At 55.4% G+C, this 57,671-nt stretch carries 51 protein-coding genes, 2 tRNA genes and 1 pseudogene (2 of these 54 cut by a window edge); 20 read left to right on the top strand and 34 right to left on the bottom strand.

Annotation, left to right across the window (positions count from 1 at the left end):
• The 3 genes from gcvPA to JMJ16_RS39860 all read left to right on the top strand — a co-directional run.
• On the top strand, nucleotides 1-722 hold the 3' portion of the coding sequence (gcvPA, locus tag JMJ16_RS39870; protein WP_201390522.1) for an aminomethyl-transferring glycine dehydrogenase subunit GcvPA. It extends 631 nt beyond the left edge of the window; the window shows 722 of its 1,353 coding nt (coding positions 632-1,353); its start codon lies off the left edge, out of view; the stop codon is at nucleotides 720-722.
• Complete coding sequence (gcvPB, locus tag JMJ16_RS39865; protein ID WP_201390520.1) at nucleotides 719-2,209, top strand: aminomethyl-transferring glycine dehydrogenase subunit GcvPB; 1,491 nt, start codon at nucleotides 719-721, stop codon at nucleotides 2,207-2,209. Before gcvPA ends, gcvPB begins: the two co-directional genes overlap by 4 nt.
• A gap of 85 nt (nucleotides 2,210-2,294) precedes the next feature.
• Nucleotides 2,295-2,450: a hypothetical protein gene (locus tag JMJ16_RS39860; protein ID WP_201390518.1), complete on the top strand. Its 156-nt coding sequence runs from the start codon at nucleotides 2,295-2,297 to the stop codon at nucleotides 2,448-2,450.
• A 110-nt stretch (nucleotides 2,451-2,560) separates the two neighbouring features.
• Here the strand turns inward: JMJ16_RS39860 and JMJ16_RS39855 are convergent, their stop codons facing one another.
• The gene (locus tag JMJ16_RS39855) at nucleotides 2,561-3,139 is read right to left on the bottom strand and encodes a putative RNA methyltransferase (RefSeq protein WP_201390516.1); all 579 of its coding nucleotides are present in this window, start codon (nucleotides 3,137-3,139) and stop codon (nucleotides 2,561-2,563) included.
• Nucleotides 3,140-3,363: 224 nt separating this feature from the next.
• Nucleotides 3,364-3,558: a hypothetical protein gene (locus JMJ16_RS39850; protein WP_201390514.1), complete on the bottom strand. Its 195-nt coding sequence runs from the start codon at nucleotides 3,556-3,558 to the stop codon at nucleotides 3,364-3,366.
• Nucleotides 3,559-3,865: 307 nt separating this feature from the next.
• Here JMJ16_RS39850 and JMJ16_RS57530 point away from each other — a divergent pair.
• The 6 genes and pseudogenes from JMJ16_RS57530 to JMJ16_RS39820 all read left to right on the top strand — a co-directional run.
• Nucleotides 3,866-4,165, top strand: a pseudogene (locus JMJ16_RS57530) (FAD-dependent oxidoreductase); the annotation flags it as partial.
• A gap of 119 nt (nucleotides 4,166-4,284) precedes the next feature.
• On the top strand, nucleotides 4,285-5,127 hold the full coding sequence (locus tag JMJ16_RS39840) for an FAD-dependent oxidoreductase (protein ID WP_201390512.1): 843 nt from the start codon (nucleotides 4,285-4,287) through the stop codon (nucleotides 5,125-5,127).
• Between the two features lie 448 nt (nucleotides 5,128-5,575).
• Nucleotides 5,576-5,652, top strand: a tRNA-Pro gene (locus JMJ16_RS39835).
• A gap of 552 nt (nucleotides 5,653-6,204) precedes the next feature.
• Nucleotides 6,205-6,750, top strand: a complete 546-nt coding sequence (locus JMJ16_RS39830; protein ID WP_201390510.1) for an HNH endonuclease — start codon at nucleotides 6,205-6,207, stop codon at nucleotides 6,748-6,750.
• Nucleotides 6,751-7,148: 398 nt separating this feature from the next.
• Nucleotides 7,149-7,640 carry a hypothetical protein gene (locus JMJ16_RS39825; RefSeq protein WP_201390508.1) on the top strand — a complete coding sequence of 164 codons (492 nt, stop codon included), beginning with the start codon at nucleotides 7,149-7,151 and terminating at the stop codon, nucleotides 7,638-7,640.
• Nucleotides 7,559-8,629, top strand: a complete 1,071-nt coding sequence (locus JMJ16_RS39820) for a DUF3536 domain-containing protein (protein WP_201390506.1) — start codon at nucleotides 7,559-7,561, stop codon at nucleotides 8,627-8,629. Before JMJ16_RS39825 ends, JMJ16_RS39820 begins: the two co-directional genes overlap by 82 nt.
• Nucleotides 8,630-8,797: 168 nt before the next feature.
• Here JMJ16_RS39820 and JMJ16_RS39815 read toward each other — a convergent pair whose 3' ends face one another.
• From JMJ16_RS39815 to ffh, 4 genes are all read right to left on the bottom strand, one after another.
• The gene (locus JMJ16_RS39815) at nucleotides 8,798-9,520 is read right to left on the bottom strand and encodes a DUF6585 family protein (protein ID WP_307813328.1); all 723 of its coding nucleotides are present in this window, start codon (nucleotides 9,518-9,520) and stop codon (nucleotides 8,798-8,800) included.
• 556 nt (nucleotides 9,521-10,076) lie between these two features.
• Nucleotides 10,077-11,144 (bottom strand): DUF6585 family protein, encoded by a 1,068-nt coding sequence (locus tag JMJ16_RS39810; RefSeq protein WP_201390502.1) that lies wholly within the window; start codon nucleotides 11,142-11,144, stop codon nucleotides 10,077-10,079.
• 401 nt (nucleotides 11,145-11,545) lie between these two features.
• A complete protein-coding gene (locus JMJ16_RS39805; protein WP_236601903.1) occupies nucleotides 11,546-13,273 on the bottom strand; it encodes a L,D-transpeptidase family protein in 1,728 nt (575 codons plus the stop codon).
• Nucleotides 13,274-13,635: 362 nt separating this feature from the next.
• A complete protein-coding gene (gene ffh / locus JMJ16_RS39800) occupies nucleotides 13,636-15,153 on the bottom strand; it encodes a signal recognition particle protein (RefSeq protein ID WP_374229156.1) in 1,518 nt (505 codons plus the stop codon).
• Between the two features lie 444 nt (nucleotides 15,154-15,597).
• Here ffh and ubiG point away from each other — a divergent pair, with 444 nt between their 5' ends.
• Nucleotides 15,598-16,338: a bifunctional 2-polyprenyl-6-hydroxyphenol methylase/3-demethylubiquinol 3-O-methyltransferase UbiG gene (gene ubiG / locus JMJ16_RS39795; protein WP_201390495.1), complete on the top strand. Its 741-nt coding sequence runs from the start codon at nucleotides 15,598-15,600 to the stop codon at nucleotides 16,336-16,338.
• A gap of 47 nt (nucleotides 16,339-16,385) precedes the next feature.
• On the opposite strand, the gene JMJ16_RS39790 is transcribed toward ubiG, so the two are convergent.
• The 15 genes from JMJ16_RS39790 to JMJ16_RS39720 form a co-directional block, all read right to left on the bottom strand.
• The gene (locus JMJ16_RS39790; RefSeq protein ID WP_201390493.1) at nucleotides 16,386-16,973 is read right to left on the bottom strand and encodes a helix-turn-helix transcriptional regulator; all 588 of its coding nucleotides are present in this window, start codon (nucleotides 16,971-16,973) and stop codon (nucleotides 16,386-16,388) included.
• Between the two features lie 143 nt (nucleotides 16,974-17,116).
• The gene (locus JMJ16_RS39785) at nucleotides 17,117-17,863 is read right to left on the bottom strand and encodes an RNA polymerase sigma factor (RefSeq protein WP_201369976.1); all 747 of its coding nucleotides are present in this window, start codon (nucleotides 17,861-17,863) and stop codon (nucleotides 17,117-17,119) included.
• Between the two features lie 160 nt (nucleotides 17,864-18,023).
• Nucleotides 18,024-19,013: a PfkB family carbohydrate kinase gene (locus tag JMJ16_RS39780; protein ID WP_201390490.1), complete on the bottom strand. Its 990-nt coding sequence runs from the start codon at nucleotides 19,011-19,013 to the stop codon at nucleotides 18,024-18,026.
• A 95-nt stretch (nucleotides 19,014-19,108) separates the two neighbouring features.
• Nucleotides 19,109-20,092, bottom strand: a complete 984-nt coding sequence (gene jag, locus JMJ16_RS39775) for an RNA-binding cell elongation regulator Jag/EloR (protein WP_201390488.1) — start codon at nucleotides 20,090-20,092, stop codon at nucleotides 19,109-19,111.
• 287 nt (nucleotides 20,093-20,379) lie between these two features.
• Nucleotides 20,380-21,447 carry a YidC/Oxa1 family membrane protein insertase gene (locus JMJ16_RS39770; RefSeq protein ID WP_201390486.1) on the bottom strand — a complete coding sequence of 356 codons (1,068 nt, stop codon included), beginning with the start codon at nucleotides 21,445-21,447 and terminating at the stop codon, nucleotides 20,380-20,382.
• Between the two features lie 27 nt (nucleotides 21,448-21,474).
• Nucleotides 21,475-21,705 carry a membrane protein insertion efficiency factor YidD gene (gene yidD / locus JMJ16_RS39765; protein ID WP_007912653.1) on the bottom strand — a complete coding sequence of 77 codons (231 nt, stop codon included), beginning with the start codon at nucleotides 21,703-21,705 and terminating at the stop codon, nucleotides 21,475-21,477.
• A gap of 89 nt (nucleotides 21,706-21,794) precedes the next feature.
• Nucleotides 21,795-22,253 (bottom strand): ribonuclease P protein component, encoded by a 459-nt coding sequence (rnpA, locus tag JMJ16_RS39760; RefSeq protein ID WP_201390484.1) that lies wholly within the window; start codon nucleotides 22,251-22,253, stop codon nucleotides 21,795-21,797.
• A gap of 97 nt (nucleotides 22,254-22,350) precedes the next feature.
• The gene (gene rpmH, locus JMJ16_RS39755; RefSeq protein WP_007912655.1) at nucleotides 22,351-22,485 is read right to left on the bottom strand and encodes a 50S ribosomal protein L34; all 135 of its coding nucleotides are present in this window, start codon (nucleotides 22,483-22,485) and stop codon (nucleotides 22,351-22,353) included.
• A gap of 145 nt (nucleotides 22,486-22,630) precedes the next feature.
• Nucleotides 22,631-23,293: an FHA domain-containing protein gene (locus JMJ16_RS39750; RefSeq protein ID WP_201390482.1), complete on the bottom strand. Its 663-nt coding sequence runs from the start codon at nucleotides 23,291-23,293 to the stop codon at nucleotides 22,631-22,633.
• A gap of 67 nt (nucleotides 23,294-23,360) precedes the next feature.
• Nucleotides 23,361-24,599: a VWA domain-containing protein gene (locus JMJ16_RS39745; RefSeq protein WP_201390480.1), complete on the bottom strand. Its 1,239-nt coding sequence runs from the start codon at nucleotides 24,597-24,599 to the stop codon at nucleotides 23,361-23,363.
• Between the two features lie 115 nt (nucleotides 24,600-24,714).
• A complete protein-coding gene (locus tag JMJ16_RS39740; RefSeq protein ID WP_201390478.1) occupies nucleotides 24,715-26,697 on the bottom strand; it encodes a protein phosphatase 2C domain-containing protein in 1,983 nt (660 codons plus the stop codon).
• A gap of 154 nt (nucleotides 26,698-26,851) precedes the next feature.
• Nucleotides 26,852-28,888, bottom strand: a complete 2,037-nt coding sequence (locus JMJ16_RS39735; RefSeq protein WP_201390477.1) for a protein kinase — start codon at nucleotides 28,886-28,888, stop codon at nucleotides 26,852-26,854.
• A gap of 179 nt (nucleotides 28,889-29,067) precedes the next feature.
• Nucleotides 29,068-29,931: a PP2C family serine/threonine-protein phosphatase gene (locus JMJ16_RS39730; RefSeq protein ID WP_201390474.1), complete on the bottom strand. Its 864-nt coding sequence runs from the start codon at nucleotides 29,929-29,931 to the stop codon at nucleotides 29,068-29,070.
• Nucleotides 29,932-30,296: 365 nt separating this feature from the next.
• Nucleotides 30,297-31,721, bottom strand: a complete 1,425-nt coding sequence (der, locus tag JMJ16_RS39725) for a ribosome biogenesis GTPase Der (protein ID WP_201390472.1) — start codon at nucleotides 31,719-31,721, stop codon at nucleotides 30,297-30,299.
• A gap of 362 nt (nucleotides 31,722-32,083) precedes the next feature.
• On the bottom strand, nucleotides 32,084-33,034 hold the full coding sequence (locus tag JMJ16_RS39720) for a ribose-phosphate pyrophosphokinase (RefSeq protein ID WP_201390470.1): 951 nt from the start codon (nucleotides 33,032-33,034) through the stop codon (nucleotides 32,084-32,086).
• A gap of 200 nt (nucleotides 33,035-33,234) precedes the next feature.
• Between JMJ16_RS39720 and JMJ16_RS39715 the strand changes: the two genes are divergently transcribed.
• Together JMJ16_RS39715 and JMJ16_RS39710 are read left to right on the top strand one after the other, a co-directional pair.
• Complete coding sequence (locus JMJ16_RS39715) at nucleotides 33,235-33,780, top strand: RNA polymerase sigma factor (RefSeq protein ID WP_201390468.1); 546 nt, start codon at nucleotides 33,235-33,237, stop codon at nucleotides 33,778-33,780.
• Nucleotides 33,780-35,156, top strand: coding sequence for a WD40 repeat domain-containing protein (locus JMJ16_RS39710; RefSeq protein WP_201390466.1), 1,377 nt, complete (start codon nucleotides 33,780-33,782; stop codon nucleotides 35,154-35,156). Before JMJ16_RS39715 ends, JMJ16_RS39710 begins: the two co-directional genes overlap by 1 nt.
• 71 nt (nucleotides 35,157-35,227) lie before the next feature.
• Here JMJ16_RS39710 and JMJ16_RS39705 read toward each other — a convergent pair whose 3' ends face one another.
• The 3 genes from JMJ16_RS39705 to JMJ16_RS39695 form a co-directional block, all read right to left on the bottom strand.
• Nucleotides 35,228-35,713 carry a YggT family protein gene (locus tag JMJ16_RS39705; protein ID WP_201390464.1) on the bottom strand — a complete coding sequence of 162 codons (486 nt, stop codon included), beginning with the start codon at nucleotides 35,711-35,713 and terminating at the stop codon, nucleotides 35,228-35,230.
• A gap of 243 nt (nucleotides 35,714-35,956) precedes the next feature.
• The gene (locus JMJ16_RS39700; RefSeq protein ID WP_201390462.1) at nucleotides 35,957-37,732 is read right to left on the bottom strand and encodes a DUF2079 domain-containing protein; all 1,776 of its coding nucleotides are present in this window, start codon (nucleotides 37,730-37,732) and stop codon (nucleotides 35,957-35,959) included.
• A gap of 45 nt (nucleotides 37,733-37,777) precedes the next feature.
• A complete protein-coding gene (locus JMJ16_RS39695) occupies nucleotides 37,778-38,377 on the bottom strand; it encodes a metal-dependent hydrolase (RefSeq protein WP_201369991.1) in 600 nt (199 codons plus the stop codon).
• Nucleotides 38,378-38,651: 274 nt separating this feature from the next.
• On the opposite strand from JMJ16_RS39695, the gene JMJ16_RS39690 reads away from it, so the two are divergent.
• Nucleotides 38,652-40,430: a chloride channel protein gene (locus JMJ16_RS39690; protein WP_374229155.1), complete on the top strand. Its 1,779-nt coding sequence runs from the start codon at nucleotides 38,652-38,654 to the stop codon at nucleotides 40,428-40,430.
• Between the two features lie 315 nt (nucleotides 40,431-40,745).
• Complete coding sequence (locus JMJ16_RS39685) at nucleotides 40,746-41,291, top strand: macro domain-containing protein (RefSeq protein WP_201390460.1); 546 nt, start codon at nucleotides 40,746-40,748, stop codon at nucleotides 41,289-41,291.
• A 69-nt stretch (nucleotides 41,292-41,360) separates the two neighbouring features.
• On the opposite strand, the gene JMJ16_RS39680 is transcribed toward JMJ16_RS39685, so the two are convergent.
• The 8 genes from JMJ16_RS39680 to JMJ16_RS39645 form a co-directional block, all read right to left on the bottom strand.
• Complete coding sequence (locus JMJ16_RS39680; RefSeq protein WP_201390458.1) at nucleotides 41,361-41,678, bottom strand: non-heme iron oxygenase ferredoxin subunit; 318 nt, start codon at nucleotides 41,676-41,678, stop codon at nucleotides 41,361-41,363.
• Between the two features lie 6 nt (nucleotides 41,679-41,684).
• Nucleotides 41,685-42,095: a Fe-S cluster assembly sulfur transfer protein SufU gene (gene sufU, locus JMJ16_RS39675; protein ID WP_201390456.1), complete on the bottom strand. Its 411-nt coding sequence runs from the start codon at nucleotides 42,093-42,095 to the stop codon at nucleotides 41,685-41,687.
• 16 nt (nucleotides 42,096-42,111) lie between these two features.
• Nucleotides 42,112-43,380 (bottom strand): cysteine desulfurase, encoded by a 1,269-nt coding sequence (locus JMJ16_RS39670; RefSeq protein WP_201390454.1) that lies wholly within the window; start codon nucleotides 43,378-43,380, stop codon nucleotides 42,112-42,114.
• Nucleotides 43,381-43,471: 91 nt separating this feature from the next.
• Nucleotides 43,472-44,851, bottom strand: coding sequence for a Fe-S cluster assembly protein SufD (gene sufD, locus JMJ16_RS39665; protein ID WP_201390453.1), 1,380 nt, complete (start codon nucleotides 44,849-44,851; stop codon nucleotides 43,472-43,474).
• Nucleotides 44,852-44,921: 70 nt separating this feature from the next.
• Nucleotides 44,922-45,740 carry a Fe-S cluster assembly ATPase SufC gene (gene sufC, locus JMJ16_RS39660; protein WP_007912687.1) on the bottom strand — a complete coding sequence of 273 codons (819 nt, stop codon included), beginning with the start codon at nucleotides 45,738-45,740 and terminating at the stop codon, nucleotides 44,922-44,924.
• 320 nt (nucleotides 45,741-46,060) lie between these two features.
• The gene (locus JMJ16_RS39655; protein ID WP_201369997.1) at nucleotides 46,061-46,585 is read right to left on the bottom strand and encodes an Rrf2 family transcriptional regulator; all 525 of its coding nucleotides are present in this window, start codon (nucleotides 46,583-46,585) and stop codon (nucleotides 46,061-46,063) included.
• Nucleotides 46,586-46,896: 311 nt separating this feature from the next.
• Nucleotides 46,897-47,613, bottom strand: a complete 717-nt coding sequence (locus tag JMJ16_RS39650; RefSeq protein ID WP_201390451.1) for an alanyl-tRNA editing protein — start codon at nucleotides 47,611-47,613, stop codon at nucleotides 46,897-46,899.
• A gap of 61 nt (nucleotides 47,614-47,674) precedes the next feature.
• The gene (locus tag JMJ16_RS39645; protein ID WP_201390449.1) at nucleotides 47,675-48,505 is read right to left on the bottom strand and encodes a class I SAM-dependent methyltransferase; all 831 of its coding nucleotides are present in this window, start codon (nucleotides 48,503-48,505) and stop codon (nucleotides 47,675-47,677) included.
• Between the two features lie 356 nt (nucleotides 48,506-48,861).
• Between JMJ16_RS39645 and JMJ16_RS39640 the strand changes: the two genes are divergently transcribed.
• From JMJ16_RS39640 to JMJ16_RS39630, 3 genes are all read left to right on the top strand, one after another.
• Nucleotides 48,862-50,409 carry a cellulose-binding protein gene (locus JMJ16_RS39640; RefSeq protein ID WP_236601901.1) on the top strand — a complete coding sequence of 516 codons (1,548 nt, stop codon included), beginning with the start codon at nucleotides 48,862-48,864 and terminating at the stop codon, nucleotides 50,407-50,409.
• A gap of 191 nt (nucleotides 50,410-50,600) precedes the next feature.
• On the top strand, nucleotides 50,601-52,031 hold the full coding sequence (locus tag JMJ16_RS39635; protein ID WP_201390447.1) for an amidase: 1,431 nt from the start codon (nucleotides 50,601-50,603) through the stop codon (nucleotides 52,029-52,031).
• 185 nt (nucleotides 52,032-52,216) lie between these two features.
• Nucleotides 52,217-53,074: a DUF2785 domain-containing protein gene (locus JMJ16_RS39630; protein WP_201390445.1), complete on the top strand. Its 858-nt coding sequence runs from the start codon at nucleotides 52,217-52,219 to the stop codon at nucleotides 53,072-53,074.
• 94 nt (nucleotides 53,075-53,168) lie between these two features.
• On the opposite strand, the gene JMJ16_RS39625 is transcribed toward JMJ16_RS39630, so the two are convergent.
• Entirely contained in the window at nucleotides 53,169-53,633 is a 465-nt protein-coding gene (locus JMJ16_RS39625; protein WP_201390443.1) for a response regulator, read from the bottom strand.
• Between the two features lie 289 nt (nucleotides 53,634-53,922).
• Here JMJ16_RS39625 and JMJ16_RS39620 point away from each other — a divergent pair.
• Nucleotides 53,923-53,997: transfer RNA gene (locus JMJ16_RS39620), tRNA-Thr, on the top strand.
• A 304-nt stretch (nucleotides 53,998-54,301) separates the two neighbouring features.
• Here JMJ16_RS39620 and JMJ16_RS39615 read toward each other — a convergent pair.
• Nucleotides 54,302-54,727, bottom strand: a complete 426-nt coding sequence (locus tag JMJ16_RS39615) for a heme-binding protein (RefSeq protein WP_201390442.1) — start codon at nucleotides 54,725-54,727, stop codon at nucleotides 54,302-54,304.
• Nucleotides 54,728-55,210: 483 nt separating this feature from the next.
• Between JMJ16_RS39615 and JMJ16_RS39610 the strand changes: the two genes are divergently transcribed.
• Entirely contained in the window at nucleotides 55,211-56,476 is a 1,266-nt protein-coding gene (locus tag JMJ16_RS39610; RefSeq protein WP_201390440.1) for a lactate racemase domain-containing protein, read from the top strand.
• 62 nt (nucleotides 56,477-56,538) lie between these two features.
• Nucleotides 56,539-57,671 carry the 5' portion of a hypothetical protein gene (locus JMJ16_RS39605; RefSeq protein ID WP_201390438.1) on the top strand. It continues 1,471 nt past the right edge of the window, so 1,133 of the gene's 2,604 nt are visible here — the first part of the coding sequence; it begins with the start codon at nucleotides 56,539-56,541; its stop codon lies beyond the right edge, outside the window.

Raw genomic sequence — 57,671 nt, 5'->3', positions numbered from 1 at the left:
AGCCGAACTTCTTTGGCTGTGTTGAGGACGCGCACGCAATCGAGGCCATCGCGCACAAGGGCAAGGGTCTCTTTATTACGACCATTACCGAGCCGGCCTCGCTGGGTATCCTGGCAACTCCTGGAGAATACAACGCCGATATCGCCGTGGGCGAGCTGATGAGCTTTGGTAATCCCATGAGCTATGGCGCGCCGGCCCTGGGCTTTATGGCCTCCAAGCAGAAGTTTATGCGCCTGCTTCCTGGTCGCCTGGTTGGGCAGACGGTGGAAGAGGGTGGTCATAAGCAGACCGGCTATGTGCTTACCCTGCAGACGCGTGAGCAGCATATTCGCCGCGAGCGTGCTACCTCCAATATCTGCACCAATCAGTCGCTGCTGGCGATTGGCGCGACAATCTATATGGCCGCGATTGGCAAGCAGGGCTTCCGCGAACTGGGCGAGCTATGCCTGCGCAAGGCGCATTATGCCTTCCGTCAGATCACCTCGGTATCCGGCTTTGAGCCTGTCTTCCATAATCCATTTTATGATGAATTTGTCATCAAGTCCCCCATTCCGGTTGCGAAATTGCAGCAGAAACTGGCCCAGGCCGACATCATTGGCGGCTATGCCCTGGAAGAACACTATCCCGAGTTGAAGGATTGTCTGCTCTTCTGCGTCACAGAGACCCGTACCCGGCAGGAAATCGACACCCTGGTGTCTGTGTTGAAGGAGGTGCAGGCATGAGCGTTGAGACATTAATCTTTGAGAAGGGCGCGCCAGGACGCCGTGCCGCGAATATGCCTGCGTTCGACATCCCCATGGAGTCGCTGGATGAGCTTCTGCCCGCGGACATGCGGCGCAAGGAAGAGGCTCCCCTGCCCGAAGTAAGCGAGATCGAGGTCGTCCGCCATTATACGCATCTCTCGCAGCGCAACTTTGGCGTCGATAGCGGCTTCTACCCGCTCGGCTCCTGCACCATGAAGTATAATCCCAAGATCAATGAGGACATGGCGGGTCTGCCGGGCTTCGCGCATATTCACCCCTTGCAGCCCGATGAGACAGTACAGGGCGCGATTCAGGTTGTGTATGAACTGGAACGCTACCTGGCGGAGATCTCGGGCATGATCCGCGTCACCTTGCAGCCTTCGGCGGGCGCACATGGCGAGCTGACCGGCCTGATGCTCATCAAGGCCTATCACCAGAGCCGGGGCGAGGGAGAGCGCAACCTGGTCCTGATCCCAGATAACGCGCATGGCACCAATCCCGCCAGCGCGACCCTGGCTGATTACAAGGTCGTCGAGGTCAAGACCAATCCCGAGACGGGCGGCGTGGACCTGGAGCACCTGCATAAGCTCTTGCAGCAGCATGGCAAGAACGTCGCCGCCATCATGCTGACCAACCCCAACACGCTGGGCCTCTTTGACTCCAACATTCTGGAGGTCGCGCGCCAGATTCACGAGGTTGGCGGTCAGCTCTATTATGATGGCGCTAACGCCAATGCCGTCATGGGCATCACGCGCCCAGGCGACATGGGCTTTGACGTCGTGCACTTCAACCTGCACAAGACATGCAGCACTCCGCATGGCGGTGGCGGTCCAGGTGCCGGTCCCATCGGGGTCAAGGGACATCTCGTGCCCTTCCTGCCGGGTCCCCTGCCCATGAAGAATGAGGACGGCAGCTACTCCTGGGAGGATGCTGGCCCCAAGTCCATTGGCAAGGTACGTGCCAATCTGGGTAACTTCGGTGTCCTGGTGCGCGCATACACCTACATTCGCTACAATGGTCCCGATGGCCTGCGCCATGTCTCGGAGAGCGCCATTCTCAACGCCAACTATGTGAAGCATGGCCTCTCAGAGGATTATGAAATCGCCTACCCGCTCATCTGCCAGCACGAGTTTGTGGCCACGGCCCGCAAGCAGAAGCAAGAGGCCGGTGTGACCGCGACGGATGTCGCCAAGCGCCTACTCGACTTCGGCATGTACGCCCCCACAACCTACTTCCCACTGATCGTCCCCGAGGCTCTCATGATCGAGCCGACCGAGACCGAGACGCGCGAGACGCTGGACAGCTTTATCGCTGTCATGAAGCAGATCGCGGAAGAGACGCGCACAGAGCCAGAGGTTGTGAAGACCGCACCACATACCACGGTGATTGGGCGCCTGGACCAGGCCCTGGCCGCGCGCAAGCCGAACCTGCGCTGGATGCCCGGGCAAGAGATTACACACTCATAAAAAATATCGGAAACGTTGATGCGCCGCGTCAGCGGCGCATCAACGTTTCCGATATTTTTTATGAGTACTTTTGGAGGAGGAGGCAGTGGAATTGGATGTCGCAGGGGCGGGAGTCGATGGTGGAGAGGTGGTGCTCGATGGTTTCGGTCATGTGCCAGTAGTTGGGGGTCATGCGGACGAGCTGGCGCAGGGAGTCTTGATCGAGGGTGAGCTGATAGGCAAGCTCGCGCTGTTCCAGTAGGGTGAAGTCGGCGGCGAATTGTTCCAGGATGTGTTGTTGCTTCTGTTCCTCGATATTGAGCAGGCCGAGTTCGGCGCGTACCTGGGAGAGGTGATGAGGGCCAGGGATGACTATAAGCAGGAGGCCATTGGGAGTGAGGACGCGGGCGTATTCGGGGCATTGCGTGGAGCGAAGATATTGAGCATAACCTGAATGCTGGCGTCGGCGAGAACGAGGCGCTCCCACAGGCTGGCGACGATAAATTGGGCATCTGGGTATGACTTGGCGGCCATGCGGATGGCCTCTTTGGAGAGATCGAGTCCGAGGGCGCAGAGGGGCTGACTAGAAATGGTGGGTGGTAACTGGTGTAGGATGGAGCCTAAGTAGTAACCGTTTCCGCAGCCGGCATCGAGAATAGTTAGAGGAGAGGTCTGCTCTACCGACCTCTTGTGGAGGTGGGCCGCCAGCAGGTCTGTTAGTATCTGTGCCAGTGGAGCATAGTAGTCCCGCTCCAGGAAGGCCCGCCTCGCCTTTAGCATCTCCTTTGTATCTCCCCCACTTGTCTGCTTGCGTAGAAGTGAGACATAGCCCTCACGCGCGATATCGAAGGCGTGGGCGTGCTCGCAGCGGAGGGTTTTCTCCTCGGCGTGGAGTGGGTCGCCACAGATTGGGCAGGTGAGTAGGGCCAGGGCGCAGGTATGGATGGGCAAGTGGGTTCCTCCTGAATAGTGCGTGGGACGACGCTGCTAAAGGCACGCGTCTTCATATAATGGTACCATAGCAGCCAGCGCGGCGGGGCGCTACGTTGCTGATGCACGCGCTTACATATGATTGGCTCAAGACTTCCACGCGACGCTGTAGGCTTTAGGGTGCGCCTTTATTTTCCTTTCTGCAAGGCCCCGACATAGTGGAAGCCACTGTACTCTTCTAAGATTTATTTGGTACGGCGTGCTTGGTCGAGCAGAGCCAATCCAAAGAGAATAGCGGCAATACCAATTATGAGATAGACAACTCTTCTCTCAAAAAAAGCAAAAGCAATAAACCATGCCAGGCTTGTCAGAAAACATACCATAGCTGAAACATAAGGATTTTTGAAGAACTGCCGCAAGGTTTGGACCAGGCTTGGCATAAGAATCGCCTTCCTTTCACAAACTATAGTCAGTCTTGATCATTTTTGAGGTTACCTAAAGCTATGAACGCCTGTGCTGTGGCAAAATCAAACAAGACGGGCTAAGTGAATAAGTATAGTAACACAAGGAAATTCGTGTCAAAAAGCATTTTTTGTTCTTCATGAGAAATATCTCTCCATTATCGAAGTGGTCCCATGATTATGTATCGGAAAAGGCCAGCAGAGATCGGGTATGTTAGAATAGGGCAGGGTAGGGTAGGCTGGGTGCATATGTTGAGATTATTTTATATCCGGGAGAGAAGAAGGTATGGAATACGCGGTCCTTGGCGGCGGGGCGCTGGGTTTGATGGCGGCGTACCGCCTGGTGGAGGCGGGACATACGGTAATGCTCTTTGAGAAGGAGCCGATGGCGGGTGGCCTGGCGGCGGGCTTTCGCGTTGGCGAGGCGTGGCTGGATAAGTTCTATCACCATATCTTTCGTTCGGACACCACGGCCATTCGGGCCATAGAAGAGCTGGGGCTGGGTGAGCGGCTGGAGTGGCAGCGCCCGCGCACGGTGAGCCTGATCGACGGGAAGCTTGAGCAGCTGGATTCGCCCTTGACGCTGCTGAGATTTAAGCCCTGGCGGGTGGATGAGCGCCTGCGCGTCGGCGCGGTCCTGGCCTTTTTGAAGGTTGCGCCTCCCGCGTGGTTTGAGGGGAAGACGGCCACGATCTGGTTGCGTAAATGGATGGGAAGCGTCCCTACGAGGTTCTCTTCGAGCCACTGTTTAGCGGGAAGTTTGGCGAGCTACGCGACGAGATCGCCCTGCCCTGGATCTGGGCGCGCCTGCATGATCGCACGACGCAACTGGGGTATTTACGCGGTGGCTTCCAGTTGCTCTATGAGCGCCTGGTCGAGCGCATTCAAGAGCACGGGGGAAAGTTGCTCTTTGGCACCACCGTGGAAGAGGTGCGGCGCGAGGGGGAGCGCTGGCAGGTACACACCGACCAGGGGAACTGGGAGTTTGACGAGGTGATCTCGACGCTGCCGACACGCCTGACCTGTCGCCTGGTTCCAGAGTTACCTGAAGATTACCGGCGTCAGTATGACTGGGGACAGGCCTATGGCGCGCACTGCCTTATTCTGGGTCTGGACCGGCCTCTGACCAATAGCTACTGGATCAACATTTGTGATCCGGGCTATCCCTTCATGGCCCTGGTCGAGCATACCAATTATCGCGCACCCGAGGAGTATGGCGGGCGACACCTGATCTACCTGGGGAATTATCGCCCCATGAATGATGCCCTCTTTACGCAGAGCAAAGAAGAGGTGTTACAGGAATTTCTGCCGCATGTAAAGCGGATTCAGCCTGATTTTGATCTCAGCTGGGTCACGGAGAGCTGGATGTTCCACGCGCCCTTCGCGCAGCCGATCGTCACCGTCGATTACCGTGAGCATATTCCGCCGCTGCAAACGCCGCTGGCGGGGCTGTGGATAGCAAACATGTTCCAGGTCTATCCCCATGACCGGGGGCAGAACTACTCGCTTGAGCTGGCCGAGCGTTTGATAAAACAAGTCTTAAAGTAAGAAACCTGGGTTTGCAGGAAAGACCCCATGCTGCTCTTGCGCCATGTTCATGGGGTCCTCATGCGTTTACAGGGATGGCTCTTCAGAGATCATCGTTCGACGGCCTGTTAGTGCTCTACCTCTTTATGGGCGCGGCGGGCGTTCAAGGGAGCGAGGGGAGGCATTGGCTATGACACGGCCTCTCAAGCCAGGATCAATTTAATCGATATATACTAAACACGGGCATTTCCTCTTGTCAAATAGCAAGAGGTATGCTATACTAACCCATGAGCAGTATTACAACCTCACCCATCCGAGTGATTGGGAAGAAAAGGGGAACTGCCGGTTTCGTAGGGTAGAACTTCGTAGTCGGATAGAGGTATTCGTCTAGTGGTCGAGCCTGGAAATTGAGTAGGATTGCTCAGTACGGATAAGTGCGGTGCGATAAAGCATTTGCATGGAAGACTTTCGGGGTGTGGCGCAGTCGGCTAGCGCGCAGCGTTCGGGACGCTGAGGTCGGAGGTTCAAGTCCTCTCACCCCGACCAGGTAAGGCACATACTCTTCCCCCTGTTTTCAAGGGGAGTGAAGGAACTATCGATGAATTGGATCGATGTTACAAAAGACATTCCTTCAGCCGTAAGAGTATGTGCCTCTTTTTTTGCAGGCATGCCTTCGTATTCGGAAACCAACGTCGCTCTCGCGACTAGTGCTTCCCCCATTCGGGACAAGCGCGCTCAGGTTTCCGGGTAGGCACTAAGGAGTTTTCTTAGCATGTGGGTTTACAGGTTGCGTACAACGCTCACTCCATCTCAGGATGGCCCAGTGAGCTTTATAAGCCCTCCCTCCTCTTCACTGAATATGTTGCGCGGGCAACATAGACCTGGGGGAACGCACGCAACTGCTCCTGCATGGCCTGGCCTTCCTGGACATGCAAGATTTCTCCACCCTTATCCGCTTAGTCGTCACAGGCGGCAATAGAAGCGTAGGGCCTGGAAGCCAAATTTATTATTCCAATATATTGCTTCCAATAATCCTTGCGCCTCTTCCTCGCTGTCTGTGTTTGTGTCGGCTCTGACAGAGAGGAAAGGATGTCATTCATGCCTGTTCTTGTTTTGAACTCCTCACTACAACCTCTCTCAGTTATTCCCGAACGCCGTCTCATCGTCTTGCTATCCAAGCAGAAAGTCACCTTTGTCGATGAGAACGTCCGGGCTTTGATTGAGGAGAGCATTAGCGCTCGTCGCCTGGATCTTGAACGTCCCGTTATCGTCCAATTGCTGGCGAATGTGCGCGTGCCTCGCATGGCACTCCAACCGACGCGCTCGAACATCCTCCTGCGTGATGACGATACCTGCCAATACTGCGGCAAGCGCACCCGCGAACTGACGCTTGACCACATTCTTCCGCGCTCACGTGGTGGGCAGAGCACCTGGGAGAACCTCGTAGCCTGCTGCCGCGCCTGCAACGGGAAAAAAGGCAGTCGCCTGTTGAAGGATGCCAATATGCACTTGCTGCGCCAGCCCCGCCCGCTCACTACGGAGTACGCCGGCGTCTTCCTGCTGCGCTATCCCAAGCTACGCGCCGCCTATGAAGAGTTCATCACTGGCTTTCATGGTGGTCAGACCAAATTTATGAGCGCGTAGCCTGGTTAGTCTCAATGCGTATAGGCTTATAGAGAGCAAATTTTCTTGTTCTTATCGTTTTCTTGGTAGAGAGAGTGGCCCGACGCTGCTAAAGCAGGCGTCTACATATAATGGTACGAGGGCGCCGCGCTGCTGAAGCAGGCGTCTACATATAATGGACCATATGTAGATGCGTGCTTCAGCAGTGTCGTTGGGCCTTCACATGCAACCGCTGGGGCTCGTCAATACGTATTTAAAGTGAGCAGTGTGACAATCGCTGGCGATGGGCCATATATATTGGTACATTGATTGCCTCATTGCTGACAACTCTGTTACCATTATTGATGAGTAGCCTAGTTGTGTAGTAAGTCCAGGCGTGAGAGTGCTGCTTCTGCTTTGGACAAAATTAAGGTGGTTGCATGATCGAAAAGATACTTTCCAATGAATCTCTATCACGTTCGAAGCTTGGTGAGTCTTACCTCTGTTTACATGGTCATTTTTATCAGCCTCCACGTGAAAATCCTTTTACACATGAAATACCATTAGAAGCCAGTGCCTCTCCCTTTGTCAATTTCAATGAAAAAATCACGGCTGAATGCTATCGCCCCAACGCGGAAGAGGGCAATTTTGCCGCGATCAGCTATGATATGGGCCCTACCCTGGCAGCCTGGCTGGAGATCCATCATCCCGAAGTTTACCAGCAGATCATCGATGCGGATCGCCAGCATATCGCGCGCTACGGTGTAGGCAACGCTATGGCCCAGGCCTATAACCATACCATCCTGCCACTAGCGACGACACGCGACAAGCATACCCAGATTCTCTGGGGTTGCGCGACTTCGAGCAGCGCTATGGGCACGAAGCCCATGGCATGTGGCTGGCGGAGACGGCGATTGACCTGGAATGCCTAGATATCCTCGCCCAGTATGGCGTCACATACACAGTGCTGGCTCCCTGGCAGGCGGCCACGCCTGTTGATCCGACGGAGCCATATATTGTGCGCCTGAAAAATGGGCGCTCGATAACGGTCTTTTTCTATAATGGTCCGCTCTCGGGTGGAGTCTCCTTTGACTCATCCATGACGAGCAACGCCGATGTCTTCGCGGGCTCATACCTGACCGGAAACCTGGTACGGGAGAAGCTAGATAACGGTGAGCCGCAACTGATTTTGATCGCAACGGATGGAGAGCTGTATGGGCATCACAAACCATGGCGTGATAAGTTCCTCTCCTACCTGATCCAGCATGGCGCACCAGCAGAGGGCTTTGAGATATGTACGCTTGAGCGCTACATGCAGATCCAGCCGGCAACCAAAGAGGTTCAGTTACGTACCCCCAGCGCCTGGAGTTGTGAGCATGGGGTCGCGCGCTGGAGTGGGGGTTGTACCTGCACAGAGGGCGAAAGTAGCTGGAAATCAGTCCTGCGGCGCGCACTCTCGCGCCTGGCAGAGCGTGGTGACCTGCTCTTTGAGCAATATACCGCGGAGGTCTTCCAGGATCCCTGGGCAGCGCGTAATGACTACCTGGCCCTACGCAATGGCTGGGAGAGCGAAGAGAGCTTCTGGAGCCGTCATGGCAAAGGAGGTCAGCGTCCCGAGCAACAGCTGGAGTATCGTGCGCGCTTGCTGCTGGAGGCACAGTACTACCAGCAGTATAGCTTCACCAGTTGCGCCTTCTTCTTTGAGGACCTGGATAGGATTGAGCCACGCAACGCTATCGCCTTCGCGCGTCGCGCCATCAGTCTGACCTGGCAGGCCGTGGATGTCGATCTCCAGTACGACTTCCTGCAAGATCTACTGCCAGCACGTAGCTGGCGCAGCCAGCAGAGTGGTGTTGGCCTCTACAAGGAGCTCCCCGAGGTGGATGCTGGCTTGCTACCGCCTTTTCCTCTTGGAATGTAAAGGATAAGATGTAAGGCGGCAGCCTTACATCTTGACCCGATTAGTCACTGTGGTTTGCAAGCTGATAAGGGCGCTGAGGCGCGAAAAGGGGCTATCTTCGTGGGAAGATATAGCCCCTTTTGTCTGTTGAAGGCTTCTATTGGTCTTGTAAAGCTTTTTTGAGGGGGTCTAGCGGTACTGGGGCTGGGCACTGAGGCCATCGGTTACTAGCTGGAGCAGGATCGGCAGGTTGGAGACCTTGGCAACATCTACCGTGGCCCAGGAGAGCATGCTGCCCTGCTTCTTCACCTGTACAGAGCCATTGACCAGTTTGACGTCCTTGACCTCGGGCCAGGGGAGGAGTTTATCCCTGAAGCCGATGCCCTGCAAGCTCACGCTCAGATCACCAAAGCTGACGGGGACGCCGCTCGCATAGGCCTGGCGGGCCAGGGGCAGGTGGCGGCGAGTCACCTCGTTCATGATGACATCGCCCAGCTCTTTGACCTTTTTCAAGTGGCTGCTAATCACCACCTGGGCACCATCGGGGCTCTTAATGGTATAGGTGTGACGGGTAGAGCCATAGCGTGAAGTGCGCACAATCTTCATCCATACCGCTTCAACACGATCCCAACGGATGACGTTGAGCTGAGAACCGCTAGTATAGATGAAGCCCTCCTGGTAGAGGAAAGCCTTGTGGTTATTGGTCCTGATGGCATTAACGGCATAGATAATGATCAGAATGGGCACGATCCATAAGTAGTAGACAATATAGCCCGCCAGGTAGATGAGATAGTTCAGGATAATATCGAGAACCAGCACCCCGACGGTAATACCCATGGCCACCCAGATGTTGGTTGGTCTGAAGGCACGTACAAAGGGACCTAGAGCATTGATATTCGCCTGCTGGGCAATCTCAACGGGAATCTGCCCCGTAGCGGCCTGAGGGGCAGGGCATTTGCTTGCTGATAGATAGGTTCAGACATATGAGTGCTTCTCCTCAAGAGTACAAATAATGATAGGAACGACATACAGGCCCCGCATAAGAGAAGATACAGGAGTCAATATGCTACCTGTTACGCCAGAAATATACCAGTTATTGTACGCAGTTACTATGAGCTATCTCACAAAAATAGCGAGATTTTCCCATGCGCATGCGGGCATGGGAAACATAGGCGCCACGTTGACGACTTTGCTAGCAAGGTTTCGTCCGAACATCCTCGTGAAGGTCGCCTCTCTTTCATAGGTGCTCGATTTATCGCACACAAGTTAATTTATCGAGCGAATACAGAAAAACGGGCGTCTTTTTTTATCCTGTCGGATGCTCCGGTGAGAAGCGCCTCCAAGCCTGAAAGCCACTCCGAAGAAAAGATGCATCTTCAATTCAAGAAAACCTATCACACCATATCACTGCGATAAATCGCCTCACGCGCGATAAATCGGGCGCCTATGGGGTGGAGGGCGCGGTCGCTCAGGAGTTTGCGTTGAGCAGGATATAGCGAATGACCTCGCGCAACTGCTCCAGGTTGTGTATCTCGCGCAGGGGGAGGGTATACCATTCGCGCGTGTGCTGCTCGCCGTAGCGCGCGATGAGCACCTCCTGGGGGCCAATGCCGATGGCGCCGATCTCTTCCCAGGCGAGGCAGATGGGGTGTGGTAGCTCAAGCTGAATGCCTTGCTGATCTATTCTTAATCTGCCAAAGGAGAGCGGTTGTCCAGCCTTATAGGCCATAACGTGGGGAGCGTGATGCAGGGCATGTTCTTGCCAGGCAAGATCGACGAGGCGACGCAGAATGTCAATATTTGGTAGATTGGCTATTTTGAGACGAACAAGGGGTTCCTGGGATGTGCGTGTATGTACCAGCACGACTTGCTCATCGATGGTTAAAGCTTGAAATTCCGTCCAGGGCAAGAGGCGCTTGAGTGAGCGAATGGCCAGACCCTGGCGGCTGACAGCGATCTCATCGAAGGAGACACTTCCACCAGCCCGATAGGCAGTCATGGCACGCGGCAGCAAGCGACGCGTGATCTCGCTTTCCATAAGCGCGCCCAGGAGATCGATATGCTGTAGCTCATTGGTAAAGGTTAGCAGGGATTCATCGCTGCGGCGGATGGTGTAGCGTCGCTTGCCATGCGCGCGCCCATCGCTCTCCTTCCAGAGACGCTCCAGTTGGTCCCAACGCACGGCCTCGATAGTATCGGCGCTAAAAATAAGTCCCTCGGGACAGAGGTAGACCTGAGGTTGCGTATAAAAATGGGGCGCCAGCAAGACCCAGCCGCCGAAGATAAGCCAGATCAGACCGATCAGCGGAATCAGCAGAGCCTGCCAGAAGGGCCACCAGCCAAAGAACTGCGGGTAGGCCACACCAAAGACCAGGAGGATAAGGCAACCGACGAAGAGGGCGGCGAAGCCGATAAAATGGAAGAAACGAAGCTCCTGGCTCGCCTCAAAGACTTTCTCGGGCGTGCCAAGGCTATAGGCGGTTGCCGCGCCCAGGATATCGAGCGGCACCTGTTTCTGCGAAAGAATCTGGCGCATGTGGGCAGCCTCCAAGGGACAGAAGGGCCAACGTGAGCGTAAGGCGCGTTGGGGCGCCAGGCACCAAGTCACGGTAGGGACCAGCTTTAGCGCGTCCAAAGGCGATTAATCGCCGTGCGGCGCTAGCCAGAAGTGTCACGAAGAAGCATTTCGCCTAGGCTATTACTTACTCGTCATCAAAAACCGGCTTGCGCCGAACTGCCATAAATGGCGTTCGGACGCGCTAAAGCTGGTCCCTACCGAACGCTGGCGCCTTAATATCTACCTATATTAAGCCAACAAAACGCTAGAAAATGCAAGAGAAAAAAAGATGTGGATGTTGGTTTGCCTGGCTTCTGCCAGGCAAACCAACATCCACATCTGACTCAGAAGAGGAAGGTGATTCTCTCAGAGTGGAGAGATTAGTATAGGATGATGCTGGTATTCCAGTCGCTATTATCCATTACCCAGGCGGCCTGGGCGGTTGGCATATTGATGCAGCCGTGAGTACCGTTTCCAGCGCTGCTGTTGCCGGTGGCATCAACATGGGGGAATTGAGTGCCTGGACCGTAGTCGGCGCGCCACCAGGAGTCATGCAGGAAGTAGCCGCCCGCATGATAGCCAATGGCATAGTTGATATGAGTATCATCGTACCAGTACGGTGATCCCTTGGGGAAGGGAGACTTAAATGTAATATTGGTGTCGCGGCTGAGCACCGTCCAGAGACCAGGCAGCGCGGGCAGTTCCTGGCGACCAGCCGTGATGTAGAAAGAGTTGATCAACTGGCCATTGCGGTAGAAGCGGAGGGTCTCTTCAACCATTGAGACCACTACGGCTGTACCTTTTTGTAGTTTGTAGTGATCAAGCAGTTGCAAGTCGGTCTGATGAACCTGGTTGTAGGGAGTCTTGTCTTTGTAGTCGGCCTCCAGCATCTGGTGGTGGAAGATCGCATTCTGAATATCATTCAGGGCGGTCTGATAATCGGCTATTGTCGATGCATTGGCGAGTTCCGCATCCAAGTCGCTACCGATACCTTGATCCATATAGCCGACATTGAGGTAGTAGGCGCCGGAGACCATGTGCGCGTTGCCCCAATTCTTGACCTCATTATGGAACTGCTGGAGCAACTGGCGGGCCTGCGCCATAATCAGATCCTTCTGCATCGCATTCAGATCGTTATCAATCTGCTTGCTAAAGGCCTTGTAGTCGTCGAGCGTTTTGGTCTTCTGCTGGAGATCGCGAGCGGAGGCCAGAAGTTTCTCATAGTTGCTGACGTTGATGCCACTGCTTTTGAGCTGATTGATCTTCGTCTCCAGGTCATCTACCTTGGCCTTAGCGATAATGGGAATATCCTGTTTGAAGTCCGTCGCGGCCTGTTGGTACTGGGTATCGATCTTCTTATCGATTTGCTTGAGATCGTCGGGTTTGGTGGCTTTGGCCATCTCTTTCTGATCGCTGTCATACTGGTTTTTGAGCGTGGTCACGTCTACCTTGCCCGCGGTCATCAGGTCAATTGTGCTCTTGAGCGTGGCGAGTTTGTCGCTGGTCGCAGGCATCATATTCAAGGTCTGGATGGCATTGCCAGTCGCGTCACTCACCACGAGGTAGTCTTTGGGATATTGCGCGCTCTTCATCTTCTCCAGATTTTGGGTGTACACCTGTTGAAGCGTATCAGTGGGGTAGCCCTTAGCGCGTTGTTGAGCTAGCGTAATCTGAAGCTTTTGCAGATTATCCTGAGCCTGGTTATCTGTACGCTCGGTCGTCGTATCGATCACGCCCTGGAGTTGGAGATACAGTTGATCATAGCTATGGGCGGCATTTGTGTAATATGCATCGACCAGTTGCGCATTGAAGGGATTCCAGGGGGCGGAAGAGTTATCCAGGTTCTGCTTCTGGGTGAGAATGGGATGTAGAGTAGTTGAGGGAACACCAATATCCTGAGCATGTTTGAGAAGCTGCGTCAGTTTAGTGAGGCTCTGATCTTTTTCTTGCTGTACGCGTGGGTCCGCACCACATGCGCTGATCAGTGGGAGCAGCGCACTGAGGAGCAGGGTAAGCAGAATCATTTGTGCCAGGCGTTTAGTACGCGCCTGCTTGCGGGCAGATGTGGCCTGGCGAGCCACATGAGAGGGCGGGACGGGTGCTGGCATGTGAGTCATTCCTTTGTGTCGCACTATTGGTTGCATCGGGCATATCCTTGCTTTGAATCAATGCATTGGTATAGGCAGAAAAGGGCAGGGTATATTGGGCTTCATTTAAGCATTTTTATTTACTGATATAGGGTATGGAAGGAGCAAGCTTACATGCTCTGACATAAGAGACGTTGGACATGCAAACTTTTCGCGCGCCCGGTACCTTTGGATATTTCTATCCTTCTATATATTACATCGCAGGATATATAAAAATGCAACGCCGAGCAAGGGAATTTTGTCTCATGCAAAAAAGAGGGCATGTACAGCCCAGGTATATGCCTGGGCTGTACATGCCCTCTTTTTTGCATGAGTGTATGAGTTTAGCGGCCGCGACCGCCGCGAGATTTCTGCTTCTTGCGTTTCTCTTTACGGGCGGCTTTGCCAGTTTTCTTGCCACGTGGCAGACCGGGCATGCCTTGCATATTGGAGAGGCCATCCATACCAGGGAAGCCACCCAGGCCATCGGGGAGGCCGGGCATACCCTGGCCACCGGCACCAGCATACTGGCGCATCATCTGACCCCAGGGTCCTTTACCGGAGGAGACCTGGCGAATCATAGTACGCATCTCAGTAAACTGCTTGAGCAACTGGTTCAGTTCTTCGACCTTGGTGCCACTACCCATGGCGATACGCTTGCGACGGCTGCCATTGATGATGTCGGGATTGCGGCGCTCCTCTTTGGTCATGGAGAGGATCATGGCCTCGACGTACTTCAACTGATCGCCTTCAAGCGCCTCCTCCATCTCAGGCGTGGAGGCCAGCTTATTGAAGCCGGGCAGCATCTCCATGATCTGGCGCAGGGGCCCCATCTTCTTTAAGCGATGCATGGCGGTCAGGAAGTCTTCGAGGTCAAACTTGCCCTGTTGCAGCTTCTGCTGGGATTGCAGAGCCTCTTCTTCGTCGATGGCATCGCGGGCCTGGTCAATCAGGGTGAGCACGTCGCCCATACCCAGGATACGCTGGGCCAGGCGGTCGGGATAGAAGGGCTGAATGGCATCCATCTTCTCGCCCAGGGCCATGAATTTGACCGGCACACTGGTGACGGTACGAATGGAGAGCGCGGCACCACCGCGGGCGTCGCCGTCCATCTTAGTCAGGACCATGCCGGTTAGCGAGACGGCATCGTTAAAGTCCTTCGCGACGCGTACGGCCTCCTGACCAGTCATAGCGTCGGCGACCAGCAGGACCTCGCGTGGGTGCACGCGCTCGCGGATATTGACGACCTCTTGCATCATGCGTTCATCGATGTTCAAGCGACCGGCCGTGTCGAGAATGATCACGTTGCAGGCTTGCTCGCGAGCATAGTCTAATGAATGCACGCAGATATCAACGGGATCAGAGCCCATGGGTTCCGAATAGACCGGGACCTGAATCTGCTTACCGAGCGTCTTGAGCTGATTGACCGCAGCGGGGCGGTACATGTCGGCCGCCACCAGCAGGGGACGTGAGCCGTTCTGTTTGCGCAGGTAGTTAGCCAGTTTGGCCGCCGAGGTGGTTTTACCCGAACCCTGCAAGCCTACGAGCATGATGATGGCGGGATTCCCGTTGGTATCGAGTTTATTGCTTTCGCCAGTACCGCCAAGCACCTCGACCAGTTCATCATGAACAATCGAGAGCACCTGCTGTGCGGGCGAGAGACTTCCCATCACATCTGCGCCGATGGCTTTCTCCTTGACCCGGTCGACGAACTGCCGTGCGACTTTTAAGTTGACATCCGCCTCGATGAGGGCGATGCGAACCTCGCGGAGGGCGGAGTTGACGTCTTCTTCCGTCAGTTTGCCCCGCCCTTCAAGGTTTTGAAAGATGCCCTCGAGGCGTTTGGTTAAGCTTTCAAACATTGCCATATTGTATTACGCGTTCCTCTCTCCGCCGAGCAGATAATGCCTATCTTTAATTGGTGACTATTATATCATGTTTCATCACAGAGGTAAGCACGAAGTTTTTTCGCGCTGCGGTGCTCAGGGTCAGGTGGTATGGGCATATGGCGCGGCGAATACCGCGCCATATGCCCATACCACCTGACCAGGAGTGAGTTTGCGAACCGGGCTAGAAGAGCTTGAGATACTCTCCTGGCTATTTTGCGCCACACACTCATACCACCTGACTACTGGTAAACTTGCGAGCAAGGTGTCCACTATCTTCAGTGTATATTATCGTCACTTTGATGGTTGTCTACAAGGCTTTTGTATGCATTTCATCTAATCACAAGAGAACACCAAACAGTTACGTTTATTTCTATGCTAGAATGAGGAGAGATTATTTTTTGCGAGCAGAGGGGGCCTATGCGATTTCTGACTGCTAAAGGGGCGCCCAGGTTGGCGCAGGATGAGATATTTTCAACGTATAACTGGTGGGACAAGAGTTGTCTGCTCTTTCAGATTACGGAGGAGCGCTGTGACTATATTGAGGAGCGGGTGGAGCGTGTTTTTGGGCGGGAAGCGTTGCCACAGCAGGAGGTACTGGAGGTAGGGTGTGGAGGGGGCTTGATCTGCGCGAGCCTGGCGCGGCGAGGCGCGGTCACCTTTGGGATTGATCCATCAATTCAGGCATTGGAGGTCGCACGCGCAAAGGTACAGCAGGCGGGATTGGGGCAGCAGGCATTTTTTGCGCAGGGCTACGCCGAGCGGCTCCCCTATGCCAGTGGGAGCTTTTCCGTGATTGTGTGCCTGGATGTTCTGGAGCATGTCCAGGACCTGGACGCGACAATCCACGAGATCGCACGAGTTCTGGCGCCCGGAGGCATCTTTATCTTTGATACCATCAATCGCACACTCCTGGCCCGCCTGGCCTTGATCTGGATTGGCGAGCGCTTCTTCCATGAGCATGGCCTGGTTCCAGGGTTACATGACTACCAGCATTTTATCAAACCACGAGAGCTTCACGCGACACTGAGCAGGCACCAGCTAGCGGTGCGCGAGATGGTTGGCTTCACACCCCGTCTCGTCAAAGGGCGCCTGACGCTGGGTGTGGGTGGGCCAAAGCTCGTTTCTTATGTTGGCTACGCGACAAAGGGACGAAACTAAAGGGCAAGGGTCATACGGCACGAAAGACGAACAGCGCACAGGCTAGCCTACTGCTCCAGCCAGAAGGCCTGATCTTCGCTTGACATATTACTGCGCGCGATGGCCTCGGCGAAGCTCTGTTTCTGTGGTCCCTGTTCCTGCTTGCGTGCAGCTTGAGAGGTCTGGCGGCGATTATAGGTTAGCGCGGGCTGGCTATTGTCCAGCAGCGTGGCGAACTGATCGAGTGAGAGCTGGAAGTAACCCGCGAGACGCTCTAGCTGGCGCTGGCTCAGGCTGGCGGCCTCGATGGCGCCCGCCTCAAACTTGTTCCAGACATCGACCGAGAGGCGCAAGGCCCTGGCCACATCGACCTTTTTGAGATTGCGGCTCTTGCGTAGCTCAACGAGGGTCACAGTCTCAACCTGCGGGACGAGGACGCGCTGGAACGCGCTTTGCAGGGCGCGCTGCGTTAATGGCAGAATGGTCGCGTTCTCCTCTAGCTCCTCGACGGTGGTGGCATAATAGCCAGCGATAAAGTCAGTCAGTTCAGCCTGTGCTGTGGGATGCTCGCGCAGGATTTGTAGCTGTGTCTGCGCATCACCTGCCTCCCTGGCGGCCAGCCAGGCCATTTTGAGTTCTTGTATTGACATGCTCATCGTGAGTGCTCCTTTCGTGCCTCAACCCTTTTTATCTTCTCCAGTGCTTTCTTAAGAAAAGAGTTTGGAAAAAGCGGGGACACCCCGCGCCCCGGCAGGGGAGACCCCTGCACCCCCTTTTTCTGCACTGGAAACCTGGATAGTTATTGCTGTGAAATCATGGGTGGATATGAATGTTGGCCCTCGTGCGCGATACATTCGCGCAGATAGCTGCGAGCGCGCTCATAGCGTAGACGGACGGTGCGCTCGGTACGCTTACAGACAACGGCGATATCGTCCCATTTCATGCCCTCCAGGACACGCAGGACCATAATCATACGATCCAGAGGGTCATTCAGGTAGGTTAAAATACGCTTACTCTCATCGTTGGCGTGTAGCACCTCGTACTGGTCCTGTGGATCAGCCACGTCGGAGCTGGGCATGTTCTCGTCATCCGGCGAGGCTGAGCGCAGGGATTCTACCAGAGCGCGTGGCACATGCTGGGGTCGGCCGGCAGGTCGCCCCTCGTCATCGCGGCGATAGTAGAGGCCCTCCTGGCGTAGCACGCGGTTAAACTCGTCGACGCAGAGACAGCGTAGATAATGGACAAAGTTCTGGGTAATAAATACCTCTTTTGGATTGAGAGCCTCGCGTAGCAGGTGCTCGCTCATATTCGAGATGACCTCCTCGCGTAGCTCTGGGCGATGGCGCAGGCCCTGAGAGTGGCGCTGAAAGAAGGGGGCGCAGCGTTGAAGCAACACCTCTGCCAGCATGCTCACTCCCGGTGTATCGCCAGCACGTTGGCGCGCGCGTATATTTTGGACCAGCTCGATCTCGCTGATTTCGTAGCGTCCCTCCGGAGTGCGACGCCGCAAACGCTCTTGAAGCGTGGGATCATTTAGATCGATCATATTCTCCCTCTACTTCGTAATCCTGGTCAGGCTAGCACGTAACCAGGTGTATCTATCCCTCTATTCCTCTCGCCCTACAAAAAACGGAAATGTTTCTGGCCGTTTGGTTATAAGTGGTCTGGTATGCCCTGGCGACCGAAGGCCGCCAGGGCATACCAGGCTACCTTACCCGGTTCTTACCCGGATAAATGCTTTGTGCTTCATGTTGTATTGTACTTGTATTGTTAGCATGAGCACAAGCGTATATGGGAGCAAATTTACGAGAGGGGGCGCAGGCGCTGGGCAACCTGGGCGGGGGTGGGGATGCCGCTGATGCCGGGCTGCTCAACGGAGAAGGAGGCAGCGCAGTTGGCGAAGTTGGTGGCCTGGGCGGGATCGCCATGCTGGTAGAGGTGGCGAGGAAGGAAGCGGCGAAGACATCACCCGCGCCGGTGGGGTCGACCTCGTGGGCGGGATAGGCCGGAAAACTGGCGGGAACGCCCTGCTGATAGAGGGTGGCGCCGTGGCGGCCATCGGTGGCGACGAGCATGGGGACACGCTGGCTCCAGGCGTTAAGAATGGCGTCTGCCTCGGTGCGGCTACCATTGGCGAAGGGGAGCAGGTCATCGTGGCTGAGGATCAGCACATCGAGCTGGGGGAGCACCTGCTCGGCATCGAGCCAGGGCGTAGGCCAGACGCGCCCATCGGCATCCCAGCGGCGCAGCCAGCCCTGGGGCGTGGCGGCCAGGATGCGACCGGGTCGGCGTGGAAAGACCGAGAGGATCTGGGGTGTCAGTTCTTGCGCCAGAGGTCCCAGGAGCACGACTGGGAGGTCGCGCCAGGCGGTGGGAATATGGTCGGGCTGGATAGTGCTGGCGCGGGCGCACAAATACTGGGTGCGGAAGCCCTGGGCATATACATTGACGAACGTAGATGTCTCGGCGGAGGGGATGGCTTGAACGGGGATGGCGGGCGAGAGGAGCGAGGGGAGGCGAGAGAGGAGATCGGCATCGGCCGAAGTCACGATAGTGGGAACTAGTCCCAGGCGATAGGCGGCCAGGGTGGCAAAAGTAACGGTGCCACCGAGTGAGAAGGTACCATCGGGATGCAGATCTTTCGTGACGTGGCCGATGGCGAGAAAGTTGGGTGAGGCAGAGTAGGCGTCCAGCATAAGAGAATGTTGTGGGGCGATTCCATCCAGAGAATCGCCCCGCTCCTTTTTTCAAATAGCTTGTGGGAGAGATGTTTTTGTTATTATTGTTTGTATTACCGACCGGGACGCTTTAGTGAGATGACCACGCGGCGCGCGTCGCCCTCACCGATGCTCTCGGTACTGATATCACCACTCTCGGAGAGAGCCAGGTGAACGATACGGCGTTCATGAGGTGGCATCGCCTCAAGCGCGATTGAGCGGCGATAGTTGCGCACCTGCTGAGCCACGCGTTGGGCCAGGGAGCGCAGATTCTCTTCGCGGCGCATACGATAGTTCTCAGCATCAATGATGATGCGCATCCGATGATGTGTGCGATGGCTCACGATCAGGTTCACCAGCAGCTGGAGCGCGGCCAGGGTCTCGCCACGGCGGCCGATGAGCAGGCCAAGATTCTCATGCATACCATGAATGTTAAGGGTCAGCGGGCTGGTTGAGCGGACCTGGACCGTAGCGCGAATATTCAAGTGGCGCAAGATGTTCTGGAGCACATCCACCGTGATCTCGATATCTTCGCGCGAAGGTTTCTCAACGAGTGGGAGGGCGCCAGCCGGCTGCTCGGTGGCTTCCGTCTCGGATTCAGAGGCGATTGCCGCAGCAGAGGTCAGGGCAGGGAAGGTATCGGCGGAGATGAAGGGCGTCACATCCTCGTCCTCGTCACCTTCCTCCTCCTCCTCTTCTTCTTCCTCCTCGAATTCCTCTTCTTCCTCATAGGCCTCGTCGACATATTCCTCCTCCTCCTCCTCTTCTTCTTCCTCCTCCTCCTCATCCTCGTAGAAATCGACATCGCCCAGTTCGTCGTCGGAACCAAGAATGGCATCGGCCATCTCGGGAGTAATGACCGCGCCTCCAAGCGCGCCAGAAGTGGAAGGGCGGACCGTCACGCGGACGAGGGCCTCCTTGCTTCCCAGGCCAAAGGTACCACGAGCAGGTTCTTGAAGCACAGCAATATCAACCTCGTCGCGACGGCGATTGAGATGCGCCAGGGCCTTCTGAACGGCTTCATCTATGCTTTTACCACTAGCCTCTATACTTTCCACAGTTTCCTTGCCTCCCTAAATGCGTCGGTAAGAACTTCACAAGTAATAGATTACAACCTACCTCATAACAAGAGTTTGTGCTAAAGGGCACAACTCTTGACGAGTCAGCCCCTCCCTGTCTCTTCACGCTTGCGGCGTTCAGGGGCAAGGGGTATGGGTGTACCAGGCAGGTCACGACCCGCCTGGCACACCCATACCCCTTACCCAGATGGCTCGCGAAGGAGCCACCGGGTGTGAAGAGCAGCCTTAGCCAAACCCTCAAGGAGGTAGGCTGCAATCGATCAAGCTTAGCCTCGCGAACGTTGAGCGCTACCGCGGCGACGAGCAGAGGCACTGCTGTTGCGCGAGCGACGGCGCTGCTGTTGCGTTGTTGATGATCCAGAACGATTATTTCCAGTGCGCATCTGGCTCGCGACAGGACCACTAGCGGCTTCCTCATCCTCATCAGAGGCGCTATCGGCCTCAATGATGTTGGAGCGGCGCAGGAGATCTTTCTCACGCTGCTTCTTGCCTTCGCTTGCGAGTGTGCTTTCAACCACGGCGGGCGCCACCTTGGGATCATTCGCGAACTTAGGCGTGGTCAACAGGGAGCCCCAGCCGGTGACAAAGTATTGCTGTACCGCCTGGAAGATCGAGGAAACCGTCCAGTACAGGGCCAGGCCCGCGGGGAAGGTCCAACCGATGAAGATGGTCACAAAGGGCATCACATACTGCATGGTCTGCATGGACTGGACCATAGGATCAGGCGTATTTTTATCTTTGTTTTTGTTCGCCTGAGCGTTGCGCGGCTGAGCCATGCGCAGGGAGACGAAAGTGGCCAGACCAGCCAGGATCGGCAGGATATGCGTAGGATCGGGCTGCCCCAACGAGATGAACCAGTGAGGATTGAGGAACTCGAACCAGCGCAGGTTGATGTCGGGCAACTTTGTAAAGGGCGCGATAAAAGGATACAGTTCATGATTGAGGTTAGCGACGGTTGGGTGCTGATCACGCAAGATGCCGCCGACCGCAAAGTAGAGACCATACAGCACAGGAAGCTGGATCACGAGTGGCAGACAGCCTGCCAATGGTTTCACACCATACTCTTTGTACAGCTGATTCATGGCCAGGGACTGTGACTGGACATCGCCGGGGTGTTTCTTCTTAATCTCGGCGATCTTAGGCTGAAGTACCTGCATGGCCTTGGAGGAGCGCAGCTGCTGAAGAGTGAGTGGGAAGAGTAAAAGCTTGATAAGGACGGTAAGAACGATGATGGCAAGGCCAAAATCACCGAAGAGGCGGTAGAGCACCACCAGGCCGTTGAAGATGGGGTATGAAAAGATTATGTTAAAGAGATTACCGATAGCTCCAAACACGAGAATTTCTCCTGCGTTCCTCTCCTTCTACTTTCCCGGCCAGGTCTCTGGCACGGGATCGTAGGAATCACCGTGATAAAAGGGTTGGCAGCGCCCGATGCGCTTCGCTGTAAGCCAGCCGCCACGGAAGAAGCCGAAACGATCAATTGCCTCGTATCCATATTGGGAACACGAGGGTGTAAAACGGCACGAAGGCGGCATCACTACCGACAGAGTGCGCTGATACAAGCGAATTAAGCCAAGTGCGATATATTTCACAATGACTGGATACCTTTACCAACGGTCAGGCTTCTTATGCGAAAACCAATCCCCATTCGGGGGCCACCTAAAGGTGGCACGGCAAGCGCTCAGGTTTCCTGGGAGGCACTAAGCCTTGTATCGTCTACCACGGGAGCAGGGACCAGGAGCTGAGCCCTACGAAGCAGGAGACGAATGTCCTGTTTCAACGTAGAAAGATCGACAATGATAACGCGTTTGCCTGTACGAGCGTCAGTGCCCACCATCTGGTGGCGCGCAGTGAGGACGAGGTCATATCCCGGAGGGATTTCGTGCCAGAGCGATCTGACCGCCTCGGAGAGCAAGCGTTTAATAGTGTTACGGGTGGTCGCGTTCTTGGATATGCGTTTGCTTACCACGAACCCCACCCTGGTAATTGCGACATTAGGTTCTAGATGTGATTCTAAATCTGATTCCGGATGTGGTGACCAGGCGAGAATAAGCAGCCGAGACGAAACGCTCTGCCTCTGCTGCCTAACCCGCTGAAAGTCACCGTTTTTGCGTAAGCGTTGAGCACGTCGAAGTGCCACTCTGCAACCTCCTTAAGCGAAAACCAACGCCGCTCTCGCGGCTAGCGCTTGCGCGCTCAGGTTTTCGAGAGGCACTGAGCCGTCCGTTCTGCGAAAGCTAGACCGTCAGGCTCCAGCGTCCCTTGGCTCGACGAGCCTTGAGAACGCGGCGCCCATTGCGGGTATGCATGCGCTTCATAAAACCGTGTTCGCGCTTACGCGGAATGCGCTTGGGTTGCCATGTGCGTTTCATGAACAAGCCACCTCCACTTTCAATATCCCGTAGATTATAACGAGTATTATGTATGCTGTCAATTAGCCACACCGAGGAGTGGCCCGGCCGACGCGTACTTTAGTAGCGTCGGTCCACACCGCTAAATGTGCTCTTGCAAGGCAGGCTAGGAGGTCTTAAAGCGCAGCAGGACACGGCCGAAACGTACCTCGTCATTGTCCTGAAGAGGAGTTGGCGTCTTGCTGGCCAGGCGCTGGCGATTCAAGAAAGTGAAATTGGTACTATTCTCGTCCTCAACCATATACTGGCCATTCTCGACAAAGATGCGAGCATGCAAGCGCGAGACACCGCCCTCTTCACCACCATGTGGGGTGAGATCGACATCGGGATAGATGTTGCTGACCGCGTCTTCGCGACCAACCGTCACGTTCTCTTTACCACTCAGATCAAACTCCTGGTTATCGGCCTCAACAATCAGGCGGGCGTGTAGCGCCGCAGGAGCGGAGACCGGGGAGGCGGGAGCCTGTTGAGGTGGCTCAGAGGGCGCGGAAGGCGCTGGAGGTGGGGTCTGCACAGCAGCGGGCGCGCCCTGAAGGCTCGCGCCACAGCTCGAACAGAAGGCCTCACCAGCGGGATTGCTCGCGCCGCAGGATGGGCAGGTCTGAGTACCGGTCGCCGTATCGGCAGGAGCAGCAGCGGGTTCCGCCGGAGCGGTCGCGGTCGCAACCGGGGCCACCGTGGGTTCCGCGCTGTTCAGCGGCTCTCCGCATTCATCGCAGAAAGCCGACCCATCTGGATTTTCATGTCCAAGCGAACATCGTACTGACATTGTTATATCCTTCCTCTTCTCTATGTAGTTATCGGCAAGAGAGTGCGCAGGTTAAGTAGTTGCACCTCTATGGCAGCAGGTCATCGAGACGCTGCGTGAGTTTACGTGTCTTATTGCCAATCGACTTCACCTGCTCCTGGGAGATCTGCTGGCCCTGGTTCAATTGCTCAAGGGCCGCCTGTGTCTCCTGATCGAGAACACGGGTCACATTGGGAGCGAGTTTCGTCGTCGCCTTACCGGTCCGCTTGTACTCGTCGAGGACGCGTGTCACCAGGCGATTGGCATTGGCCTTCTCCGCGTAGTTCATGACCAGCGCGTTGACCTGGGAGGCCTGATTGGCATCGTTGGTGAAGCTGACGGTGATGTTCTGCCGCACGCGCTCGCCAATGACATTGGTGACCGGGACATCATAGGAGAGTTCGGCCTGCGCGATACGGAAGAGGCCAGCTGGGCGAGGATCAATCATCAGCTCGACCAGGACGGACTGGGCCGTATCTTTCTCCAGATCGCCCAGGGGCACCACCACGCGGCGGTCGGAGAGGGCCGAGGGATCGATATCGCGAATAAGCGGCAGGACCCTGACGGCCTTGCGAGGCGAGACGCCCGCGGGCAGGTTCAGTGTGATGACGGCATTACGCACGGCAACAGCCACGGCGCTCTGCACCTGCTGCTCAAAGATGGTCATGGCATCATTTGGTGAGCGGATAAACTCAGCGGGCGTACCGCCGCTGAGCTGGCCGACATCATCGAGAAGGTTCTCGTCCCAGTCGGCACCAATACCTAGCGGATAGATGGAGATGCCAGCGGCCGCGGCATCACGCGCGAGCTGGCGGCAGCGATCAGTATCACCATAGGTCACGCCATCGGTGAGCAGGATCATGCGGCTCACGGCGTTGGGGATGTTCCAGCGGCGTAGCTCGCCCAGGCTCTGGATCATACCCAGCGACATAGTGGTGCCGCCCGCGTCCTGAATGCGATCAATGGCGGCCTTCATACCAACAGGATCGTTGGCTGGCATCGAAGGAATAATGACCTGAGCAGAATCGTCAAAGATGACGACCGAAATGTAGTCACTTGGCTCCAGACGGTCAATGACCATCTTGACAGCTTCCTTCACATTGCGCAGCTTCGCGCCCTTCATCGAGCCAGAATGGTCGATGACCAGGGAGAAGTTCAAGGGCATACGCACCTGAGCCATAATATCGCTTGGTTTGGCTTCTAGCAGCACATATGCGAGCTGGCTTCCGCCAGTTACTGGCATATATTCTTTCCCTACCTGGGATGTCAGAGTTACCTCTCCGGGCATAGTCTGTCAGCTCCTTTCGCCATCGGCTGGCCCTAGTATATCATATAGAGCCGTGAGTTCAGCTTATTGATGTTTTTAATTTGTGGGGACACCCCACACCCCGGTTTGAATTTCTTTAACGCACAAAAACCACGACCGCACTCACGTTATCCTCACCCCCGTTAATGTTGGCGGTCTCAATCAAATGCGAGCAGGCAGTTTGTGGATCGGGTGCATTATTTAGAATCTCTTCCATCTGTGGATCACGTACCATCTCCCAGAGGCCATCTGAGCAACTGAGCAGGACATCACCGGGATGCACCTGTTGCTTGATAATATCGATCTGGACATTGAGCTTATCACCCAGGCTACGGAAGATCTGATTGCGCTGTGGGTGTGTATAGACTTCGTCCGGCTCGATCATACCGCCCGCGACCAGCTGGCCAACCAGGGAGTGGTCCGTCGTCAATTTATAGAGTTTGCTATCACGCAGGAGGTAGGTGCGACTATCCCCTACATTGAGGATATACGCAAAATCCCCCACTAACATAAAACCGGTGATGGTGCAACCCATGTCGGTCTTATTCTGCTGATTGGCCTGGCAGATGGTGGCGTTGGCATCTTCGACCGCGTCATGCAGCAGTGTCACCAGGGAATCCTCGTCGTGCGCGGCCTCCTGGCCCGCCTGCTCGGCAGAGAGAGACGCGAGCAGTAATTCGTGGAGCATACGCTCGCTGATGCTGCGAATGGCGGTACGACTGGCGAGTTGTCCGTTGTCATGTCCGCCCATGCCGTCGGCGACGATATAGAGGCCCAGCGGCGTTGAGAAAGATTCATGATTACGCTGCAACTGGAGCACCAGGGTGCTGTCTTCGTTAGGTTCGCTGCGGCGCATATTGCCAGCGTCGGAGTCGCCAGCGGCAAGCACATGCACACCATTGGGGAAGGGCGATTGTAGGGTCTGCTGCTGCTCAATCACATAGGTATGACCATTGGCGACAAAAGTATCGAGAATGGCGTCATGTACGAGATTCGCGTCGGCCTGCCCAGAGGACGAGGCGAGGAACTCACGCATCGTATATGTGGCATCCTGTAAGTTCGCGCCACACTCCGAGCAAAAGTCATCTTCCTCGGTATTCTCGGTCGAGCCGCAGTTCCAGCAGCGCTTGTAGCCCTGGTGATCGACCACCCGGTAGAGGCGACTTCCCTCCTCATCAGCCAGTTGTTCCGCGACCTCGTAGCGATTATTGAGCAGTGTGCCCTCCGCCAGCGGTCCCTCCTGCTCATTGGTCGCCTCGCCTGTCGTTGACGCGGCCTGAGCCTCGGTATAGGCGCCCTGGGGAGGTTCCTGTTCAGGTACGGCTGGCGTGGGTAGCTCTTGCTGATTCTGCTCCGTCGTATGTGTATCGTGCGGTGGTGTCACCTGCTCCATTACAACCTCTGCATTTCCAGTGGGAGAAGCGGCGCTTGCAGCGTGCTCCTCCCCATAACGATCATCTTCTTCATGGGTCTCGCTCTCCGAGAAGGCGTCCGGCTGAGCATACGCGGGAACGGTGCGATACTCTTCCCCAGTTGAAGAGAAGAGCGCGGTACTCTCCTGCGGCGTCATCAGTACCGTTGGCGTCTCGGAAATATCCTGCTGCTCGGGGGTAAAGGTGAAGGCGCCAGCCTCGCCAGGAGAAATTTCTTTCGGCACAGGCGGCATCATCATGGTTGGCGCATCGGCGATATCTTCCTCATGAGAAGATTGGGCCTGTCCCTGATGATCGCGCTCTAGCTCTTGCTGCCAGCGGCGCGACTGATACTCCACCATTTTCTCAGGCGAGAGAATCTGGGTCGGAGCCTGGCTTAGATCTTCCTCAGAAGCCGGTCCAGACGCGACCACTTCGATAAACTGATCCTCGTCCTCCTCGGGCGCTGGAGAGGAGGATGCTTCCTGAGAAGGGGGGGCAGAGCCGTTCGCGGTCGCCTGCTTCTCATCGAGCGGAGAGTCTGAAGGGGTAGGTGTGGCCTCGAGAGCCGCGACCTCCTGAGCAGGCTCGGCAGGAAGAACCTGCCCGCACCCCTTACAGAACTTGGCGTTTGCACGATTTGATGTATGACATGACGGACAGAGCATTCTGCCCTCCTTCTTTGCTTCATTTGCAGTGAATTGATGTAGGGTCCATGCTTGCATGGACTCTTGCACCCCAGAGTGAAATCCGGGAGGAAACATATCGCTGCGCTTGGAGTCCATGCAAGCATGGACTCTACAACTTTGCGAACACACCGTTTTAGATCTGTTTCAGTAGACGTAAGGCCTCGGCATTAGTGCGATCGCGCTTGAGTGCTTCGTCAAGCATCTGGCGCGCCTCAGCCTTGCGATTTAACTTCAGGTAACAGTTCGCCAGAGCACTATAGATGTTCGGATTTTGGGCACCGGTTTTGCGGGCGCGCTCAAACGCGCTCACGGCATACTTCCACTCTTTAGCACGCATATGGGCGCGTCCCAGTTGATACCAGGCCTCCCAGGAGCTAGCATCAATCTGGACGGCGTGGCGCAGGGCCTCAATGGACTCGCGAGTGCGCTTGGTTTCTCCATAGAGGCGTCCCAGGGCCACGAGCATCAGAGCGTGTTCTGGGCTCAGGCGCAGGCCTTCGCGTAAGTACGATTCCGCATCGCGGAAGGATCCCTGCTCCAATGAGGTCAGGCCGAGTTGATAATAGACTGCCGGGTCATCGGGATTGAGCGAGAGCGCCTTCTTGAAGGACTGCCCAGCCTGTGGCAAGAGACTGAGATCACGATAGCACATCCCGAGCTGGAAGTAGGCATTGAAGGATGTATTCGAGTGCTGTAGTGCTGCTTCAAACTGCTCGGCGGCATACTTCATATTCTCCTGCGAGAGCTTCTGATCGATATCGCGCACAGAGAGGCCGTACTGGCGGTAGGCGCGCCCCAGATTATAGAGAATGTCATAGGGTGTTCCACCCTGGGACAGAGCAAGCTTCAGCTGGTTAACGGCCTCGGCGTAATTCTTATTATTCAAGGCCTGCAAGCCAGCACGATAAGCCACTGTGGGATCGCTGGCCGGGGCCACGCCATTAGAGGGGGCCACCGGGCGCGCCTGAATGCTGCCACCTGAGCCAACCGGACGGGCGAGAATAGACGAAGAGCGTGCCTGGAGTGGCTGGCGCACGGGTCGCGCGAGAATAGGCTGACTCATCCGCGCCTGTGGCGGAGGAACAGCCCCCTGCACGAGCTGGTAGCCATCGCGCTTGCAGAACTTGGCGCCGGGTCGGTTGTGAAAGCCGCAGCGTGGGCAGATAGGGCCAGCCGCCGTCACAGTTGACGCGGGCTGGGCCTGGACCGTAATCGTCGTTGCCGGTGACATGGCGGGAATCTGCACTGTTGGCACGGCGGCATGCGCCTGAACCGAGGCGGGCAGGCAGGAGAGCAGGGCATTGCGCATGGCCTCGGCGCTCTGGAAGCGCTGTTCTCGATCCTGCTGCATAGCCTTAATAATTACCTGCTCGACGGGACAGATGCGCTTCCCGCCCACCTCACGCGCCAGCAGGCGCGGATTTTTGGCTAGAATACTGCCAGGAGCAGGCGTTTGAATCGGATCTGGCTCATAGTTAGTCAACAGGTGAAACATCGTCGCGCCAAGAGAGTAGATATCGGCGCGAGCATCGGTCTGGACCGGGCGACCGGGATTCTGTACTGAGCGACGCTGTCCTGGAGTGGTAATCGAACCCAGATGCTCTGGCGAGGCATAGGAGATGGTGCCCAGGTTCTCTGTATTCGTACGCTTATTGGGATCAAAGCGGCGCGCAATGCCAAAGTCGATCAGTTGCACCTCATTATCGGGGGTAATCATGATATTCCCTGGCTTGAGATCGCGCAGGATGATAGGCGGAGTACGCGAATGAATATAGGTCAAGGCCTCGCAGACCTGCATCATCCACTTAACGACCTGTTCCTCTGGCAGTGGGCCATGGCTATCTTCGAGAATCTTCTCCAGGCTGCGCCCGGGCACAAACTCCATGGCGAAGTAGTAGTTCCCGCGATCCTGAAAAGGAAGCATCAAGGCCGCGATCCGTGGATGCTTTAGGCTCCGTAGGAGCGCGATCTCTTTATTGAAGCGCTCGACGGCTGAGTTGCGCTCTTCCTCGCTGGTATTGGGGCTGATGAGCAACTCTTTAACGGCGTAGTAGTAGGGAGGATTCGTACCAAGCTGCTCAACCTTGTAGACGGTCCCCATACCACCTTCGCCAAGGATCTGAACAATCTTAAATTTACCGTCGAGTATCGTACCTATAGGGAGAGCCATACTCTACGCACTAAACCTTTCTTCGCAACGCTCCGCACGATGGCATAGTATGCTATAAAAACTATTCATCTTTTCCTGCCGCCTGCGGCGGCAAGAGGAAAAGAATTTGGGGACACCCCAAACCCCGCCAGGAGCTCCGCCCCTGGACCCCGTTTGTGCAAACTTGCACACCGAGTTAGCTAGTGAGCGCTTACCTGAACCACAACAGCGGTGATATTGTCCTCGCCACCGCCAGCATTCGCCAGCTCGATGAGCTTATCGCAGATGGCCTGTGGACTGGCCTGCATCTTCATTGTGCGCTCAAGCTCCTCGGGATGAACCATCTCCCAGAGGCCATCAGAACAGAGCAAGAAGAGATCCCCTGCTTGAACCGTCTCATGGAAGATATCCACTTCCAGCGTTGAGCGACCAGCACCCAGCGAACGATAAATCAGATTACGATGAGGATGCGTATAGACCTCTTCCGGCTTGATCTGCTTGGTCTCGACCAGCTTGGCGACCAGAGAGTGATCCTTGGTAAGAGGGGTTAGCGCTCCATTACGTAATAGATACGTACGACTGTCGCCAACGTTGCCAATATAAGCAAGATCATTCTGTATCAGCAGCGTAGTCACGGTGCTGCCCAGGCCACGCGCCTCGGATTGCTGCTCGCCATAGCGCACGATCGCCTGGTTTGCTTGCTTGATTGCGGCCCGCAGTTGATCCTCTACGGCACTCGCCATCGTCGCTTCAGAGAGTTTATGAGTCTCGGCTTTAGAGGGCTTCCCAGTGGGAGACGAGGGACGCAGCATGGAGCGGTCGATCTTGATCGTGGGCTGATCATGAATTGGCTTAAAAAACGTATCCATGGCCTTATTAATGGTTTCCACCGCCATGCGACTGGCAACTTCCCCCGCTTTATAGCCACCCATGCCGTCAGCGACTATAAATAGACCGCGATCACCATCCTCGGCAGATTCAACCCTGCGATATGGTCGATCTTCGTTTTGATCGCGTTGCTTGCCGACATCCGTCTTATCAGCAGCGAAGAGTTTTATGTGCATAGGTACGTACCTCATAGAAGCAGGAATGCGGAATGTAGTTTTCCATGCCCACTATAGCATATAGTAGTATTGATGACAATTGAAACATCGCAGATAGATTGATAAGTAAAAACTCTTTTATTTCTAGCCAGAGCAAGAACGTCGCTGAGAGTTCTTTTCTACAAGCCCATCAATTCATTTATATACTATGATTAGCTGTAGAGCCGATGATGGTTCGCCCGCGTGCATTCCCCTCCTTCTCATCCGCGCTCTGTTGCATATACGTGTTAACTACCTGCAAGGTTGGAAAAATAAAGAAAGTAAAGAAGGGATGTGCTGGCGGTCCGCGGGCCGCCAGCACATCCCTTCTTTACTTTCTTTATTGATTATTTCTCGCGGTCGTCTCTGGTGGAGCGGGCGCGGAAGTAGATGCGGATACCTGTGCCTTTGAAGCTAAAGGCTTCGCGCAGGCGGTTCTCCATAAAGCGTTCATAGGAGAAGTGAACTGAGCGTGGATCGTTCACGAAGAAGACGAAGGTTGGCGGATTGACGCGTATCTGCGTCGCGTAGTAGACGCGCAGCGGCTTCATACCAGTCACATACGCGGGCGTCTGGCGGCGTTTAGCCTCCTGCACGACCTCATTCAGGCGCGCGGTCGGTACGCGCAGGTAACGCATATCGGAGATCTTCAGCGCGGTCTCTAGAATCGACTTGACGTGGTAACCGGTCTTGGCCGAGGCGAAGATGATGGGCGCATAGGGAATAAACTTCAGCTCGTTCATCAATACCTTGCGGTAGTGCTCGGCATCGTCGATCTCCTCATCTGGCTGCGGATACTCGCCCTCGCGCTCGGCTTTGCGCTGCTCCTGCGCCAGGTCCCATTTATTGACCACCACAATCACGCCTTTGCCCATCTCGTGGATCGTACCCGCGATATGAGTATCCTGCGCCGTCAGGCCCTCGCTGGCGTCGATGAGCATCAGAGCCACATCACAGCGCTCGATGGCGCGGGTTGAGCGCAGGACGCTATATTTCTCCACGCCCACGCCCACGCGACCACGGCGGCGGATGCCAGCGGTATCAACCAGTTTAATCTTCTGGTCCCCAAACTCAAGCTCGGTATCGATGGCATCACGGGTAGTGCCGGGGATATCGCTGACAATTGAGCGATTGACACCCAGGATGGCATTGAGCAGCGAGGATTTGCCGACGTTTGGACGCCCCACGATGGCGATACGCGGGGTCTGCTCGTCTTCCTCTTCGTCCTCCTCAGAGACAGGAGGCAGCGCCTCGACGATCCTGTCCAGCAGGTCGCCGGTACCCGTACCCTGAATGGATGAGATATCGGTGGGTTCGCCCAGGCCCAGGCTATAGAACTCGACAACATCCAGGCGACGCGAGGCATTATCGGCCTTATTGGCCGCCAGGATGACCGGCTTAGTCGCGCGGCGGCGCAGCAGGTCGGCGACCTCATCATCAGCGGCGGTAATGCCGGCACGCGCGTCGACCATGAATACTATCACATCCGCCTCTTCGATAGCGAGCTGAGCCTGGCTCATGACGTGATCCATGATATCGCCTGGCTGTCCGGTCAGGCCGACCTGGCCGACAGGAATGCCCGTCCCCAGTTCCAGGCCACCAGTATCGATGAGCGTAAACTCACGACCGTTCCAATCGGTATCTCCATACAGACGATCACGGGTCGTACCGGGCATATCCTCAACAATGGCGACACGCTCGCCAATCATGCGATTAAAAAAAGTAGATTTGCCGACATTAGGTCGGCCAACGATGGCAACAAGTGGCTTCATGTGTCGCCCTCCCACCCTTTCAGTGCAAACAAAAGATGATGTTAATTGTTAACATCATGTGCAAGTCGTTTCTGCCGCCTGCGGCGGCAGGAGGAGGGAAGAAATTGGGGACACCCCAAACCCCGCCAGGGGCGACTGCCCCTGGACCCCGTTCTTGAAAACTTACACATGGGGTTAATTAATTAGATAATAACTGCGTTCAATGTTATCTGGCGAATTCTCGAATCTTGACGCAGGCATTATAGCATAAAGTTTTACCGCTGGGTAATAAAGGGGACCAGCGTGTGTGGATTATAGTCCATGCCAGCATGGACCCTACAGGGCCGTTGTAGGGTCCATGCTGGCATGGACTAAGGCACTTATTAGTAGAAGAGTTCGGAGACGGAGCGGCCGTCGTGGATGCGGGTGATCGCGCCAGCTAAGAGACCCGCAACCGAGAGCACTGTCAGGTTGGGCAGGCGGTTGATGTCGGGAGGGGGAATGGAGTTTGTGATGACCAGTTCTTTTAGAGAGGCAGCGCGCAAGCGCTCGATGGCCGGGCCAGAGAAGATGCCGTGGGTCGCGGAACAATAGATATCGCGCGCGCCCTGCTCGCGAACCACACGGACAGCCTGCGTAATAGAGCCAGCGGTATCGATCTCATCGTCCACAATCAAGGCATTGCGGCCCGCGACATTGCCGATGATGCCCATGGCCTCAGTGATCCCCTCGTTGCCCAGGCGGCGCTTCTCAACGATTGCCAGGGGAACGTTCAGGCGGTCCGCCAGTTTGCGTGCCTTCTTGGCGAAGCCCTCGTCGGCGGAGACGACAGTCAGGTCCTCGATCTGTTTCTGCGCGAAATACTCGGCCTGAATGGTCTGAGCGGTCAACTCATCAACCGGAATATTAAAGAAGCCCTGAATTTGCCCGGCGTGCATGTCCAGCGTCACCACGCGGTGGGCGCCCGCGACTGTAATACAATCAGCGACCAGGCGCGCCGTAATCGGCACACGTGGCTGATCCTTCTTGTCCGTACGGCCATAGGCGTAATAGGGAATGACGGCGGTGACACAAGCCGCCGAAGCCCGCTTAAGGGCATCAATCATAATGAGAAGCTCCATGATAGAGCGATTGACAGGCGAGCTAAAGGACTGAATAACAAAGACATCGTTCCCGCGGACATTCTCGTTTATTTTGACAAAAATATTTTCATTACTAAATTGAAAGACATCAGCCTCCCCTAGCGATATGCCTAGATGATCGCATATCTCTATAGCAAGCTGGCGATTAGCGTTTCCAGTGAAAATGCTCAGTTCGCTCGTCAATGTGTTCACGTGGCACCTCCTGAGTACCCCAGATTATACCATACTGACAAGCGCGACCGCAGGCACACCTCTTACTCCGGAGTGGCACAGGCGTGAAGGAACCTCTGAGAAAGTGGCTTTTCATATGTATTGTTACACTTGACCTTTCTATACGATTGGTTCACTGAATATTCGCTAGCGAAATAAATTCTTAAGAATAGGACACGGATATGCAGCCTTTACGTTCCCTGGATGACGAGGATGAGGTAGGGATTTCAGAGCTCTATCGACAACATGCCTCCGCGCTTCTGACCCATCTACGGACCAACCTGAAGTCGAGAGAGGATGCTGAAGATCTGCTCCTGGAGGTCTTTATCGCAGCCCTTGAACGCGATTCTCTGCGCACACTCTCTCAAGAAGAGCAACGCTTCTGGCTCTGGCGGGTCGCCCGGAACAAACTGGTTGACCATTATCGCAAGAGAGCACGGCAGCAGAACCTGCCTTTAGAGGTAGCGAGCGACATGGTCTCCCCCGATGGGGAGTTCATACCCGAGTGGACGGTGCTGCGCAATGAGGAGCAGCGCGACCTGATAACGGTCATTGAAGGTCTGCCTTCGCTGCAAAAAGAGGTACTGCTCTTACGCTACGTCGAAGGGCTGCGCTCGCCGGAGATCGCGCGTATGCTGGGGAAACGAGATACAGCTGTACGGATGATCCTCTCACGCACTTTAAATCTGTTGCGCCAAACCTTCGAGAAACGACTGGGAGGAAGATAATGGAACATCAAGAGCAACCTTTTACACCTGAGCAAGTCGATGAGCAGGTAGAACAGCGTTTCAGCGACTTGCACACGCCCGAGGCCCAGTTTCACTCAGAGATGCAGCAGGTCACCCGGCAGATCCGCGAGGAGCATGATCGCTCCCTACAGCGGGTCGAACAACGTCTGATGAAATACGCTCGTACGCACGCTGAGTACGCGGCAGCCAAACCGGAAAAGCAGCCAGCATCGCCGCGTACATTAAAACAAGGAAGATCACGCTTTATGGAAAAGAAGCAAACATCAACGTTTGCCCGACGTGTGACCACGTTGGTCGCGGCCTTTGTTATGGTTCTTCTTGTCGGCAGTTTGCTTGTCGTCCTGAACCTTTCACGACAAGCGACGGGCACAGGCTCAAAAGTCACTCCAACCGCAACCGCGACGCCCGTAAAGACCTATTCCAGCGCCCAACGGCTCTGTCAATTCGCGGATAATAACAATACTGCGGGCAATGGCCCACCAGAACCCACGTTCGACTGGTCCGCCAATGGCCAGCTCGCGGTCACCTATGGAAATCTGGAGATCGTCGATGGGGCAACGTGCGCACAAAAACTGCATCGCGACAATCACGGCATTAATGCCCTCTGGTCGCCTGATCATACTCGTCTACTGAGCATCTATACCTCGCCTCAGATATTGGATGCCAGCACCGGGAAGGTTCTGGCGACCTATGCACGCACCATTTATGGCACTGCTAGCGGCGGTGGTGGTGGTTATATGGTTCCGGATGAGTCAGTTTGGTCCACAGATGGGACGCAGATCATCTCGCTGATCGCCGGTCCGCCACACCACTGGACCATTCAGACCTGGAGTGCCAGCACAGGCAGGCTGATTAACACACCCTTGACACAGAACGGTGATCTAGGATTTATGAGTTTATCGCCACACGGTACACACGTCGCCATTAGCACGGGAAAGGATATCGAGATCTGGAATATCGCAACAAAAACGCTGGTAAGCCATCTTCCAGCCAGCATCGATGATCAACATTACTTCTCGCGGGCCTGGTCACCCGATGAGACGATGCTCGCCCTTGGCACAGCAGATAGCAACCATGTCAACATCTGGTCTGTGAGCGATGGGAAACAGATCGCCTCATTCGCGGACAAAAACATCGGTTCCCTGGCCTGGTCGCCGGATGGCAAATACCTGGCCGAGAGCAACACCATGATTCACCTCTGGGATGTACGCGCCCAGAAAGCGGTGGCGACCTTTGGTGATGATCAGTGGATTGCCAACCTGGCCTGGTCGCAAGACGGCAGCAAGATTGCTTCCTCAGCGGTCAAACAGGGCGATTTTACTAAAAACACGGTAAGCGTCTGGAAGCTCTCATAAAGGGCAAAAGGTGCACTGTAGCAGAACAAGGGAGGTGGCATAGCGTGCTATGTCACCTCCCTTGTTCTCTCTTATGACTCCACGGAGTCTTCGGGGCCGGTAATCAGGATATGCAGGAAGCGGCGGATGGCCCAGAAGACCAGGAAGTAGATGAGCATCGCGATGAGTGTTGACCACTCAAAGGCCTGGTCGGGACGTACGGAGAAGGGATGGACCAGCGTGCTAAAGGGAAAAAGGACGATATCGGTCAGTGAGTAGAGAAAGCCCGCGAAGAGATTATTGTGGTCGGCTCCGATGAGCTTGAGCAGGAAGCGCATTGCCAGTGTGACCTCCAGGACGGTCAAGAACCAGCGCAGGAAGTCATTGAGCTTGCCAATGGCATACTTTACGGTTCGGGCTTCTTCCTGACGCGTCTCCGCTATCTCTACCTCGGGGCCAGGCTCATCAGCCACGGGCGCAGGGGGCGACGCTGGCTTCATAGGAAGATCATCCATGCGCCCCATACGCGAGGGCTGTACGCTCGTTGGCTCATTGGGATAGGGATTATTATTGCGCATCCTGCCATTCCTCCAACAACTTATACGAAAACCAATCCCCATTCGGGGACGCGGCGCTACTCTCGTAGCTAGCACACCGCGCTCAGTTTTTTGAAAGGCAACAAACCTCAACAACAATTGCCTGAAAGCGCAGAGACAAACAGTTCAGCAATTGTTTGCCTGCATGGATTATAACATCTCGTGCCCGTGAAAAGCTATGGGTTTACGCGGGCAATTTCAGGACTTCTCTGGGGCATCCGTGCGTCAGGAAGCAGGCGAATTGATCGCGCCGCTGCCACAATGCCCATTGCTCTGCACCAGCAGGATCACTCCTTCAATCTGCTTGAGGGTACAGAACTGTTGCGAACTACGAACCTGGTTGAGCATACGGGCCGTGCTATCCTTGTCCTCTTCAGGAACGATGTTGTTGAGATCTACCACGATATACTGCACGGTGCGCAGATTCTTCTGCTCATCGGTATAGGTAATGAGCGGAAAGACCGTTACATAGGGGCGCTCGGTGAGGTGAGGATTAAGCGTCCCGCTTGCCGAGACGGAGGCAGTTGGCGGAATAGAAGTGAGCAACTGGTTGATGGCCTGGTCACGATCGCCCGGCAGGTGATCGGGCAGCAGCACATTAAACCAGGGGATCATGATCACAAAATGCAGCAGGACCATACACACAATCCAGAGCGAGACCACCCATTGCAACCGTGCCAGCGTCACCGTCCGCGCCAGGTCAACGATGCGATCATTAAGGCGCTTCCGACGATGCGCGCTTGCGATTGAGACGGCCAGCAGGCCGGGGCGAGCAAAGGTGAAGGGGCGAGACAACAGAGATAGGCCCGAAAGGAATGTCAGGCGCACATTCTCCAGGCCACGCATAAAGGAGTCCACCTGCGCCTTCTCGCGTAGTGCCTGCTCATCAGTCACCAGTACGGAGTCAACCGGCTCGCCACGCCACTGCTGCCATAGCGCCACCAGGCGCGCCAGCCCAATAATCGACGCCATCACCACAAAGGGAATGATGGGGGCATTGTAGTGATAGATACCGCTATAAAGAAGGGAATTGTTATTAGGCAAGAGATTGAGCGCCAGGTTGGGCAGAGCGGGAAGCAGCCACTCAGGCGCGAAGACACTGAAGAAACCGGAGCAGCGCGCAAGCCCTGCCAGGTAGTAGAAGCGCTCAAGAGTGAGATAGGTCATGGGAAGAACCCAGGGATGCATAACGATGTTCACAAGCGCATCGCTGGGGGTTGCTCCCAGGTAGGCGTAGCGGTACCAGAAGTTATTGCCCTGGTTACCGGGATAGAAATGCTTGATCATCGACCAGGCAAAGATGCCATAGAGGATACCACCCAGAATGAGAATCAGGCCCAGGCGAGGCGCCCGGTATTTCCAGATTATCAGCATGCCAAAGACCGCCACCACAAAAGGAATCTCTTCTTTACAGGTCGCCGCCAGGGCGCAACAGAGGAGGCACCAGCCAAAGCGGCGGTAGGTGAGGGAGAGAAAGGCATAAAGGAAGCAGGGGGTGACCAGCGCCACCGGGTGAAAATCGAAGAGATTGATTCCGATCAACGAGGCCGAGAGCAAATAACCCAACACCATGACCGCCGCCACCAGAGGCCACTGTGGGAGGTAGCGCCGCGTCATAAGAAAGATCGGTAACGCCCCACTCACCAGGACCAGCGTCTGAAAGATCAGCAGGATGCGTGGATCGGCGCCAAAGACATAGAGCAGCGAGAGGGGCAGGAGCACTGGCTCGAAGTGTTGCGCGAGACGAATGGGGGGGCCATACCAGTCAACGCCCTGGTTCGTCCACTGAAACGGGTGCCCATGCAGAGTATTCCAGAGCACCTGGTCCATATTCCCCAGGTCGAAAGCCGTAGCCTTGAAGGAGGTATAGCGTAGCACAGCCAGAAAGCCCACAATCAGGGCGTAAACCAGCATAGCCAGCACCAGTAACGACCAGGAGAGACGCACCTGGGCGCGCGGCGATACTTGAACCTGTATAGAGAATTGTGGCAAACGTATCATAAATGTTTAACTCGCCTTTGGGTAGGAGTGCCGCAGGCACGAAGGCTAGAGGATGACATACCCCTGCCAGATACAAACCGCGACCACGAACATAAAGCCCCAGACTATTAAAAATTCCGGCCAGGTACCTGTACGGAAACGAAACTTATTATCCATTGGAATGCCAAAGCGCTTGTGCATAGGCCAGAACAGAGGTATACCGCCATAGGTCAGCGAATCACATAAGAGGTGCATCACACATCCAAACAAGACGCCAAAGAAAACGACATGTGAAATGCCCACCACATGCGCGGGAGCGGAATAGCCTCGTAAGCCCAGTAGATATATTACCACTCGTTCCAGCCCTATGGCTAGCAATGAGCCGACAGCCAAGCCAAGAAGACTATGAAACACCGTGCGATGACCTGCAATGCCCTGAATCGTCTTGCTAATGATACCAAAGCGATGGCCCAGGGTGCTACGTGCATTATCTATATCTGGCAATAGCGCGCCAAAGCCAACCGCACCATAATATACCGCCTTACTCACCAGCAGTGGGAGCGTCACACTCGTGCCCGCCGTAAGAGCATTGCCAGAGATATGCGTGACACTATCGAAGACGACCCCGGCTACCAGACCAATCAATAAATGTGAGCGACCTTCCATGCGCTTTTTGTCTCCCCTGAAACTCAATTTTCTTTCTGCCTTGGGCAATTGTAGAGAGAATATAGAGTGGTGTCAATAGACACCCTCTTTCAATTTATGTCGTAATACGATACAATATTCAGAGGAACGATATGTGTCTACTACTAAGGAGAAACAATTGGCAATTAATGCGTGGCAGGAGGAACATCGACAGGCGGGGAGGGATGCGGCGAAACAAGCAGGTAGTCAAAAGAAGGTCAATCATGAGTTGGGGGATTTTACGACTACCCCACGTATGCTTTTCATCTCGCTCATCGCGCTTGTCATTGGTATTGTGAGCACCTTTATAGCTCTACTCTTATTAAAATTAATCGGACTATGTACAAATCTCTTCTTTTATCTACGCTGGGATACGGCCCTTGTCAGTCCCGCACAGAGTCCCCTGGGGATTTTCATTGTGCTGGTGCCTGTAATAGGTGGACTGATTATCGGTTTTATGGCGCGCTTTGGCTCGCCTAAGATCAGGGGGCATGGAATTCCAGAGGCGTTGGAAGCTATCTTAATGAATGGCAGCAAGATCGAGGCCAAGGTAGCACTACTCAAGCCGCTCTCGGCGGCGATCTCGATTGGGAGCGGTGGCCCCTTCGGCGCCGAGGGACCAATCATCATGACGGGCGGCGCTATTGGTTCTCTGATCGCGCAATTCTTTCATTTCTCCAGTAGCGAGCGCAAGACGCTGCTGGTGGCGGGGGCAGCGGCAGGTATGTCGGCAACGTTTGCCACGCCTGTGGCGGCGCTGCTGCTGGCAGTCGAACTCTTGCTCTTTGAGTGGAAGCCGCGCAGCCTGATCCCTGTGGCCCTGGCCAGCGCCACGGCTGGGATTGTGCGCTACTACATTCTGGGGGCGGGCCCGATCTTCCCGGTGCCGGCACATGTGGCGTTTATTGGTCCAGTAGGTTTCCTGGGCTGCCTGCTGGTCGGCGTCCTGGCGGGACTGGTCTCAGCGCTTATGACCTACCTGGTTTATCGCTTCGAGGATACCTTCTCACTCCTGCCCATTCACTGGATGTGGTGGCCAGCTATTGGTGGCCTGGGCATTGGCATTGGCGGATTGATCTATCCACGCGCGCTGGGCGTTGGTTATGATGTTATTGCGCAGTTGCTGCGGGGAGATGTCTCGCTCCAGTTGATCCTGGGCGTTCTGCTGGTCAAGCTCTTGATCTGGTCGTTCTCGCTTGGCTCAGGCACCTCGGGTGGTGTACTGGCCCCATTGTTGATGATGGGTTGCGCGTTAGGAGCGGCTGTGAGCCTGTTTCTCCCCAACGAGGGACCGGGCTTCTGGGCACTGATCGGTATGGCCGCGATGCTCGCGGGAACCATGCGCGTCCCCTTTACCAGCCTGGTCTTCGCCTTAGAACTCACGCACGACTTTAATGCCCTGGTTCCGCTGCTGCTGGCAACCCTAGTGGCCTATACATTTAGCGTGCTGGTCTTGAAACGTTCGATCCTTACCGAGAAGGTGAGCCGTCGAGGATATCATCTTAGTCGGGAATATGCTACTGATCCCCTGGAGATCCTCTTTGTACGCGAGGTCATGCGTACTAGCGTGGTCGCCATTCCCGCCAGCATTACACGCGACGAATTGAGCAGCCTGCTCACCGAGGGTCAATCGCAGCAGCGTGGCATTCAGCACCTCTATCCTATTGTTGATGACCAGGTGCAGATTGAGGGAGTCGCGACACGCCACGACTTGATGAACCTGATACGCAACGAGCCGGGCAAGCGCCAACTGGCCGACTGCATCCAGGCCAGCCCGGTTGTGGCGTATGAAGATGAGAATCTGCGCAGCGTAGTCTATCGCATGGCCGAGACCGGCTACACGCGTTTCCCGGTAGTTGAACGCGAGCATCCAGAGCAACTGGTGGGCATGGTCTCACTCCAGGACCTGCTCAAGGCTCGCTCACGCAACCTGGCGGAGGAGCGCGAGCGCGAGCGATTGCTGCACCTGCGCTTGCTCTTTCCCTCGCGCGCCAGAAAGGGAGCACTCACAGGCAGCCAGACAACAGGAGACTAAGGCAGGCGTATCGCTATCTCTGGATGTGTTTCTACACAAACGGCATATACTAATCCTACGATAGCGAGTTTGGGCGGCCCTGGACACATGTGTCCAGGGCCGCCTTCTATCATTTTCTTGTATAGCTCGTGTCAAAAAAAGAAGGGGCGCAGCCCCAGCAGGGAAGGACCCCTGCCCCCCTTTTCTCCTTCGGGTCTATGATAACGTGCCGGTTGTCCCTCTTTCCGCATAGCATGTAGCACAAGTATACGCTACAGTACCATACAGTTATCATCGCAGAACCATTGGACTTCATGAGAAAAAAGGACAACCCTTATGACGACAATTAATGGCACCGCTACCAACGTGACTATTTTACCTGGGGACATTACCGTAGTTCCCGCTGATGCATTAATCACACTTATTAATAGTGGAGGTATTTGGGGCGGTGGGGTAGATAGAGCGATCATGCAAAAAGCTGGTCAGCAATTTCATCAGATAGCCGCTCAGCATATGCCAAACCCTATCAGACAAGGAGACGTCATTTTCGCTGACGGTTCACGTATCCAGCATAGTGGGGCGTTTCGCAACGTCATCTTCGTCATTGATGACTTACAACTATCCTTAGAAGATCTGGTAAAAGAAGCGCTGGAGGTAGCATTCGTACGCGGCTTGCAAAACGTGTCACTCCCCTTGATGCGTACAGGCCTCATGGCTGGCATGGTTGAAAAGACGCCAGAGGAAGTAGCCTACCAGATGTCGGAAGCCATTAAAGAGGTAGCGGCTACTCATCCCTCTCAGACGATGGAGATCAAAATAGTCATCTATGTCGACCCACAACAATGGAGCCAGAGATTGCTTGCAACCCTTCAGGCTAGATGAGCAATCTTATACTTCTCATGCGTGAAGTGAGGTGATGCCCCCTGACAGCCAGAGTGCATCACCCGGCACTTATTCTTCGGGGAGGCCGACGAAGATGGTTGCATCTTCGATTTTGATGGAGTAGGTATGGAGGTCCTGGCGTGCGGGACCGCGCAGCACCTTGCCGGTGCGCACGTCGAATTGCGCGCCATGCCAGGGGCAGGTCAGTGTGCAGCCCTCCAGCTCGCCCTCGTTGAGGGGTCCGCTGATGTGAGTGCAATTATCGGTAAAGGCGCAGATCTGGCCCTCCACCTTTGTCAGGCAGACTGGTTCGCCATCAACTTCTACCGCGTAAAGCTCGCCTTCTTTGATCTCTTCCAGGCGAGCTGCCTTATAGAACTCAGTCATACGGCCTTATTCGTCCTCATCTTCATCATCAAGATTGGGGTGCTCAAAGCCTCCCATAGCCAGGCCCCGATGGAGTACACGCAGGGAGAGGAAGGCGCACTTGGAGCGAGCAGGGCTGATGGGAATGCCTAGTACCTCCAACACTTCCTCTTTCCCCAACTTTACAACTTCGTCTATCGGCTGGCCCTCAATCATCTCTGAGAGCATGGAGGCTGACGCCTGGCTGATCGCGCACCCACGCCCCTTGAAGCGGACCTCAGCGACGCGCCCATCCTGCACGACCAGGTCCATGGCAAGCTGGTCGCCACAGAGCGGATTGGAGTCCTCTGAGTGGACATCGGGCTGCTCCAGTGTACCAAAATTACGTGGATTGCGATAGTGATCCAGGATATATTCGCGGTAAAAATCCATTGCCATATATGTATGCCTCTTTTTAGAAAGTAAAGATTTGGAGGGCTTTGTGCAGGCCCTGGACGAGGGCGTCAATATCTGCTTTTGTTGTATACACGTAGAAGCTGGCGCGGGCGGTTGCGGGCACATCGTAGCGCTCCATGAGTGGTTGCGCGCAGTGATGCCCGGCGCGAATGGCCACACCAGCCTCCTGGTCGAGAATCGAGGCCAGGTCGTGGGGGTGGACATCGCCAAGTGTGAAGGAGATGACGCCTCCGCGCTGACCGATCTCGCGGGGACCATAGATCGTCAGGTCGGGAACCTGCTGGAGCTGCTCCAGGGCATAGGCCGTCATTTCTTGCTCATGGGCCTGAACCCAGTCCATGCCCAGCTCATTCAGGTAGTCTACCGCCGCGCCCAGGCCGATGGCCTCGGCAATAGCGGGGGTGCCCGCCTCAAACTTCCAGGGCAAATCGTTCCAGGTGGACTCGTGGAGCTTGACAGTGCGGATCATATCGCCGCCACCCATGAAGGGGGGCATAGCCTCCAGCAGAGCACGCTTGCCATAGAGCACACCAATACCCGTTGGGCCCAGCATTTTGTGCGCGCTAAAGCAGTAGAAATCGGCGTCGAGGGCCTGGACATCCACTGGCAGGTGGGGGACGCTCTGCGCGCCATCCACCAGGACGATAGCCTCGACGGCATGAGCCTGAGCGATCATCTCTTGCACGGGATTGATGGTTCCCAGCACGTTCGACATATGCGTAAAGGCGACCAGCCTGGGGTGCTGCTCCAACAACTGCTGATAGAGATCCAGGCGCAGCAGGCCGTCATCGGTAACCGGAACAAACTCCAGGCGTGCGCCTGTGCGCTGGGCGAGCAATTGCCAGGGAACCAGATTGCTGTGGTGCTCCATCTCGGTCAGCACAATCAGGTCCCCGGTGTGGATATTCGCGTTGCCCCAGCTATAGGCGACCAGGTTGATGCTCTCGGTCGTGTTACGTGTGAAGATCACCTGCTTGCTATGGCGAGCATTGATAAAGCGTGCAACCTTGACGCGAGCACGTTCCTGGGCCGCGGTAGCCTCTTCACTGATCGTATAGACCCCGCGATGCACATTCGCGTTATAGGTCTGGTAGTAGATATTCATGGCCTCAATGACAACCTGGGGCTTCTGCGAGCTGGCCGTGCTGTCGAGATATACGAGAGGCTTATTGTGTACCTGGCGTGCGAGGATAGGGAAATCCGCGCGCACCTCGGCGGCGGTGCGTCCACTGTGTGTCTGTTGTGTCTGCTTTTCAAATGTCACCATAATACTTCCTCTGCCTGGCTGCTTGCTGTTTATAAGATAGAGGGCACCCACCGGCCTGGAGGGTGCCCATTATGCGTTTAGCGCTGTGTGACTAGTACTCGCTGAGTTCAATCTCGTCTGATTGAGGACGAGTTGAGTCATCGAGGTAGATGGCGCCTTCGTCGACACCCTCGATCTCCCAGCGCTCCTGGGCGTCAACCCAGGTATCGGCCTCGGTCGCGGACTCACCACTCATACGAGAGATGATGCTGCGGCGCAGGCGAATGCGCAGGTTCTCCAGGGGAATGCGCTGCAAGACTGGCTCGAAGAAGCCCTGAACGATGATGCGCTCAGCCTCTGGGCGCGCGATACCGCGTACCATCAGGTAGAAGAGCTGCTCCTCATCGATCTGGCCCGTGGTGGCACCATGGCTAGCGCTGACATCGTTCGCGGCGATCTCCAGGCCAGGAATAAACTCGCCACGAGCCTTCTTGCTCAGCAATAGACCATGCGCGGCCAGGAAGGAGGCCGTCTGCTGCGCATTCGTATGGATGCGAATCATGCCATCGAACTCGACGCGTGACTCATCGGTCAGGACACCCTTGATCATGGTCTCCGCGTTGGTCGAGACGCCAACGTGGTCTGAGAGGGTATTGATGGCGTAGCGCTGGTTGTGGTCGGTGAAGAAGACACCCACCAGTTCAGCGGCACAACCATTGCCCTGGAGGCCCGCGCCAATGCTATTGAGGTTGAGCTGGGCACCCAGATCGGCCATCACGAAGGTTACGCTAGCATCGTTCTCATGCGTCGCGTTCTTGTTGGTGATGAGCCAGGTATGCTGATCGAGATCCTGCAGGTTGCTGAACTCGACCATTGCCTCGCGTTTGGCAATGACCTCAACCACGTCGCTGACCAGGCTAGGATGCTCGGCCTCGACGCTGGAGGTGAACTCCTGCACAAAGCGGGTGCTGCTCTGAGATTCCGCGATCACCAGTGAGTGGGAGAAGATAGCCGATGCAGAGCTATCGACCCAGACCTGGGCCAGGATCGGCGCCTCGATCTCCACGCCATCTGGGACATAGAGGAAGAAGCCACCCGTCCAGAAGGCCGCGTGCAGGGCAGTATACTTACTCGCAGTCGCGGGGACACACTTCGTCATAAAGTGCTCCTGCACCAGCTCTGGATACTCGCGAACGGCGGTCTCCAGGTCGGTCAGGATGACGCCCTGCGCCTTCAACTCATCGTTCAGGTGTATATACACAACCGACGAGTTATGCTGCACGATCAGGCCGGAGCGCTCATTGACCAGCGACTCTTGCAGCGACTGCTGAATGGCTGGAGGGAGCGCGGTATCCGGCGCGGGAACAAAGGGCTTTAGTTCCTGGAACTTAAAGCGAGAGAGATTCTGGAGGGTGCCCAGGTCGCCGCGGCGTCCCAGGGGGGCGGGAGTCTGCTCATAATGCTCCCAGGCCTGAAGGCGCTTCTGTAGCATCCACTCAGGTTCCCCCTTCTGACGCGACAGCTCAAGCAGCGCATCCTTTGTGAAACCTGTAGTTAGAGCATTAAGCATTCGTGGCCACCCCATTCTCATTGGATGTCAGCCACTCGTAGCCCTTATCCTCAAGCTCGAGCGCCAATTCCTTCGTACCAGACTTGATGATGCGGCCCTGGTACATGACATGCACGAAGTCGGGGGTAATGTAGTTAAGCATGCGCTGGTAGTGGGTGATCAACAGAATGCCCAGGTCGGGACCGCGGAGCGCGTTCACGCTCTCGGAGACAATCTTTAGCGCGTCAATGTCGAGACCCGAATCGGTCTCGTCCATCAAGGCGATCTCAGGCTCCAGCAGGGCCATCTGGAGGATCTCAGCACGCTTCTTCTCACCACCGGAGAAGCCATCGTTGATCGAGCGATTGATGAAGCTATTATCAACCTTTAGCAGCTTCATCTTCTCTTGCAGGAGGCGGCGAAACTCACCTGGGGGAACGGCCCGGCGCTTGCCCATCTTGCCGGTGGGGTTCTCACCCTCTTCAAGGGGCTTATTGCCTTCACGCACAGCCTCTAGAGAGCGGCGCAGGAAGTTAGCCACGCTCACACCGGGGATGGACATGGGATACTGGAACGCCAGGAAGAGGCGCATACGCGCGCGGCGGTCGGGAGAGTACTCAAGAATATTCTCGCCCTTGAACCAGATCTCACCATCGGTGACTTCATACTTGGGGTTACCCATGATCACATTCGCCAGGGTGCTTTTGCCGGACCCGTTGGGTCCCATCAGCGCATGAACCTCACCCTGGTTGACCACGAGGTCGACGCCACGCAGAATAGGCTTACCTTCAATATTGGCATGAAGGTTCTTTATAACGAGTTCAGATCCCATTATGGATAACACCTTCCTCAATTAAGTCTAAGATCTTATTCCGAAACCCAACGTCACTGACGTGACAGCGCTTCGCGCTCAGGGTTTTCGGATCAGAAGTAAGTGCGAATCATGGTACTCAAGCCAGAAAACGATTCGCCTTATCTATCAGAACATATGAATGTGCGCGCCGCGATTGACAATGTAGTAGTAAACACAGCGCAAAATGTGTAAGTTGATGATCTATACAGCCACAAAGTATGGAAAGCGATCCCACGCTCTCCTACCTTTGATAACTATCGGCATACAAGGAAAAAAACGTGACCTGTGGTGGCAAGCGGCTATTCGGCGGTCAACAACTCGTGAGGCGATGCCATATTGGCACCGATGCCAACGTGAATATCCGTCAGGGCAATAAACTGGCCTGTCTGCCCCGTAGGCTCGGTCGTTTGAGCCACCAGTTCGGCCAGGGTAATTGAGTCAAGCGTCTGAGCGACCGCATCACGAACGCGCGCCCAGAGGTACTTGGTCTTACAGGAATCCATAAAACCGCAGACCTGGCTCATCTCCCCCTCGGTCGCACAGATCATAGGTGAGATCGGGCCTTCCAGCACACGCACAATCTCGCCCATCGAGATCTCATTGGGATCTCGGCTCAGGCGATAGCCTCCATGCGCGCCACGCGTACTACTCACTAGTGGCGGGTCGGCATCGCGCAAGAGCTTGACAAGCTGCTCTAAGTACGCCAGTGGCAACGTCTCAGCTTGCGAAATATCTGTGAGCGAACGGGGACGGCCACCGTAGTGACGAGCCAGGTCGACCATAATGCGTACACCATACTCGCCTTTAGTAGATACCCGTAACATTGTGGTCTCTCCCTTTTTCCTTGCTCTGACGCCCTTTTCGCTCTATGCTCACGACTCGATGCATCTGCCAGCAACTGGAATACACTTGAGCATAGCCCTGGCGCTAATGAACGCGCCCAGCCAGGAAATACCGTCAGAGGATACACACGTCAGATGAGCAATGAGCACTACACGAAATTAATCCGACCTAATCACTAGGAAATATTTTAGCACTCAGGCCACAAAGCGTCAACTGGTGAATCAGAGAGTGAGGGGTGCAGTTTGCGAGCGCTTGCGCTCGCAAACTGCACCCCTCACTCTCTGATTCGTTTCTAGCGTGCTTCGACAGCGATCTCCAGGCGTTTATTGATCTTGCCCTTGCTCTTATAATTCACCACGCGAATGCGCTCGACCTCGTGGGTATTGGCAACGTGGGTGCCGCCATCGGCCTGGATATCCAGGCCCTCAATCTCAAGGACGCGCACTATGGTCATAGCGGCGGGGAGGAGGCTGACCTTGGTGCGAATGAGATCGGGATTCTGGTCGGCCTCGGCGCGCGGCAGGAAATAGACTCTGGTCGAGCGGGCCTCGGCGATCTCGGCGTTGATACGCTGCTCAATCTCCTGCACTAGCTCGGCTTTCAGGTTCTCAAACTCAAAATCCATGCGTCCACGCAGAGGCTCCATATTACCGCCCGTCACCTTCGCGCCATAATCGCGCCAGACCACCCCGCAGAGGATGTGCATGGCGGTATGCGTGCGCATGAGTGCATAGCGACGCTCCCAATCCAGCACGCCGTGTACCCGGCTCCCAACGGCGGGTGGCTCGCCCTCGACCTGGTGCCAGACATAGCGCTCATCCTTCGAGACCTTCGTCACCTGCCAGGTTTGCCCATCCTGGCTGAGCGTTCCCAGATCGTGCGGTTGCCCACCACCACCAGGGTAAAAGGCGGTAGTATCCAAAGCGACAGCGTTCCCCTCCACGACAAGCACCGTCGCATCAAACTCTTTTACATACGCATCGGTATGATATATAGCCTGCGTCTCCACGTTTGCATCTCCTTCTGCATGGCAAAATGATGGGGTTGCCAGTCCAAAACTGACAACCCCATCATATCATTACCATTGACTTCTTATTAGCGGCGCTTGCGTCCAACCACAATCTGGCGTGTGCCCTTACCAAAGGGCTTCCAGTCATAGCCACCGTAGATGGACTCAATCGAGAAACCAGTTGCCAGGAAGAGGAGTTGGAGCTCTCGGGGAAGAAGACATGCATATCCAGACGTGTCAGATAGCGCTCGTTCTCGCCCGTTTCAAAGAACTTCTCATGCGTCCAGGTGAGGTGCTGCACCTGCTCAAAGGCGTCATACTTACGCGTCGTATAGAGCATCATCGTGAAATCGCCATCGGGCGATTCCAACTCGTCCTCTAGATAGACGGTCGAGGGGCGATTGAGGGCATCGCTCAGGTAATCGATGTCGGGCAGGAAGACATCGACGACAAAGCGCCCGCCGGGGGCCAGGTGCTCCAGCGTTTTCGAGAAGGCCGCGAACTGTTGCTCAATTTCGTACAGATGCGAGATCGAGTTGAAGGGGAGAATAATCAGGTCATAGGTTCCCCTGGCTGGCAGATCGTAGTCGCACATATCGCCCTGATGCAGGCTCACGCGCTGCTGCGTGGCTTCGGGTAGTTCGCCAAGCTTGCGCTGGTAGGCCTTGAGCATGCCAGGCTCGAGGTCCAGGCCGTCCAGGTGAAAGGCGCCAGGAACCTTTAATAACTCTAAGCCGATGCGCCCGCTACCACAGGCCAGTTCAAGCACATGCTGAGGGGTATAACGCACCATCAATTCCTGCCAGAAGGGCACATCCTGCTCAGACTGGCTTTGATACTCCAGGTCATAATCACTGACCCGCTCATAATATTCGCCCATTTCGTAAGGCATGGTCTGGAAGCTCCATTTGCTCGCTCGAAAACGTACCTATGAGATCGATTGGTCGAGCCGCGCCAATCGCCTCTATACAAGAAGAGTTTAGTGTGAAGGAAACCGGGTCATGTCCCGGTCTGAAACCTTGTAGAGATTACCATAAAGCCTACAGGGGAGACAATCATTCCACCAAGAATTCCCCCTGCTTCCTTGAAAACTGAATAAAAACTGAATGCTTATGGCATTGCATAGAGAAAAGTCTATGTATATGCTTGGTATATATGTGCTTTTATGCGATTCCTGCCCACATTTATCCAGCGGAAACAGGCGTCCACCGAGGGACACCTGGTAGTTTATGAGAGCAAGTAAGGAGCATGATGCGAAAAGTATTTAGCTTGCCGCCGCGCCATGGCAGAGGCAGGTCCACGCTGCCAATGATGCTGGCCCTGATCGTAACGTTTGTCATGCTGGGTGCATATCCGCTTAGCGCAGCCGCTGCGGATACTCCCACAGTGCAAGTCACCGTTGATACACATCACACGCTAGCCACCATTCCCGAAACAGCGCTAGGGACCAATGCCGCCGTCTGGGATGGTCACCTACTCGACCAGGGCGTTCCGGATCTCCTCCACAACGCAGGCGTCAAAGTGATCCGTTATCCTGGTGGCTCGACCTCGGATGTGTATCACTGGCAGTCCAATACAACAGAGCCAAATCAGGGTTATGCGAATCCAAACAATACGTTTGACGCCTTCATGAACGTGGCGCAAGCGACTGGCGCGCAGCCAATGATCACGGTTGACTATGGTGCTGGCACACCGCAGGAGGCCGCCGATTGGGTACAGTATGCCAATAAAGGAGGCGTGGGCTATACCGGGCCTGTCCCGACATATACCGGGGGGAGTAGCACCGGTCACACCTATGGTATCAAGTACTGGGAAATCGGCAACGAGCTCTATGGCAATGGCACCTTTGGCGCGAACTGGGAGTACGATCTCCACGAGAAAGGGCCGGTTGCCTATGCCAATAATGCCCTCCAATTCATCCAGGCCATGAAAGCGGTCGACCCCTCCATCAAGATCGGAATTGTACTGACCTCGCCCGGCGACTGGCCCGATAGCGTGGCCGCGCCTGGCTTGAGCACAGACTGGAATAACACCGTCCTCTCCATCCTGGGCAAGCAGATCGACTTCGCCGATGTCCACTGGTACGCACAGAATCCCGGCAACGAGTCAGATGCGGGTCTGCTCGCCAGCACCTCGGCCCTACCCGGCAAGGTCGCCACACTCAAGACAGAGTTGCAGCAGTATAGTCCGGGCAAGAATGTCCCCATCATGATTACCGAGACCAACTCGGTCTCATACAATCCAGGCAAACAGACAACCAATCTGGTCAATGCCCTCTTCCTGGCCTCGAACTATATGAACTGGCTGGAGAGCGGCGTGCAGAACGTTGACTGGTGGGATATCCATAACGGCATCGTGACCTGGGGAAATAACAGTCCAACGCTCTATGGCAGCAATCAGTATGGAGACTATGGACTGCTCTCCACCGGCGATAGCGAGCCACCAGCGAATACCCCATTCCCCACCTACTATAGTCTGCAAATGCTCCATCACTTCGTTGATGGAAATGGCAGCATGGTAGCATCTTCAACGGACCAGAGCCTCATAGAGGTCCATGCTGTGCGTCAACATAATGGCAAACTGGCCCTACTCCTGATCAATAAAGATCCGCAACAAAGCTATCAGCTCAAGCTGGCAGGTGGCTGCGGCGACCAACAGGCTAGCGCCACCGTCTACTTCTATGGCCAGAATAGTAGCGCCATAACGGTGCAGTACATCTCTGGCAAGGCCCTCTCGACGCAGACCCTGCCTCCTTACTCACTCACGACTATCGTGCTGAATGGAGAGAACAACTAACAGGCCCTAATCGCAGTTTCATTCATAGGTATATAGGGACAGTAAACGCGAACCGCTCGGTTCGCGTTTACTGTCCCTATATATTTTCCACCTCAACCTGATACAATAGAGAGCAATGAAGCGGGAAGACGCATTCGGCAGTATAGAAATTAGGAGATGCGTCGCATTTTTTGCGGAAGAGGATATTTTGCATGAGCTATTTGTCCATACGTGAAGTGGCCGAGGAGTTACAGGCAGGCATTATTATGCCCACGGAGCTGGTGGAGGAGACCCTCAACCTGATCGAGGAGCGCGACACTGAGGTGGAGGCCTTTGTGACGGTGATGCGTGAGGAAGCTATGGCGCAGGCCGAGCAGGCCGAGCGCGAGCTACGCACAGGTCTCAAGCGTGGTCCCTTGCATGGCATTCCCATCGCCATTAAGGACCTCATCGCGGTCAAGGGAGTGCGCACGACAGGCAGCTCGCAGGTCCTGGCGGAACATGTTTCTGAGGAAGATGCCACCGTAATCGAGCTTCTGCGTAAGGGTGGGGCTATTCTTATTGGTAAGACCAATACGTATGAATTCGCCTATGGTCCCTACTCGCCTCCCACGCGCAATCCCTGGGACCTGACGCGCACGACGGGTGGTTCCAGTGGCGGCTCGGCGGCGGCGGTCGCGGCAGGCATGGTACTGGGCGCCATTGGCACCGATACGGGCGGCTCCATTCGTATCCCCTCCGCGCTCTGTGGCGTTACCGGTCTCAAGCCAACCTATGGACGCGTTAGCTGTCATGGTGTGCTTCCTTTGAGCTGGTCGCTGGACCATGTCGGGCCTATCGCGCGGAGCGCCGAGGATTGCGCATTCATCTTTGATGCTATTGCCAAGTATGACCCACGCGATCCCAATAGCGTCTCGGGACCTCCCAGCTCGCCCAGCCGCTCGACGGCGACCCTGATTGAGGGCGCGGAGGGGCGCGGGCCGCTCTCGCTACAAGGGCTACGACTCGGTGTGCCTCAGGAAGACTTTGTCGCGCCGCTTGATCCCGAGATCCACATGGCCTGGCGCGGCGCGTTGCACGTGTTGGAGGAAAACGGAGCCGAGCTTGTCAATGTCGAGCTACCTCGTCCCACGATGACAACGTATAGAATGGTGCAGAAGCCAGAGGCGTCCCTGGCGCATATGCAGCAAGGCTGGTTCCCTCACCAGGGTGATCTGTATACCGAGCTGGTTCGCACACGGTTACGCGAGGGACAGGAGATTCCCGCCGTGGAGTATCTCAAGGCGCAACAGGAGCGGCGGGCCTTCACCAGCCAGTTACGAAGCATCTTACGAACCGTCGATGCCTTTGTGCTACCCACCCAGGCCATGGCAGCGATTCCCGCTGAGCAGATGGGGCAGGAGGTTACTATTAATGGCGTGCAGGAGAACGCGACCGATGCCATGCTCCGTATGACTATGCCCTTCAACCTCGTCGGCTTCCCAGCGGTCTCGTTCCCCTGTGGCTTCACGTCTGAGCATCTCCCAATCGGCTTACAAATCGCGGGCAAACCCTTTGAAGAGGCCACGGTATTGCGTATCGCCCATGCCTATCAGCAATTAACCGACTGGCATCGCCGCGAAGCGTGGGAACGCCATCAATAGCCTTCGCGCCTGAGGCGCTCGCTCTCGTTGGTAGTGTGGTGCGGGTTGGCAGCCTATAGCTGCCAACCCGCACCACACTACCAACGAGAAAAATGAGGAGGCACGACACGACCGTGTACAATGGACTCAAAGGAATGAGTAGTAGACATACCTGAACTTTTACTGGTACTAGAACGGGAAAAGCGATGGAAGCAACAGATAATCTGGCAGAGAACAAAGAGGCCTTACGCTCTATTGTTGAGCAAAATTATGCTATACCAGAGGCGCTTGATAGCCTTGAATTTGCGCAAAAGTTATTAGTAAATCTGGGATCGAGCGATGAAGAGCTGCGTGATGACCTGAGCTATATGATCCTGGCACGTGGCATCCTGGAGCCGGGGAAGCTAGAGTCAGAACAGCTTAAGCAGCTTCTCATAAGTGTTATAAACGATGAGCATCTCTTCTACCATATTGGAGAGGTGAACAACGACAGCATCCTGATGCGCAGCTTCTCGAACCTCATCATCGCGGCTATCCTCTATACGGATGCCTCTCGGCCCAGTCTCTCACGTGAGAGCATTGGCCGTGTGAAGGATGCGCTAATGCGTTATGTGCGTGAGGAGAAAGACTGGCGCGGCTATATTGAGGGCAAGGGTTGGGCACACAGCATGGCTCACCTGGCCGAGGCGCTTGACACCTACGCGCAGCATCCTCATGCAACCAGCGATGACCGTAAAGATGTGCTCAAGCTGCTTAGCCAGCTTAGCAAGACCTCGGTTCCCCTCTTTTATGAAGAAGATGTACGCCTGGCAACGGTCGCGCACCATATCATTCTGGGGAAACAGGTGGATTCAGAGTTCCTGCATAGCTGGCTCAAAAGCTGCTACGTCCAGCGGGAAACGGATATACGCTCATGGCGTCGCGCTAACAATACCAAAAACTTTCTGCGCAGTCTCTACTTCCTGCTGCTCTGGGATAACATTGGTGTTGGCCTGATGGACGATATCGCGCACATCCTCAGACGGCAGGACGAACCCTTTGCCGAGAGCGAAGAGGGAATATAGTTGGTGATCAGGGTCCCTGCCTGGCACAAAGAGATGAGAGCAACACGCGAGTTCGGTTGCTCTCATCTTCGGGCATATCCACCAGGGAACATTACTAACATTGTAGTAGTGAGTCAACCTTATCTAGTAATTCGTCCAGTTCAAAAGGCTTGTTCAAGGCCACGAGATTGCGTTTCCGCACCTCTTCCTGGGGTGGCAGGTACGCGCTCATCATAATTGTGGGCGTCCCGGCAAGCTCATTTAGGGCGTGGAGACGATCATACAGCTCAATCCCATTCATCAGTGGGAGACGATAATCGGTAATGATCAGGCAGGGCTTTACCTGTTTGGCCAGGGTCAGCGCCTGCATACCATCATTGACCAGTAACGGGCGATAGGGCGTCTCCTGGCACAGGGCCTCCACCAGCATAAAACCGATATAGTCATCATCTTCAACAATGAGAATGGTTTTATCTTCTGCGCTCTGGGGGGCAACCGCCGCGAGCGCCTCAGTTGAAGGCTCGCTTTGCCACATCTGCCCCTGCGCGGTCTCAGTCATGCTCTCAGTCATATATTGCATGCATTCCCTCCTCACGTATGCACACAGTATGCACACAATCAAGCTCATACATTCGTCTGTGATATTAAGAACACGCCAAAGGCTGGGATTTCGTTTCGCGCCAAGCTTTAGAAATATCTTAAAAACCACCCTAAAAGCCTTAATGCAACCCTTGACATTGGAAGCAGATATCGGTATAATCCTCTACAGATCTACTAAGATCTTATTCCAAAACCCAACCGCCATTCGGGGGCGCAGCGTCACTTGCGTGTCTAGCGCTTCGCGCTCAGGGTTTTCGGATCAGAAGTAAGCCGGCGTAGCTCAGGGGTAGAGCAGCTGTTTTGTAAACAGCTGGCCGGGGGTTCGAATCCCTTCGCCGGCTCCATTTTCCTCCTCACACACTTCACACCACACAAAAAGCCGCTTCAAGCAACTTTCCGCCAGAGACAGAAAATCACTCAACCATGAGCACCTGCCCCAATCATGAGCTGGAATCATCCATTGTCGCCAGAACATAGCTTCGGAAGCGGTTTCCAGCACTCGACCGTTGTAAATTCATTGTGGAAGAGATGGAGCCAAGATCTTGACCAATCTGTGTACTGAGGACCTTTGCGGAAGTGGGTATCTCCCGCAAAGGTCCTCAGTACATTGAGGCAAGACGTAGAGAAGAACTAGAGATCTGGCCTCTCTCACGCTGACAGGTAAGCATGCAAGGCATGTTCTCCCGCCTGGGCAAAGATCCCATCCTGGCTGGATCGCGCGCCGCTCACCCCAATGGCTCCAACCACCTGTTCCCCAACGCGTAAGAGGAGTCCTCCTTCAACGGGGACCATGCCAGGCACCCCTAGGACGGTCATATTTCCCTTATCAAGAAGCTCTTCATGGAATTTGGTCGGTCGGCGAAAGTGCACGGCATGAACGGCCTTCGCAACTGCCATATCCACGCTCGCGTTGGCATTTTCATCCATCCGTTGGAAATAGAGCAGACGACCACTATCGTCGACAATAGCGATAGCTACAGAACATTCATTTTTGATAGCTTCGTTTTCAGCTGCTGCCGCAATCGCTTTGGCAGCAGCAAGAGTGAGTGCTGGTTTGGTTGGTAATTGAGGCATGAGATCTCCATTCTTTTCTATTTTTGGATCTGAAGCAGAGAAATCAAACGACGAGGGTGTGTCAGCAGACGTCTCGAAGGAGAGGTCTCTTCTGTTGAAAGCATATCTCATCTTCATCTCAAGATGAACCTGCTGGTTAGCAGGGTGAGGATGCCTATGCACAAGGCACTTATATCTGATCTATTATACGCGAAATGCCTCAACAATTGCTACCAGAGACTAAAAATCTGCGCACATAGCTAGAAGAAAATCACCACCGATATGCTGAATGCCTTGATGACCTCGAATTCTTGCACGAAGAAATTACACAGTTGCCTGGTAAATAAATTTTTCTACTTTAAATATCCTATTTTTAAACTATTGCCTTTTTCAAGGCGTAACAGCAATATGAAGTGATGCCAGCAGGCACATGATACAATGCAAGGGATTACAATACATTGATCTAACCGGTATGGGAGAAAAGTGCAGAGAGGTGATATTACCATGAGTATGGGAACAGGCTATACACAACAGGCGCTCGGTGAGGAAGAAATGCGCCGGATTTTGGCGCAGGCCTTTGGCGAGCTTTCGCTGGACGGTGAGCGCGTCCTGGTGATTATTCCTGACAGTACACGCACGGCGCCCCTTCCCTTGCTGTTCCGTGAGCTATACGCCCTACTGGGTCAGAGGGTACAACGCCTGGATTATTTGATTGCTCTGGGGACGCACCCACCGATGTCTGAGGAGGCGATAGCGCAACTGGTCGGAGTTGATGCGAAAGAGCGCCAGGAGCGCTATCCCAATGTCGAGATCTATAACCATCACTGGGATAAAGCAGGCGTGCTAAAGACGGTTGGTGTGATCTCACGTGAAGAGGCCCAGGTGCTCACCAACGGCATCCTCTCGGAGGAGGTTCCCGTACGCCTCAATGGCATGATCTTCGACTATGACCAGATCGTGATCTGCGGGCCGGTCTTTCCGCACGAGGTCGTCGGCTTCTCTGGCGGTGCCAAATATCTCTTCCCTGGGATCGCGGGCGCGGATATCATCAACTTCACGCACTGGCTGGGCGCACGCCTGACCAGTATGCTCACCATCGGCACGAAGGATACGCTGGTGCGCCGGGTTATCCATCGCGCCGCAGCCTTTGTGGACCGCCCCATCCTCTGCCTGGCCCTGGTGATGCAGGGCGAGACCCTGCATGGACTCTACGCAGGCAACTATATCGATGCCTACAATGATGCCGCCGACCTTTCGGCGCGCTTGAACGTAATAACAGTTGAGCGACCCTTTAAACAGGTGCTCTCGCTACCATCGACGCGCTATGACGACCTGTGGACCGCGGCCAAAGCCATGTATAAGACGGAGCCAGCCATCGCGGACGGGGGCGAGGTCATCATCTATGCACCACATATCAGCGAGATCTCTTATACGCATGGCGCGCTTATCGGCGAGGTTGGCTATCATGTGCAGGAGTACTTCCTCAAGCAATGGGAGCGCTTCAAGCAGGTGCCTGGCTCAATTCTGGCTCATAGCACGCACGTGAAGGGGACGGGAACCTATGATAGCGCCACAGGCATCGAGCGGCCGCGCATCCAGGTCACGCTGGCGACCGCCATCCCCGAGGAGCGCTGCCGCAAGGTCAACCTGGGCTATCGCGACTATCGCGAGATCAATCCCGAGGACTGGGCCGGGCGAGAAGACGAGGGGCTGCTGCTGGTCCGCCACGCGGGCGAGATGCTCTACCACGCCCCCAGCATCAGAAAATAATGGCACGCGGTAACGTTTCTCTTAAAGAACTGAAAATTAGATAGGAGAAGAGAAGTTCGCTTATGTCCTGGACACCACTGGCCGAGCGCCTTGACGAGTTACCCTTGATTCTGGCGGGACCCATCTTACGACGGACGGAACCAGGCTCGGTCACGGTCTGGTTGGCGCTTAAAGCCGAACGCCTGGTCACACTTCATATCCTAGAGACTGAGGCCAGTGGAGCATTACGGGAGCGCTTCCAGGGCAGGCGCAAGACTGTTCGTCTGGGGGATAATCTGCACCTGGTCGCGGTCACGGCGCAGGTCTCGGCAAGTGAAGAGCCACTCGCCTGGGGCGAACTCTACTACTATAACCTCTCTTTTCAGGCCCACCAGGAGGCGGAACGCGAGGAGCTCTATACGCCAGGCATCTTACGGCCAGCAGAGCAGGTTGATGATCCGCTGGCATCGCTGATCTACCCTGGGCATCCCCTGCCAAGCTTCCTGCTTCCCGCGAGTAAGCTAGAGCAGGTGCGCTTTTTCCACGGCTCCTGTCGCAAGGCGCATGGCTCAGGGCGAGAGATGCTCTCGGCGCTTGATCTGCTCATCGAAAAGTCCACCCTGGCGGGAGACCATGAGCATGTTAATCGCCCCCAACAGCTCTATCTCACAGGCGACCAGGTCTACGCGGATGACGTCGTGCCGCCGCTACTCTTCGCACTGATGGATGCTGGGCAGACGCTCTTTAGCGGCCAGCGCCTGGAGATCCTGCCAGGTGTACGCCAGCCCGCGTCTAATTTTGCTCCCGGCATGCGACGCGACATTATCCATCACCAGGCGCTCTTCACCTCTAAGACACCAGATAGCCACCTGCTCTCCTTCGCCGAATACGCCTCAATGTACCTGATGGTCTGGTCCGATCAGCTCTGGCCCGAGACGCTTCCGGGAGCTGAGGAACTTTGGCAACGTTATCCAGCCAGCCGCCCTGCCATCCTGGCCCAGCAGGACCGTGATGCACAACACTTCATGGAATGGAATGCCCAGCTCGAACGCTTTCGCGCGCAACTGCCACATGTGCGGCGCGCTCTAGCCAATATCGCGACCTATATGATCTGTGACGATCACGATGTAACGGATGACTGGTTTCTTGATGGTGCATGGTGCCAGAATATCTTGAATAGTCAGACAGGCAGACATATTGTGCGCAATGGCTTGCT

It is taken from the genome of Ktedonobacter sp. SOSP1-52, from assembly GCF_016587395.1.
This window is presented reverse-complemented; position numbering and strand designations above follow the sequence as displayed.

Bases quoted from the DNA above. Each gene is read 5' to 3' on its own strand.
- JMJ16_RS39735 (WP_201390477.1), bottom strand. From the start codon at position 28,888: ATGGCTCTCCCTATAGGTACGATACTCGACGGTAAATTTAAGATTGTT.
- JMJ16_RS39750 (WP_201390482.1), bottom strand. From the start codon at position 23,293: ATGTCAGTACGATGTTCGCTTGGACATGAAAATCCAGATGGGTCGGCT.
- JMJ16_RS39630 (WP_201390445.1), top strand. From the start codon at position 52,217: ATGGAAGCAACAGATAATCTGGCAGAGAACAAAGAGGCCTTACGCTCT.
- JMJ16_RS39635 (WP_201390447.1), top strand. From the start codon at position 50,601: ATGAGCTATTTGTCCATACGTGAAGTGGCCGAGGAGTTACAGGCAGGC.
- JMJ16_RS39710 (WP_201390466.1), top strand. From the start codon at position 33,780: ATGGAACATCAAGAGCAACCTTTTACACCTGAGCAAGTCGATGAGCAG.
- sufU (WP_201390456.1), bottom strand. From the start codon at position 42,095: ATGGCAATGGATTTTTACCGCGAATATATCCTGGATCACTATCGCAAT.
- JMJ16_RS39625 (WP_201390443.1), bottom strand. From the start codon at position 53,633: ATGCAATATATGACTGAGAGCATGACTGAGACCGCGCAGGGGCAGATG.
- JMJ16_RS39670 (WP_201390454.1), bottom strand. From the start codon at position 43,380: ATGGTGACATTTGAAAAGCAGACACAACAGACACACAGTGGACGCACC.
- ffh (WP_374229156.1), bottom strand. From the start codon at position 15,153: ATGTTTGAAAGCTTAACCAAACGCCTCGAGGGCATCTTTCAAAACCTT.
- JMJ16_RS39695 (WP_201369991.1), bottom strand. From the start codon at position 38,377: ATGGAAGGTCGCTCACATTTATTGATTGGTCTGGTAGCCGGGGTCGTC.
- JMJ16_RS39850 (WP_201390514.1), bottom strand. From the start codon at position 3,558: ATGCCAAGCCTGGTCCAAACCTTGCGGCAGTTCTTCAAAAATCCTTAT.
- JMJ16_RS39805 (WP_236601903.1), bottom strand. From the start codon at position 13,273: ATGCCAGCACCCGTCCCGCCCTCTCATGTGGCTCGCCAGGCCACATCT.
- JMJ16_RS39640 (WP_236601901.1), top strand. From the start codon at position 48,862: ATGATGCGAAAAGTATTTAGCTTGCCGCCGCGCCATGGCAGAGGCAGG.
- JMJ16_RS39680 (WP_201390458.1), bottom strand. From the start codon at position 41,678: ATGACTGAGTTCTATAAGGCAGCTCGCCTGGAAGAGATCAAAGAAGGC.
- JMJ16_RS39740 (WP_201390478.1), bottom strand. From the start codon at position 26,697: ATGCTCTGTCCGTCATGTCATACATCAAATCGTGCAAACGCCAAGTTC.
- JMJ16_RS39825 (WP_201390508.1), top strand. From the start codon at position 7,149: ATGATCGAAAAGATACTTTCCAATGAATCTCTATCACGTTCGAAGCTT.
- JMJ16_RS39690 (WP_374229155.1), top strand. From the start codon at position 38,652: ATGCTTTTCATCTCGCTCATCGCGCTTGTCATTGGTATTGTGAGCACC.
- JMJ16_RS39700 (WP_201390462.1), bottom strand. From the start codon at position 37,732: ATGATACGTTTGCCACAATTCTCTATACAGGTTCAAGTATCGCCGCGC.
- JMJ16_RS39730 (WP_201390474.1), bottom strand. From the start codon at position 29,931: ATGCACATAAAACTCTTCGCTGCTGATAAGACGGATGTCGGCAAGCAA.
- JMJ16_RS39610 (WP_201390440.1), top strand. From the start codon at position 55,211: ATGAGTATGGGAACAGGCTATACACAACAGGCGCTCGGTGAGGAAGAA.
- gcvPB (WP_201390520.1), top strand. From the start codon at position 719: ATGAGCGTTGAGACATTAATCTTTGAGAAGGGCGCGCCAGGACGCCGT.
- der (WP_201390472.1), bottom strand. From the start codon at position 31,721: ATGAAGCCACTTGTTGCCATCGTTGGCCGACCTAATGTCGGCAAATCT.
- JMJ16_RS39715 (WP_201390468.1), top strand. From the start codon at position 33,235: ATGCAGCCTTTACGTTCCCTGGATGACGAGGATGAGGTAGGGATTTCA.
- JMJ16_RS39685 (WP_201390460.1), top strand. From the start codon at position 40,746: ATGACGACAATTAATGGCACCGCTACCAACGTGACTATTTTACCTGGG.
- JMJ16_RS39780 (WP_201390490.1), bottom strand. From the start codon at position 19,013: ATGCTGGACGCCTACTCTGCCTCACCCAACTTTCTCGCCATCGGCCAC.
- sufC (WP_007912687.1), bottom strand. From the start codon at position 45,740: ATGGGATCTGAACTCGTTATAAAGAACCTTCATGCCAATATTGAAGGT.
- JMJ16_RS39705 (WP_201390464.1), bottom strand. From the start codon at position 35,713: ATGCGCAATAATAATCCCTATCCCAATGAGCCAACGAGCGTACAGCCC.
- JMJ16_RS39790 (WP_201390493.1), bottom strand. From the start codon at position 16,973: ATGAGCATGTCAATACAAGAACTCAAAATGGCCTGGCTGGCCGCCAGG.
- JMJ16_RS39840 (WP_201390512.1), top strand. From the start codon at position 4,285: ATGGATGGGAAGCGTCCCTACGAGGTTCTCTTCGAGCCACTGTTTAGC.
- JMJ16_RS39785 (WP_201369976.1), bottom strand. From the start codon at position 17,863: ATGATCGATCTAAATGATCCCACGCTTCAAGAGCGTTTGCGGCGTCGC.
- sufD (WP_201390453.1), bottom strand. From the start codon at position 44,851: ATGCTACAGAAGCGCCTTCAGGCCTGGGAGCATTATGAGCAGACTCCC.
- ubiG (WP_201390495.1), top strand. From the start codon at position 15,598: ATGCGATTTCTGACTGCTAAAGGGGCGCCCAGGTTGGCGCAGGATGAG.
- rpmH (WP_007912655.1), bottom strand. From the start codon at position 22,485: ATGAAACGCACATGGCAACCCAAGCGCATTCCGCGTAAGCGCGAACAC.
- JMJ16_RS39745 (WP_201390480.1), bottom strand. From the start codon at position 24,599: ATGCCCGGAGAGGTAACTCTGACATCCCAGGTAGGGAAAGAATATATG.
- JMJ16_RS39830 (WP_201390510.1), top strand. From the start codon at position 6,205: ATGCCTGTTCTTGTTTTGAACTCCTCACTACAACCTCTCTCAGTTATT.
- JMJ16_RS39810 (WP_201390502.1), bottom strand. From the start codon at position 11,144: ATGCGCCAGATTCTTTCGCAGAAACAGGTGCCGCTCGATATCCTGGGC.
- JMJ16_RS39655 (WP_201369997.1), bottom strand. From the start codon at position 46,585: ATGTTACGGGTATCTACTAAAGGCGAGTATGGTGTACGCATTATGGTC.
- JMJ16_RS39615 (WP_201390442.1), bottom strand. From the start codon at position 54,727: ATGCCTCAATTACCAACCAAACCAGCACTCACTCTTGCTGCTGCCAAA.
- JMJ16_RS39645 (WP_201390449.1), bottom strand. From the start codon at position 48,505: ATGCCTTACGAAATGGGCGAATATTATGAGCGGGTCAGTGATTATGAC.